This is a genomic window from Vibrio floridensis (assembly GCF_021852965.1).
Lineage (GTDB): Bacteria > Pseudomonadota > Gammaproteobacteria > Enterobacterales > Vibrionaceae > Vibrio > Vibrio floridensis.
In genome coordinates this window covers 1-57,671 of the sequence record NZ_JAKGCY010000014.1, presented here as the reverse complement: position 1 = coordinate 57,671, position 57,671 = coordinate 1, and the positions used below count along the sequence as shown (strand labels likewise).

Annotated in this window: 53 protein-coding genes and 1 riboswitch (1 of these 54 running past the window's edge); of the genes, 38 read left to right on the top strand and 15 right to left on the bottom strand. The window is 48.7% G+C overall.

Annotation, left to right across the window (positions count from 1 at the left end; all coding sequences use genetic code 11):
* Positions 1–774 carry the 5' portion of a hydroxymethylbilane synthase gene (hemC, locus tag LZU85_RS17245; RefSeq protein ID WP_108694244.1) on the bottom strand. The gene continues 165 nt to the left of window position 1, outside the view, so 774 of the gene's 939 nt are visible here — the first part of the coding sequence; it begins with the start codon at positions 772–774; its stop codon lies off the left edge, out of view.
* Between the two features lie 362 nt (positions 775–1,136).
* On the opposite strand from hemC, the gene LZU85_RS17240 reads away from it, so the two are divergent.
* Positions 1,137–3,671, top strand: coding sequence for a class I adenylate cyclase (locus LZU85_RS17240; RefSeq protein ID WP_237287917.1), 2,535 nt, complete (start codon positions 1,137–1,139; stop codon positions 3,669–3,671).
* Between the two features lie 132 nt (positions 3,672–3,803).
* Here the strand turns inward: LZU85_RS17240 and cyaY are convergent, their stop codons facing one another.
* On the bottom strand, positions 3,804–4,118 hold the full coding sequence (cyaY, locus tag LZU85_RS17235) for an iron donor protein CyaY (RefSeq protein WP_011079140.1): 315 nt from the start codon (positions 4,116–4,118) through the stop codon (positions 3,804–3,806).
* Positions 4,119–4,193: 75 nt separating this feature from the next.
* Here cyaY and lptM point away from each other — a divergent pair, with 75 nt between their 5' ends.
* From lptM to LZU85_RS17200, 7 genes are all read left to right on the top strand, one after another.
* Entirely contained in the window at positions 4,194–4,310 is a 117-nt protein-coding gene (lptM, locus tag LZU85_RS21190) for an LPS translocon maturation chaperone LptM (protein WP_013570924.1), read from the top strand.
* A gap of 48 nt (positions 4,311–4,358) precedes the next feature.
* On the top strand, positions 4,359–5,612 hold the full coding sequence (lysA, locus tag LZU85_RS17225; protein WP_237287916.1) for a diaminopimelate decarboxylase: 1,254 nt from the start codon (positions 4,359–4,361) through the stop codon (positions 5,610–5,612).
* A gap of 10 nt (positions 5,613–5,622) precedes the next feature.
* Positions 5,623–6,453 (top strand): diaminopimelate epimerase, encoded by an 831-nt coding sequence (dapF, locus tag LZU85_RS17220; protein WP_176299291.1) that lies wholly within the window; start codon positions 5,623–5,625, stop codon positions 6,451–6,453.
* Positions 6,454–6,526: 73 nt separating this feature from the next.
* Complete coding sequence (locus tag LZU85_RS17215) at positions 6,527–7,228, top strand: DUF484 family protein (RefSeq protein ID WP_176299290.1); 702 nt, start codon at positions 6,527–6,529, stop codon at positions 7,226–7,228.
* Positions 7,197–8,147 (top strand): tyrosine recombinase XerC, encoded by a 951-nt coding sequence (xerC, locus tag LZU85_RS17210; RefSeq protein ID WP_176299289.1) that lies wholly within the window; start codon positions 7,197–7,199, stop codon positions 8,145–8,147. The genes LZU85_RS17215 and xerC overlap by 32 nt, the downstream gene beginning before the upstream one ends.
* A complete protein-coding gene (gene yigB, locus LZU85_RS17205) occupies positions 8,144–8,860 on the top strand; it encodes a 5-amino-6-(5-phospho-D-ribitylamino)uracil phosphatase YigB (protein ID WP_237287914.1) in 717 nt (238 codons plus the stop codon). The genes xerC and yigB overlap by 4 nt, the downstream gene beginning before the upstream one ends.
* 129 nt (positions 8,861–8,989) lie before the next feature.
* On the top strand, positions 8,990–11,479 hold the full coding sequence (locus tag LZU85_RS17200) for a bifunctional diguanylate cyclase/phosphodiesterase (RefSeq protein ID WP_237287949.1): 2,490 nt from the start codon (positions 8,990–8,992) through the stop codon (positions 11,477–11,479).
* 49 nt (positions 11,480–11,528) lie between these two features.
* Here the strand turns inward: LZU85_RS17200 and LZU85_RS17195 are convergent, their stop codons facing one another.
* Both LZU85_RS17195 and LZU85_RS17190 read right to left on the bottom strand, forming a co-directional pair.
* On the bottom strand, positions 11,529–12,134 hold the full coding sequence (locus LZU85_RS17195; RefSeq protein ID WP_237287913.1) for a tRNA-uridine aminocarboxypropyltransferase: 606 nt from the start codon (positions 12,132–12,134) through the stop codon (positions 11,529–11,531).
* Entirely contained in the window at positions 12,131–13,681 is a 1,551-nt protein-coding gene (locus LZU85_RS17190) for a COG3650 family protein (RefSeq protein WP_237287911.1), read from the bottom strand. Before LZU85_RS17190 ends, LZU85_RS17195 begins: the two co-directional genes overlap by 4 nt.
* Positions 13,682–13,722: 41 nt before the next feature.
* Here LZU85_RS17190 and LZU85_RS17185 point away from each other — a divergent pair, with 41 nt between their 5' ends.
* Complete coding sequence (locus LZU85_RS17185; RefSeq protein WP_043877014.1) at positions 13,723–14,193, top strand: EVE domain-containing protein; 471 nt, start codon at positions 13,723–13,725, stop codon at positions 14,191–14,193.
* 98 nt (positions 14,194–14,291) lie between these two features.
* Here LZU85_RS17185 and LZU85_RS17180 read toward each other — a convergent pair whose 3' ends face one another.
* Both LZU85_RS17180 and LZU85_RS17175 read right to left on the bottom strand, forming a co-directional pair.
* Positions 14,292–15,122 carry a Cof-type HAD-IIB family hydrolase gene (locus tag LZU85_RS17180; RefSeq protein ID WP_011149116.1) on the bottom strand — a complete coding sequence of 277 codons (831 nt, stop codon included), beginning with the start codon at positions 15,120–15,122 and terminating at the stop codon, positions 14,292–14,294.
* Positions 15,123–15,302: 180 nt separating this feature from the next.
* Entirely contained in the window at positions 15,303–16,301 is a 999-nt protein-coding gene (locus LZU85_RS17175) for an alpha/beta fold hydrolase (protein ID WP_237287909.1), read from the bottom strand.
* A gap of 63 nt (positions 16,302–16,364) precedes the next feature.
* On the opposite strand from LZU85_RS17175, the gene rhtB reads away from it, so the two are divergent.
* The 7 genes from rhtB to LZU85_RS17140 all read left to right on the top strand — a co-directional run bounded on the left by rhtB (position 16,365) and on the right by LZU85_RS17140 (position 22,641).
* Positions 16,365–16,982 carry a homoserine/homoserine lactone efflux protein gene (gene rhtB / locus LZU85_RS17170; protein ID WP_176299284.1) on the top strand — a complete coding sequence of 206 codons (618 nt, stop codon included), beginning with the start codon at positions 16,365–16,367 and terminating at the stop codon, positions 16,980–16,982.
* 51 nt (positions 16,983–17,033) lie between these two features.
* A complete protein-coding gene (locus LZU85_RS17165) occupies positions 17,034–18,257 on the top strand; it encodes an EAL and HDOD domain-containing protein (protein ID WP_176299283.1) in 1,224 nt (407 codons plus the stop codon).
* Between the two features lie 110 nt (positions 18,258–18,367).
* Positions 18,368–18,703, top strand: coding sequence for a metalloregulator ArsR/SmtB family transcription factor (locus LZU85_RS17160; RefSeq protein WP_176299282.1), 336 nt, complete (start codon positions 18,368–18,370; stop codon positions 18,701–18,703).
* Positions 18,704–18,732: 29 nt separating this feature from the next.
* Positions 18,733–19,734, top strand: coding sequence for an ArsJ-associated glyceraldehyde-3-phosphate dehydrogenase (locus LZU85_RS17155; RefSeq protein WP_176299281.1), 1,002 nt, complete (start codon positions 18,733–18,735; stop codon positions 19,732–19,734).
* Entirely contained in the window at positions 19,734–20,243 is a 510-nt protein-coding gene (locus LZU85_RS17150) for a phosphatase domain-containing putative toxin (RefSeq protein ID WP_237287907.1), read from the top strand. Before LZU85_RS17155 ends, LZU85_RS17150 begins: the two co-directional genes overlap by 1 nt.
* A 67-nt stretch (positions 20,244–20,310) precedes the next feature.
* Positions 20,311–21,528 (top strand): organoarsenical effux MFS transporter ArsJ, encoded by a 1,218-nt coding sequence (gene arsJ / locus LZU85_RS17145; RefSeq protein ID WP_237287948.1) that lies wholly within the window; start codon positions 20,311–20,313, stop codon positions 21,526–21,528.
* A gap of 99 nt (positions 21,529–21,627) precedes the next feature.
* Positions 21,628–22,641: an acyltransferase gene (locus tag LZU85_RS17140; RefSeq protein WP_237287906.1), complete on the top strand. Its 1,014-nt coding sequence runs from the start codon at positions 21,628–21,630 to the stop codon at positions 22,639–22,641.
* Here the strand turns inward: LZU85_RS17140 and LZU85_RS17135 are convergent.
* A complete protein-coding gene (locus LZU85_RS17135; RefSeq protein WP_011079159.1) occupies positions 22,638–22,967 on the bottom strand; it encodes a DUF2500 domain-containing protein in 330 nt (109 codons plus the stop codon). The two genes, LZU85_RS17140 and LZU85_RS17135, sit on opposite strands and share 4 nt — an antisense overlap.
* A 235-nt stretch (positions 22,968–23,202) precedes the next feature.
* Here LZU85_RS17135 and LZU85_RS17130 point away from each other — a divergent pair, with 235 nt between their 5' ends.
* From LZU85_RS17130 to LZU85_RS17115, 4 genes are all read left to right on the top strand, one after another.
* Positions 23,203–23,571 (top strand): DUF4145 domain-containing protein, encoded by a 369-nt coding sequence (locus tag LZU85_RS17130; protein ID WP_176299278.1) that lies wholly within the window; start codon positions 23,203–23,205, stop codon positions 23,569–23,571.
* A 1,040-nt stretch (positions 23,572–24,611) separates the two neighbouring features.
* Positions 24,612–25,232 (top strand): lysoplasmalogenase, encoded by a 621-nt coding sequence (locus tag LZU85_RS17125; RefSeq protein WP_237287905.1) that lies wholly within the window; start codon positions 24,612–24,614, stop codon positions 25,230–25,232.
* Positions 25,233–25,308: 76 nt separating this feature from the next.
* Positions 25,309–25,530: a YecH family metal-binding protein gene (locus tag LZU85_RS17120; protein WP_017420385.1), complete on the top strand. Its 222-nt coding sequence runs from the start codon at positions 25,309–25,311 to the stop codon at positions 25,528–25,530.
* A gap of 148 nt (positions 25,531–25,678) precedes the next feature.
* Positions 25,679–26,272, top strand: a complete 594-nt coding sequence (locus LZU85_RS17115) for a YhgN family NAAT transporter (RefSeq protein WP_176299276.1) — start codon at positions 25,679–25,681, stop codon at positions 26,270–26,272.
* 65 nt (positions 26,273–26,337) lie between these two features.
* On the opposite strand, the gene LZU85_RS17110 is transcribed toward LZU85_RS17115, so the two are convergent.
* Both LZU85_RS17110 and rsmD read right to left on the bottom strand, forming a co-directional pair.
* Positions 26,338–26,604 carry a DUF1145 domain-containing protein gene (locus tag LZU85_RS17110; RefSeq protein WP_017420383.1) on the bottom strand — a complete coding sequence of 89 codons (267 nt, stop codon included), beginning with the start codon at positions 26,602–26,604 and terminating at the stop codon, positions 26,338–26,340.
* A gap of 18 nt (positions 26,605–26,622) precedes the next feature.
* Entirely contained in the window at positions 26,623–27,216 is a 594-nt protein-coding gene (gene rsmD, locus LZU85_RS17105) for a 16S rRNA (guanine(966)-N(2))-methyltransferase RsmD (RefSeq protein WP_045620228.1), read from the bottom strand.
* A gap of 205 nt (positions 27,217–27,421) precedes the next feature.
* Between rsmD and ftsY the strand changes: the two genes are divergently transcribed.
* The 6 genes from ftsY to glpG all read left to right on the top strand — a co-directional run bounded on the left by ftsY (position 27,422) and on the right by glpG (position 32,979).
* The gene (gene ftsY / locus LZU85_RS17100; protein ID WP_237287904.1) at positions 27,422–28,609 is read left to right on the top strand and encodes a signal recognition particle-docking protein FtsY; all 1,188 of its coding nucleotides are present in this window, start codon (positions 27,422–27,424) and stop codon (positions 28,607–28,609) included.
* Positions 28,610–28,629: 20 nt separating this feature from the next.
* Entirely contained in the window at positions 28,630–29,307 is a 678-nt protein-coding gene (gene ftsE / locus LZU85_RS17095) for a cell division ATP-binding protein FtsE (protein WP_176299275.1), read from the top strand.
* The gene (ftsX, locus tag LZU85_RS17090) at positions 29,294–30,262 is read left to right on the top strand and encodes a permease-like cell division protein FtsX (protein WP_011079168.1); all 969 of its coding nucleotides are present in this window, start codon (positions 29,294–29,296) and stop codon (positions 30,260–30,262) included. Before ftsE ends, ftsX begins: the two co-directional genes overlap by 14 nt.
* 176 nt (positions 30,263–30,438) lie before the next feature.
* Positions 30,439–31,296 (top strand): RNA polymerase sigma factor RpoH, encoded by an 858-nt coding sequence (gene rpoH, locus LZU85_RS17085; RefSeq protein ID WP_011079169.1) that lies wholly within the window; start codon positions 30,439–30,441, stop codon positions 31,294–31,296.
* 435 nt (positions 31,297–31,731) lie between these two features.
* Complete coding sequence (gene glpE, locus LZU85_RS17080; RefSeq protein ID WP_011079170.1) at positions 31,732–32,052, top strand: thiosulfate sulfurtransferase GlpE; 321 nt, start codon at positions 31,732–31,734, stop codon at positions 32,050–32,052.
* A gap of 84 nt (positions 32,053–32,136) precedes the next feature.
* On the top strand, positions 32,137–32,979 hold the full coding sequence (gene glpG, locus LZU85_RS17075; RefSeq protein ID WP_237287903.1) for a rhomboid family intramembrane serine protease GlpG: 843 nt from the start codon (positions 32,137–32,139) through the stop codon (positions 32,977–32,979).
* A 48-nt stretch (positions 32,980–33,027) separates the two neighbouring features.
* On the opposite strand, the gene LZU85_RS17070 is transcribed toward glpG, so the two are convergent.
* A complete protein-coding gene (locus LZU85_RS17070; protein ID WP_011079172.1) occupies positions 33,028–33,438 on the bottom strand; it encodes a flagellar basal body-associated protein FliL in 411 nt (136 codons plus the stop codon).
* A gap of 172 nt (positions 33,439–33,610) precedes the next feature.
* Between LZU85_RS17070 and LZU85_RS17065 the strand changes: the two genes are divergently transcribed.
* Both LZU85_RS17065 and ubiA read left to right on the top strand, forming a co-directional pair.
* On the top strand, positions 33,611–34,150 hold the full coding sequence (locus tag LZU85_RS17065) for a chorismate lyase (RefSeq protein WP_194592903.1): 540 nt from the start codon (positions 33,611–33,613) through the stop codon (positions 34,148–34,150).
* Positions 34,151–35,005 (top strand): 4-hydroxybenzoate octaprenyltransferase, encoded by an 855-nt coding sequence (ubiA, locus tag LZU85_RS17060; RefSeq protein ID WP_237287902.1) that lies wholly within the window; start codon positions 34,151–34,153, stop codon positions 35,003–35,005. It abuts the gene before it with no gap.
* An 89-nt stretch (positions 35,006–35,094) separates the two neighbouring features.
* Here ubiA and plsB read toward each other — a convergent pair whose 3' ends face one another.
* Entirely contained in the window at positions 35,095–37,524 is a 2,430-nt protein-coding gene (gene plsB, locus LZU85_RS17055) for a glycerol-3-phosphate 1-O-acyltransferase PlsB (protein ID WP_039552156.1), read from the bottom strand.
* Between the two features lie 317 nt (positions 37,525–37,841).
* Here plsB and lexA point away from each other — a divergent pair, with 317 nt between their 5' ends.
* On the top strand, positions 37,842–38,465 hold the full coding sequence (gene lexA / locus LZU85_RS17050) for a transcriptional repressor LexA (RefSeq protein WP_011079176.1): 624 nt from the start codon (positions 37,842–37,844) through the stop codon (positions 38,463–38,465).
* Positions 38,466–38,654: 189 nt separating this feature from the next.
* On the top strand, positions 38,655–39,467 hold the full coding sequence (locus tag LZU85_RS17045) for a class I SAM-dependent methyltransferase (protein WP_045596331.1): 813 nt from the start codon (positions 38,655–38,657) through the stop codon (positions 39,465–39,467).
* Positions 39,468–39,516: 49 nt separating this feature from the next.
* On the opposite strand, the gene sthA is transcribed toward LZU85_RS17045, so the two are convergent.
* Complete coding sequence (gene sthA, locus LZU85_RS17040) at positions 39,517–40,917, bottom strand: Si-specific NAD(P)(+) transhydrogenase (RefSeq protein ID WP_011079178.1); 1,401 nt, start codon at positions 40,915–40,917, stop codon at positions 39,517–39,519.
* A gap of 284 nt (positions 40,918–41,201) precedes the next feature.
* On the opposite strand from sthA, the gene fabR reads away from it, so the two are divergent.
* On the top strand, positions 41,202–41,843 hold the full coding sequence (gene fabR / locus LZU85_RS17035) for an HTH-type transcriptional repressor FabR (RefSeq protein ID WP_011149134.1): 642 nt from the start codon (positions 41,202–41,204) through the stop codon (positions 41,841–41,843).
* Positions 41,843–42,223: a YijD family membrane protein gene (locus tag LZU85_RS17030; protein ID WP_011079180.1), complete on the top strand. Its 381-nt coding sequence runs from the start codon at positions 41,843–41,845 to the stop codon at positions 42,221–42,223. The genes fabR and LZU85_RS17030 overlap by 1 nt, the downstream gene beginning before the upstream one ends.
* A 68-nt stretch (positions 42,224–42,291) precedes the next feature.
* Here LZU85_RS17030 and LZU85_RS17025 read toward each other — a convergent pair whose 3' ends face one another.
* On the bottom strand, positions 42,292–43,089 hold the full coding sequence (locus LZU85_RS17025) for a MetQ/NlpA family ABC transporter substrate-binding protein (RefSeq protein ID WP_176299272.1): 798 nt from the start codon (positions 43,087–43,089) through the stop codon (positions 42,292–42,294).
* Positions 43,090–43,537: 448 nt separating this feature from the next.
* On the opposite strand from LZU85_RS17025, the gene LZU85_RS17020 reads away from it, so the two are divergent.
* The 3 genes from LZU85_RS17020 to LZU85_RS17010 all read left to right on the top strand — a co-directional run bounded on the left by LZU85_RS17020 (position 43,538) and on the right by LZU85_RS17010 (position 51,644).
* Entirely contained in the window at positions 43,538–46,798 is a 3,261-nt protein-coding gene (locus tag LZU85_RS17020; RefSeq protein WP_237287901.1) for a PKD domain-containing protein, read from the top strand.
* Between the two features lie 17 nt (positions 46,799–46,815).
* A complete protein-coding gene (locus LZU85_RS17015; protein WP_237287900.1) occupies positions 46,816–48,888 on the top strand; it encodes a hypothetical protein in 2,073 nt (690 codons plus the stop codon).
* 221 nt (positions 48,889–49,109) lie between these two features.
* Positions 49,110–51,644 (top strand): S8 family serine peptidase, encoded by a 2,535-nt coding sequence (locus tag LZU85_RS17010; protein WP_237287899.1) that lies wholly within the window; start codon positions 49,110–49,112, stop codon positions 51,642–51,644.
* 270 nt (positions 51,645–51,914) lie between these two features.
* Here the strand turns inward: LZU85_RS17010 and trmA are convergent, their stop codons facing one another.
* The gene (gene trmA / locus LZU85_RS17005; protein WP_237287898.1) at positions 51,915–53,024 is read right to left on the bottom strand and encodes a tRNA (uridine(54)-C5)-methyltransferase TrmA; all 1,110 of its coding nucleotides are present in this window, start codon (positions 53,022–53,024) and stop codon (positions 51,915–51,917) included.
* A gap of 154 nt (positions 53,025–53,178) precedes the next feature.
* Positions 53,179–53,374: riboswitch (cobalamin riboswitch) on the top strand.
* Between the two features lie 52 nt (positions 53,375–53,426).
* Between trmA and LZU85_RS17000 the strand changes: the two genes are divergently transcribed.
* The 3 genes from LZU85_RS17000 to murI are packed head-to-tail and all read left to right on the top strand — an operon-like array spanning position 53,427 to position 56,804.
* Positions 53,427–55,247, top strand: a complete 1,821-nt coding sequence (locus tag LZU85_RS17000) for a TonB-dependent receptor domain-containing protein (RefSeq protein WP_237287897.1) — start codon at positions 53,427–53,429, stop codon at positions 55,245–55,247.
* Positions 55,248–55,295: 48 nt separating this feature from the next.
* On the top strand, positions 55,296–55,964 hold the full coding sequence (locus LZU85_RS16995) for an adenine nucleotide alpha hydrolase (protein ID WP_237287895.1): 669 nt from the start codon (positions 55,296–55,298) through the stop codon (positions 55,962–55,964).
* A 48-nt stretch (positions 55,965–56,012) separates the two neighbouring features.
* Positions 56,013–56,804, top strand: coding sequence for a glutamate racemase (gene murI / locus LZU85_RS16990; protein ID WP_176299265.1), 792 nt, complete (start codon positions 56,013–56,015; stop codon positions 56,802–56,804).
* On the opposite strand, the gene LZU85_RS16985 is transcribed toward murI, so the two are convergent.
* Entirely contained in the window at positions 56,782–57,228 is a 447-nt protein-coding gene (locus LZU85_RS16985) for an RNA recognition motif domain-containing protein (RefSeq protein WP_237287893.1), read from the bottom strand. The two genes, murI and LZU85_RS16985, sit on opposite strands and share 23 nt — an antisense overlap.
* Positions 57,229–57,671: the final 443 nt, after the last annotated feature.

Sequence of the window (57,671 nt, the reverse complement as noted above, 5' to 3'; positions counted from 1 at the left end):
GATCTCATCACCCTCAAGCAGCGCATAGCTACCGATTGGCACTTGGCAGCCGCCTTCTAAGGTGAGGTTCATGGCGCGTTCGCATTTGACGCGATCGGCCGTATCGGCGTGGTTCAGTGGTTCGAGAAGCTTGAGAATACGCTCATCGTCAGTACGACATTCAATGCCCACAGCACCTTGGCCTACGGCAGGGAGCGATTGTTCTGGCTCAATAAAGCTGCGGATGCGCTCTTCCAGTTCAAGACGTTTCAGACCAGCGGCCGCGAGAATGATCGCGTCGTACTCACCCGCATCGAGTTTGCTTAAACGAGTGCCGACGTTGCCGCGCAGTTCTTTGATCACCAAATCTGGGCGATAGGCTTTCAATTGGCATTGACGACGCAAGCTACAAGTGCCGACAACCGCGCCTTGAGGCAGTTCATCAACATGATGGTAGGTGTTTGAGACAAAGGCATCGCGAGGATCTTCACGCTCACAAATCGTCACCAAACCTAAACCTTCCGGGAAATCCACTGGCACGTCTTTCATCGAGTGAACGGCGAGGTCAGCACGACCTTCCAGCATTGCCACCTCGAGCTCTTTGACAAAAAGGCCTTTGCCACCCACTTTGGCAAGAGGGGTATCAAGAATCACGTCGCCTTTGGTCACCATGGTCACCAGCTCGACTTCCAAGCCCGGATGGGCTTTCTGTAGCGCATCTTTTACGTAGTAGGCTTGCCATAGAGCGAGGGGGCTTTTGCGTGTTGCGATTCGGATTGGCGTTGAGTGTGTCATTGTCTTCCCAATATCTTGAACGTTCTGATTTGGGCTAATCCTACCACTCTCACTGCTAAAGTCTTACTGTTAGTTGGTGGAACTGATGCTACCGTTAACGAAATGGTAGGTGAGACTGAAATAGTGTGATTGGATTCTCATTTGGCGGATGGACTATTATTAGTTATAAAGATTACAAGCGACACTTAGCCGCCGAGTTTGAGGCCGTGCTCTGCCTATCACCAGCGCGAGTGTGGTGGTGAAGAATGCAGCGCATTTGTCTTTACCAATACGGATGGAAGTGTTAAATTGATCACGTTTTTTAGCCAGGATGGCTCAAAACTTATGCAGACGTGTCTCAATATTGAAACCAAGGATATCCCTTGCAGGCTTATACCGAAAAATTAATCCAGCGATTAGATACCCTCAACCGGCAACGCATCGAGCGTGCGCTGGCGCTTATGGATTTGCAAAGTCAGCAAGTATTCCACCTTATCCCGGTTTTACTGCACTTTAATCACCCCGCTATTCCCGGCTATTTTGACGCTGATGTTCCCTTTGGGGTGCATGGGCTTAAGCTCAATGATATTCAACAGCAGTTTGTTGATGACACGGAATTAACCCTAGGTCAGTCCTTACCTCGCGCGCCGCATGCACAAATTCTTGGTCTCTATACCATGGGCAGTACCTCGTCCATTGGCCAAAGCACCTCCAGTGATCTCGATATTTGGGTCTGCATTCCTACACAAATGGGCCATGACGAAAGAGAGAGCCTCGCCAATAAATGCTTACTGATCACCGATTGGGCGCAGATGCATGGCGTAGAAGCCAACTTTTTCTTGATGGATGAAGATCGTTTCCGCAGCAACCGCTCGGAAGAGATGACGGGTGACAACTGTGGTTCGTCACAGCATATGTTGCTGTTGGATGAGTTTTATCGTTCAGCGGTACGTCTTGCTGGGCAGCGCTTGTTGTGGCAAATCGTGCCGCCTGAGATGGAAGAGTGCTACGAACAATACGTGGCAGAGCTGTGCAATGGTGGCCACATCAATTGCAATGAGTGGATCGATTTTGGTCAACTGAGCCGCATTCCGGCTGAAGAGTACTTTGGTTCGAACTTGTGGCAGCTCTACAAGAGTATCGACTCGCCATACAAGTCGGTATTGAAGGCAATTTTGCTTGAAGCGTATTCGTGGGAATACCCACACACGCAATTGCTGAGTATCGACAGTAAGCGTCGTTTCTTTGCTCATGAACCAGATCTCTATGGGATGGATGCGTACTATCTGATGCTGGAGAAGGTCACTCGCTATCTCGAACGTATTAATGACCACACACGTTTGGATCTGGTGCGTCGCTGCTTTTATCTCAAAACCCATGAAAAACTCTCGCGTGAACCGGGTATCGGTTCCGTGGCGTGGCGCCGCGAAGCGTTGCGTGAGTTGACCAGCCAATGGCAATGGTCGCAGGCGGTGATTGCGGAGTTGGATAACCGACGTAACTGGAAAGTGGAACAGGTCAAAGTGGTGCATCATGCTTTGCTTGATGCCTTGATGCAGAGTTACCGCAACCTGATTCAGTTTGCTCGTCGTAACGATATTACCTCGGCGATTAGCCCTCAGGACATCAGTATTCTTGCGCGTAAGCTTTATGCGGCGTTTGAAGTGTTGCCGGGTAAGGTGACGCTGCTCAATCCACAAATTTCCCCAGACTTGCACGAACCCGATTTGAGCTTCATTGAAGTGCGCCAAGGGCGCATCAATAAATCCGGCTGGTATCTGTATAAGCAACCGCTGATTGCGCACCGCATTTTGGGCCAGCCGTATCTTGAGCATCATGAATACTTAAGTAAGTTGGTGGCGTGGGCGTTCTTTAATGGCTTGATCACTGAGTCCACTCGTTTACACGCGGTAGTAAAAGAAGCGCAACTGGACATCGATAAGTTCTATCAGATGGTGAGCGATCTGCGTAATACCTTCTCGCTGCGTAAACGCCGTCCGACCATGCAAGCGTTAGCCAGCCCATGTGAAATCAGCCAATTGGCGATGTTCATCAATTTTGAAAACGATCCCACCGCTGAGCTGTCTGGACGCTCATTAAAAGTCGATCTTAAGAACGCCGACATCTTCAGTTTTGGTGCGGAACAGAAATGTTTGATTGGCAGTGTCGATCTGGTTTATCGCAACTCTTGGCATGAAGTGCGGACTCTGCATTTCCGTGGTGAAACCGCAATGTTGGATGCACTGAAAACCGTGTTGGGCAAAATGCACCAAGACGCGATCCCACCAGAGTCGGTGGATGTGTTCTGCTACAGCAAGAACTTACGTGGCGTGATGCGCAATATGGTGTATCAACTGTTGGCTGAGTGCATTGATTTGCGCCTGAAGCCGGTGGAGCAAGAAAAGCGTCGCCGTTTTAAAGCGATTCGCTTGGCAGCTCAGACTTACGGTTTGTTCTTTGAACGTCGTGGCGTATCGGTGCAGAGGTTAGAAAATTCAGTCGATTTTTACCGCAGCATCTCGACGAATAAACTCAAGGGCTCACCGCTGCTGATGCTGGATCGTGAGGACGACTATCATCTACCGCCCGTGGTGGATGGTTTTGCCAGCGAAGGCTTGATTCAGTTTTTCTTTGAAGATACGGAAAAAGGCTTCAACATTTATGTGTTGGATGAAGCCAACCAAGTGGAAGTGTATCACCAGTTTAGCGGCTCTAAAGATGAGATGATCGCCAGTGTGAACAGTTTCTACACCGCGGTGAAAGACGACAAGCATGTTGCCTCGAAATGCATTAACTTCAACTTGCCTCAGTATTATCAAATCATTCATCCGCAAGAGGAAGGGCAGGAGTCGTACATTATTCCTTATCGTAACGATGCCTGTACTCAAACCAAGATGTCAAAAGCGGTCAACGTATAGTTACCTAGCCGCTGAGTTACCTAGCCACTTAATGGCTTAACGATAGCTACGCGTCTTACTCTACTCGAAACACAAAGAGCACCGAAAGGTGCTCTTTGTGTTTGTGCGTTGCTGGTGTGAGACGACGTTGGTTTAAGCCCAATCGATCGATTCACCCGCGTGCTTTTCACACTCTTGTTTGACCATGTGTGCAAACTCAACGCCAGTCTTGGAGCAAATCCACTGACCCGCTTTGTATTGGAAGTGGAAACCGCCGGATTTCGAGGCTAACCAAATTTCTTGCATCGGCTCTTGGCGATTGATGATGATTTGGCTGCGGTCATCAAATTCTAACGTCATCACGTTGCCCGTGGTTTCGTAATCGATGTCTGCGCCTGATTCATCAATCGCTTCTTCAATGAGTTGCAGCTCGTTATCCACTAGTTGATGAAATTCAGTATTGTTCATCCTATCTATCCTATTGCTTTTCCTGAGTGTGGTGCGATTATAGGGGGCATTGAATCAATAATCACGATATGCAAAATGAAAAAAATACTTACTGTGCTGTTAACCTTGTCGGTAGCGCTCTTGGCCGGATGTGGTCAATCGGGCGCTTTGTACATTCCAGATGACGCTCAACAATCTGAGCAATCACAGTAGGCATCGCAACTGATTTAGCAGTCGACCATATTATAAGGGAAGTGAATTTTGGATTATTTCAATTATCAGGACGATGGTCAGCTCTGGGCGGAAGAGGTTTCCTTAACCAGTCTGGCTGAGCAGTACGGCACACCTCTGTATGTTTATTCGCGTGCGACGCTAGAGCGTCACTGGCATGCGTTTGACCGCTCGGTAGAAGGGCATCCTCACCTGGTTTGTTATGCGGTGAAAGCCAACTCGAACCTGGGGGTACTGAACACCTTGGCGCGATTAGGCTCTGGTTTTGACATCGTATCCGGTGGTGAATTGGAGCGGGTGTTGGCCGCTGGCGGCGACCCACGTAAAGTGGTGTTCTCTGGTGTGGGCAAAACCGAAGCGGAAATGCGCCGTGCGCTTGAACTCAACATCAAGTGCTTTAACGTCGAATCGGAACCTGAACTTGAGCGTTTGAACCGCGTTGCGGGAGAGTTAGGTGTGAAAGCGCCAATCTCACTACGCATTAATCCCGATGTGGACGCCAAGACCCATCCTTATATCTCGACTGGTTTGCGTGACAACAAGTTTGGTATTGCGTTTGATCGCGCGCCTGCGGTATACCAATTTGCCCAAAGCCTAGCAAACCTTAACGTCCAAGGTATCGACTGCCATATCGGCTCGCAGCTTACTGCGATTGACCCATTTATCGATGCGACCGATCGCCTGCTGGCTTTGATCGATAACCTAAAAGAGCAAGGCATCAACATTCGTCACCTTGATGTGGGTGGTGGCCTTGGCGTGGTCTACCGCAACGAATTGCCGCCTCAGCCTTCTGAATACGCTAAAGCGCTGTTGGGGCGTTTAGAAAATCACCAAGATTTGGAACTGATTTTTGAACCAGGACGTGCGATTGCTGCGAACGCAGGCGTATTGCTGACCAAAGTAGAATTTCTCAAGCACACCGAACACAAAAATTTCGCCATCATTGATGCAGCGATGAACGATTTGATGCGCCCTGCGCTGTACCAAGCGTGGCAAGACATTGTGCCCGTTCAGCCGCGTCAAGGCGAAGCGGTGACTTATGACTTAGTTGGGCCAATTTGTGAAACCGGTGATTTCCTTGGTAAGGACCGTTCGCTGGTATTGGCAGAGAACGATTTGCTGGCGGTTCGCAGTGCGGGCGCTTATGGCTTTGTTATGTCGTCCAACTACAACACGCGCGCACGAGCAGCCGAAGTGATGGTGGATGGCAAAAAACACCATTTAGTTCGTCAGCGCGAAGAACTGCGTAGCTTGTGGGAACTAGAAAACATCCTTCCGGAGTAACGAGCTTTTTATGCATTTCCATTTTTCTAAAATGCACGGTTTGGGTAACGACTTTATGGTGGTCGACTGCATTACTCAAAACGTTTACTTCTCTCAAGAGCTGATCCGCCGTTTGGCGGATCGTCATACTGGCGTTGGTTTTGACCAACTGCTGGTGGTGGAAGCACCTTACGATCCTGAGACGGATTTCCACTATCGTATTTTCAATGCTGATGGCAGTGAAGTGGAACAGTGTGGCAATGGCGCGCGCTGTTTTGCCCGCTTTGTTCGCATGAAAGGGCTGACCAATAAATACAGCATCAGTGTCAGCACCAAGAAAGGCAAAATGATTCTTGATGTGGAAGAAGACGATGAAATCACCGTTAACATGGGTGTGCCAGAGTTTGAACCGAACAAAATCCCTTTCCGCGCCAAGCAAAAAGAGAAAACCTACATTATGCGTGTTGGCGAAAAAACGCTGTTTTGCGGTGCGGTGAGCATGGGCAATCCACATGTCGTGACAGTGGTGGATGACGTTGATAGCGCGGAAGTGGAGACGTTAGGTCCATTGCTTGAATCGCATGAGCGTTTCCCTGAGCGCGTCAATGCCGGATTTATGCAAGTGGTCAATCGTGAACAGATTCGCCTGCGCGTGTATGAGCGTGGTGCGGGTGAAACGCAGGCTTGTGGCAGCGGCGCGTGTGGCGCGGTGGCGGTCGGCATCTTACAAGGCTTGTTGGATGAAAACGTCACCGTGAGTTTGCCTGGCGGCGATTTGCTCATTCACTGGAAGGGGCCTGGTACGCCACTTTATATGACGGGACCTGCGACCCATGTATTTGATGGTCAGCTGTCTTGCTAGAACCCACGGATTCTAGCCACCGCGGGTGATGAGTTTTCATCACCTTGCATGAGTTATCGTTTGAGGAAATGTTTTGTCTTACCCTGAAGCCGATGCTCTGACCGCCGAAGTGGTGGCGGAGTATCTTCAAGATCATGCCGATTTTTTTGTTCATCGTCCGGAGTTGGTCGACCGCTTGAACTTTCCGCACCCGGAACAGGGGACAGTATCGCTTGTCCACATTCAACTGAACCGTCAACGCCAACGTATTGAAGCATTGGAAGAAGAGATCACGACCTTGATGTCTTTGGCGGCGAACAACGATCGCACCTTTTATGAGTTCATGGACCTGCAAGAGCAGATCCTGCGTTGTCGCGATTTTCAGCAAGTGGTGAAGGCGATAGAGCTCAAAGCGCATGAACTCGGTTTGGTGGCCTATGTGCGTTTGCTGAACCAATGTGAAGCAAAGCACCAACTGAGTTTGGAAAATTACCAGCGTTTTGCCACCAACCATCTCAATGGCAAATCGGCGTATTTGGGTCGTCTGCGCAATGCTGATCGCGAAGCGCTGTTTGGTGATTTGCCCGTACCAGAAATGGGCTCTTACGTGGTCTTGCCGCTAGTGAAGCAACATCCCCTTGGTTTGCTGGCGTTTTCCAGTGCCGATGGGGGTCATTTCCAACCGGAGATGGATACCTTGTTCCTTCGTCACCTCTCGTTAGTGGTGGCCCATTTAGCTCAAACCCTTGCTTGGCAATTGCAGCATGACGACAGCGTCAAACACACCACTGCCTAGTGGCCTGAGAAAGCCGCTTGATCAGTTCTATGAGTACTTGCGTGCGGAAAAGGGCTTAAGCCTGCACACCCAGCGCAACTACAAGCAGCAACTGGAAACCATGGCGGAACACTTGCACAGTATGGGGCTGAAAGCGTGGCCGCAAGTCGACGCAGGTTGGGTACGCCAACTAGCGGGCAAAGGGATGCGCGAGGGGATGAAGGCGAGCAGCATCGCGACGCGTCTGTCTTCGCTGCGCAGCTTCTTCGACTTTTTGATTTTGCGTGGCATCCTCACGGCCAATCCAGCCAAAGGGGTTTCGGCTCCGCGCAAAAAACGTCCTCTGCCCAAAAACCTCGATGTTGATGAAGTGAATCAACTGCTCGACGTGAATGAGGATGATCCGCTGGCCATCCGTGATCGCGCCATCATGGAGTTGATGTACGGTGCGGGATTGCGCTTGGCCGAATTGGTCGATATCGATGTCCGTGATGTGCATTTGCGCAGTGGTGAAATTCGCGTGATCGGTAAAGGCAACAAAGAACGCAAAGTGCCTTTTGCAGGTATGGCGGTCGAGTGGGTTGGAAAATGGTTAAAAGTGCGCAGTGGTTTGGCGGACCCAAGTGAGCCGGCGTTGTTTGTCTCGAAGCTGGGCTCGCGTATTTCCCATCGCAGTGTGCAAAAGCGCATGGCCGAATGGGGCCAAAAACAGGCCGTGGCCAGCCACATTACGCCGCATAAACTGCGTCACTCATTTGCTACGCACATTCTCGAATCGAGCAATAACCTGCGTGCGGTGCAAGAATTACTTGGCCACGAAAACATTTCGACCACGCAAATCTATACTCACCTCGATTTCCAACATTTGGCCGATGTGTATGATCAAGCGCACCCAAGGGCGCGTAAAAAATCTTCTCAACACAAAGAGGAAGATGAATGAAACACTACCGCCCGCTGCAGCCGATCGCGGCAATGACCTTCGACTTAGACGATACCTTGTATGATAACCGTCCGGTGATTGAACGCTTGGAGCGTGAGGTGCTGGCGTGGCTCGCCGCGCAGCATCCTGCGACACAAGTGATGAGTCATAGCGATTGGTCTCAGTTAAAGCGTGAAGTGGCGGCAAGCTCCCCGCAATTGCGCAGTGATGTGACGCAGCTGCGTCATCAGCAACTGACCCAGGCGTTTTTGCGTCTTGGGTACGATGTGGCGGCGGCGAAGCAAGCGGCGGATGAGGGGGTTGCGGTGGCGTTGTATTGGCGCAGCCAGTTGGTGGTGCCATCCGAAACGCACCGTGTCATGAGATTATTGGCGGACAAACTGCCTTTAGTGGCGATCACTAATGGTAACGTGGATGTCGCGGCGATCGGCCTGGATGGCTACTTTCAAACCATCTTAAAAGCCGGTCCTGATGGGGTGGCTAAACCAGCGAGCGATCTGTTCCAGCGTGCGGAGCAGATCTTGCAGTTGCCGGCGCAGCGCATTCTCCATGTTGGCGACCACTTACTCTCGGATGTACATGGTGCCAATTTACATGGTTTTATGTCGTGCTGGATCAATCCAAAGCAGATCAATCTACGTCAGCAAGCCAAAGCAAAAACACTGCCTAATTTAGAAATCAATGAATTAAGTCAGTTATTACTACTTTTGTAAGCCCGCTCTCAATCCTATCAATCTTCCCTGCATAACGCTGGTTTTGCTGAAAAAAGCATCATAAATTAGAATTCTCATAATTGGAACATGCAGGGTTTGCGCCCATTTGACGTCGGGGTTGATACGGATATGCAGACTTTCTCGTTCTGGGTCGAGGATCTTGCGCAGTTACAAGCGATGACCGCCGGTTATCGCTGGGACGCGCACAATGCCTATTTGGTGCAGATTTTCTCCACTCAGACGGCTTTTATCACACAGGGATACGCTCGGCATCTGCTGGCGCATTTGCCGAATGTGGACATCATAGGCCACAGTACGCAGCACACCATTCGAGGCGGTGAAATTTTAACCGGCGGTTGCTTGGTGGTGATCGCGGAATTTTGTCACACCACACTGACTTCGGCAGTGGTGGCCTATTCGGGATCCGCAGAGCTGGATGGTTATGATTTACGCCAAGCATTGCAATTAACCCCCACCAGCCGAGCGGTGATCAGCTTTTCCGTGCAAGTGGAACGGCAAGATTACCTACTGTACGGCACGTTCAATGATGGCATCGCAACGCCAGTGTGCGGCGGTTTAGCGCAAAGTGGCGCTGACGGGTGTTGGGTGCTGCACCAAGACCAGCTCTACACGCAAGCGGCGGTGGCCGTGGCTTTGCACAGTGAACAGCTAAAAGTATGGACCAGCGCGTACTCAGAGTGGAACCCGGTTGGCATGTACCATGCCGTTACGGCCGCCGAAGGGCAGCGTCTCATTTCTCTTGGTAATAAGCCAGCCTACGAGGTTTACAAGCGTTACTTGGCCGACGGCCATGAGCTCTCGGCCAGCCATCTGCTCAATTTTCCGCTCTACCGAGAACGAGGCAAACACAAAGAGGTGTGTGCGGTGCGAGAGATCCACAGCGATGGCAGTATCTCTTTCGATAAAACCTGGTCTATCGGCGATCAGGTGCGTTTTTGCTACAACCACCCTTCGTTAACCTTAGAGCAGCTCAAACATGGTGTGGTGGAGCTGGCGCTGCATCAACCGGAAACGGTGTTTATCTACAATTGTGCGTCTCGGCTCGATTTTATCGATGGTTGCCAAGAGGTGGCGCCTTTTCATCAGATCGCGATCAGTCATGGCAGCTACTGCATGGGCGAGCTATATCATGATGGCGTCAAACAAGATCTGTTACACCACAGCTTAACTTACCTTGCGATGCGCGAAAGCGATGAGGTAGCCGAGCTTAAACTGCCCGCTGATGATGTCGACAGCACCATCTCACCGCTGTTTTGTTTGATTCGCAATGCGATTGCCGATCTCGACCAAGTGCAGTCCCATATGGAGTATCAACTGGAGCGGCAAACGCTGAAACTGCAAGAAAGTTATCGCCGTGACAGTCGCACCGGTTTACAAAATCGCATCGCCCTGAAAGAGTATTTGTCGACCATTCGCGATGATGAACATTTGTTGACCTTAAAGCTGCTCAACTTCAGCCACATCAATGAAAAATATGGTTATCAGGTCGGTGATGAGCTGCTGCGTATGTTGTCGGTGAGTTTCTTAACTCGTCTGAGGCGGCGCTTGGGCAAACAAGCGGATATGCAGCTCTACAGCATTGGTGTTGGTGAATGGGCATTTGTCTTTCGTGCTGAAATCTGCGGTGACATCATCAAGCAGCAATTTACCCGTTTTGCCGATGTGATTGAGCAAACCAACTTCGAACCGTCTGGTTTGGAGCAAGTGGATTACCTGTCGATTTCATTGTGTGGTGGCTTAGCCAGTCGGCGAGATTTCCCGCAAGCCAGTGGCGACGAACTGCTGCTCAAAGCGATTGAGGCGCGGCGCGCTGGGGTGCGCAGCAACACCCATATTTGCAATGCCAAAGACATTCAAGTGAGTGACGAGCGACGCAAAGAGCAACTGGCTTGGCTCAGTTGCGTCAGCCGGGCGATTTTGCAGCAAAATATCGTCACGTATGCGCAACCGCTGTTTCACGCCGACGGCACCACCCCCTACTCGCAAGAATGTTTGGTGCGAATCGTCGAAAACGATGGACGCATTATTTTGCCAGGGCAGTTTTTGCCGATGATTGCCGACACCCACCTCTATACCCGTTTGAGCCGCCATATGATTCAAAGCACCTTGAACTATATGCGAGAGAGAAGCGGGAAGTTTTCGATTAACCTCTCCCCGCAAGATCTGTTGAGCGATAAAACCATGCTGCTGTTGGAAACGGCGATTCGTCAGCTCAATGACCCTAGCCGTATCGGTTTGGAGGTGTTGGAATCGGAGCAGATCAAAGATTATGGCCGCATGATTGAAGTGTGCAGCCATTTCCGTCAGTTGGGGGCGCGCATCATTGTTGACGACTTTGGCTCGGGTTACTCCAACATCGACGAAATTATTAAGCTTGAGCCAGACATCATCAAACTCGATGGCAGCTTGATCCGCAACATCGACCAAGACAGCAAACAGCGCAAGATCGCCAGTCAGTTGGTGCGCTTGTGTCAGGTGCTGGAAGCGAAAACGGTGGCAGAGTTTGTCCACAATCAGCAGGTGTGTGAAATCGCCCAAGACATGGGAGTGGATTACTTACAGGGCTATTATCTCGGCCAGCCAAGTCGCTTATTCTGAGGGGGACGGGTTAGCCCTAGATGGGGCATCAGGGCTAACTTTTGTGTCGTTAAGGCTCGCTTTTTAGCGCATGGCCACTGCGATCGGCATGAAACGCCGCCAAATAATCGCGCAGCAGTTCGGTCATTGACGTGGCGTTGTGTGCTTCACCGAGTTGCTTCACTAACTCTGCCGCAATCTCTAAGGTGCACAGATTGCCTTGTTGCTGATTGCGTCTTAGTTGATAGTTCGATGCGCTGTCGCCGTGTAAAGCGAGCTGTGGCAGTGCTTGTAGCCACTCGCTTTTATTGAGCATTTTTCGCGCTTCCTGCCATGTGGCATCAAGAATGATAAACAGCGGCTGTCGCTGGGTTTGCTGGGCGCGCTCCTTTACTTGAGATAGGGCGATACTCTGTTCACTGGGGTAGAGCACCACAGGCATAAAGTGCGCATCGCTAAGGAGATCCAATAACGCTTGGGGAGGCGCTGCGCGTTGCCAAACGAACGGGCGCACGGGCAAACGGCACCAATGCAGTAATTTCCCGGTATTGGTTTCTCGCTCGACCTCATTGGGGTGCATCAATAGCACCAGTGCGACCTCACTTTGCAGTGATGGAAACTGGTCACACAAGCATTGATAACGCAGCCCACACTGAGGACAGGCTTGTGGCTTCACAGTTTCACCCCTTCGCGTACCGGGCTGATGCCATCGGAGAACAGTTCTACCGGACTGATCTGCTCACCAAGCGCGACAGGCGCAACGCTCGGATTGAGTGGATAGCTAATACCATCATATTGCATCAGGTGTGACTGAGCTTTGGCGCCGCCGCCACTGACGTTGAAGATAAGATCTTGCCAGCCGTGGTTGCGTTGATTGCCGAGGTAAATCGGTGTGTTCACCAAGGTAATGCGGCTATTGAAGCGCCAAGTTTCTTGATGATTTTCAAAAATCAGCAGGGTACACCCACCCGAGCCGCACCAATCCAATTGCGCCAGCAGTTCTTCTTTGCCATCTCCATTGAGATCGTACGTTAGCCAGCGGTATTGGTTATTGCTTGGATCGGTTTTGTGCAGACGAAAATACTCACGTATTGCCTGATCAACATCGCGACGAAACTCCGCGCTGGAGGCTACGTTACGGGTGTCTGTGGGAACGGCAGTTTGAGTGGTGATGGGAGCGTCACTCATCATTTCACCTGCGGCGGCGGGATACAAAATCAGCCCCCCTTGAGCAATCGGATAGACCACCTTGCCGACTTTTTCCTTGTCCGCTTTTAGCTGTGAGCCCGTGCGGGTGAAAATGCGTTCGGTGACTAATTTTTGCCCCTGATGATGCGTCATCACGACTTGGATCTGGTTGGGATTGAGTTGCTGCCAGTAGCCTTTTTCCACCAGAGGACGTTCTTCATTGGCATAGAGATAACGCGTTTCAGCGCTATGGTCTGCGTTGAGCTGCATGTGCACGCTAAAACCGGACGATTGGGTTGAGGTGGCCGTGTACAAACCACGCCAACCGAGCGTGGCATCGATGTTCGAGGTGGTGGCACAGCCCGATAGCTGAGTATCTTGCCAGTCAAGCGTTGCTTTCCAGCCGTAAAGGCTGTTGCTCATGGTGTCTTTGCACAAATTTTCAGTGAGGAGCAATTGGCCGTCATCAAACTGATACTCGCGTTTGCGGGGGCTGAGTTGGCTGCGGCTAATCGCACGCGTTTGCTCTTGTTTGCTCAGTTGCTTGATGGTCAGCTGATTGGCAGCAAAATCGATACGCCAGTTGGGCTCATTACCAAATGCTTGCGTTGGGCGAGCGGCTTGCTCGCAGCGGGTTGGGTTGCTGGCATCGACTAAGTTGAGTTGCTCCACCACAAACAACGCATCGTATTCCGAAGCAAAGCCTTCATCACCGGTGGTTTTTAAATGGCCGATCACTTCGCCATACATGGACTGATAGGGCAGGCTGGTCAGCGCCATCAATTGCTGACGTTGCTGAGCGCTCAGCTGTAGCCAATATTGCTGCGTACTGCCGCAAGGTGTGATGTATTGCGCTTCATGGCCGACGACCAAACTGCCTGACAGGATAAAGCTCTGTGCGACCACAGACTCTGGCTGGTTGAGATTGGCGGTTGGCAGCACAGGAGCAGATTGAGTGGCGACGGGGGCGCTGGTTGAACACGCTTGTAACAGCAACAGTGTCGATAGGGCGACTGGGTTTTTAAACGCCTTCATGTTATATCTTTCTCCATCTCTAAATCTGCTTGGACCGCATTATGGCATATTGGTTGTTTAAAACTGAACCGGACACCTTTTCTATCGACACTTTACGCGTACAAAAGGTTTCATGTTGGGAGGGAGTGCGAAATTATCAGGCAAGAAATATGCTGCGTGATGAGGTTAAAGAGGGCGATTGGGTGATGATTTACCACTCCTCGTGCAAGCAGGTTGGCGTGGCAGGGATCGCCAAAGTGGTTCGTGAAGCTTACCCCGATCATTTTCAATTTGATGCCAACAGCGACTATTACGACGCGAAATCAACGCCAGAAAACCCGCGTTGGATAATGGTCGATGTGGAATTTGTGCGCAAAACCGAACGAGTGATCCCTTTGGCGGTGTTGAAAGCCATGCCTGAGTTGGAAAACATGCCATTGGTGAAAAAGGGCAATCGCTTGTCGGTGATGCCGGTGACGGAACAAGAATGGCAGGCAATTTTGACCAAAGAAAAACTGCCGAGCCGTCGCTAGCCTTGCCGATGTGCAGCAAGGTTGTCGCAAGTGAGCAGCAGGCAAAAATAAAAACGGGGCAGCGTGGCGCTGCCCCGTGGTCATTGATGGTGCCGTATTTACAGCAGATGCTTTTGCAGATAGTGCGCCACGGCATCGTCGGCATTGCTGCCAATGATTTCGTTGTCTGGCAGGGCTTTCTTCACTTTTTCGTGAGAGGTTTCCATCACCAACCCTTTGCCAGCCATCGACAACATTTCCACGTCGTTCATCCCATCGCCAAAGGCCACACAGTTTTCCAGTGTCAGACCCAGTGATTCTGCGACCGCTTTCAGCGCGTCCCCTTTTGACACTTCCGCAGCCATCACTTCCAAACACCAAGGCGTTGAGAAGGCAATATTGAGTTGATCGCCAAAGGCTTCACGCAACTGGTTTTCAAAGCCAACCAGATGCTCGTGATCTTGCTCTGGATGGGTGAAGAAGATTTTTGCAATGCCGTCAGTCGGTGCGTTGTCGATATCGTAAACCTTATAGGTAAAGCCCGTCTCTTCATGGAACTTGCGCATCACTTCGTCTTCACGGTTGAGGCGCCAGTCTTCGTTTTGATATAGATGAACGAAGATCTCAGGGTCTTGTTTGACAATATCAATCACCGGCTGCACAAGCTCGGCCGGAACATTTTTGCTGTACATCAGTTGGTCATGCTGGTCATGAACACGAGCACCGTTTGAGGTGATCATGTAGGCGGGAATGCCCACTTGAGCGCGAATGCCGGCCACATCGACATGGTGACGGCCAGTGGCGAAAATAAAGGTGTAACCTTGCTCATGCAGCGCTTTGAGCGTCTGCTTGGAGAATTCGCTGAGTTGGTGATTCGGTGCCAGCAGCGTGCCATCCAGATCGGAAGCAACGATTTTGGTGATCTCTTTATTTGGCAAGCTCGCAGTCATACGGCCCTCTTATGTCAGTCGGATGTGTTCAGGAAACAGGAATAAAAAGCTGCTCATGAAAATCAATCAGAGCAGCAAAAGTGACACAACACTTATCCAACTTGGATGTTTGAATGAGCGATGTTCACCAGGGGGATAAGCGCCAGTGTATGTGAAAAGCGCAGAGAAAAAGAGGGTAAATTAAACATGCTTGCTTTCCTCTTTCTGTAAAAAGCGGAACATCGCACTGAGTGCTTGATTACGGTACTGGTCTTTTTCAAACAACAATTCATGTTGCGCGCCTTCAATCGTCACCATTTCACTGCGTTTATTGGTTTTGTGCAGTTTTTTGAAAAACTGCGACTGTGCGTGATTGCTGACGATGCGATCGCCCCCCGCTTGCAACAGCAATACCGGAATGGTGAGTTGTCGCGTCAGCAAAATGCACTGTTTGGCGGCCATTAAGCCTTGCCATACCCAACGGGTGCTCGGGCCACCCACTTGCAGCTCGGGCTTGTCGCGATACAACTGTCTAAACCATTGATAACGCGCTTGGCTCTGGCTGAGTGGGTTATCTTCAAAAGGCTTCTCATAGTAGCTTTTGTGTCCCGGCGCATAAGTGGGCGTTGGGTAGACGGCGGTGAGAATCTGGCTAACCGCCATGGCTACTGGGCTGATATACCAAGGGAGATCAATACCAAACATCGGCGCACTGAGCACCAACTTATCGAATCCATGTTGCGGGTGGGTTTGTAAGTAGCGCGTGGCCACAGCACCACCCATCGAATGAGAAACAATGTATCTCTGCTGATAAGCGGAGAAATCAAAGTGCGCAATCACCGCTTCCATGTCGAGAATGTAATCATCAAACTCGTAGACGTGACCAATATCAGAGTCTTTCACCAGGCGATCTGATAAACCTTGGCCTCGATGATCGTAGCTGTAGACGTCATAGCCTTGACGGTAGAGATCAAACAGAAGCTCTTGGTACTTCCAAGCCGATTCGATTCTGCCATTGACCACCAGCACTGCCTTTTTGTGTTGTGGGTTGGTCAACTTACACCAATACAACTGCATCTTATCGCGCGTTTTTAGGAAACCCTCTTGTCGCTGCTGCCAAAGGGCAGCGATCGGGCCACCGATTGCTTGCTCAAATAAAGCCTCTTGCGTATAAGAGAGAGGTGAGCTGTTATTAACCATTAAATAAATACCTGATCATGCGTTCCTGTCGTCAATGATCAGAGAATTATCGGGGAAATGCAAATGGATACCCATGTTTGGCTGGCGTATGTTGTGACCGCCATTGTTTTCAGTTTGGCGCCGGGATCTGGTACGGTCAATTCGATCAGCAACGGCCTCAGTTATGGCACTCGCAAATCATTGGCCTCTATAGTGGGGCTGCAAATCGGTTTGTCCGTGCACATTATTCTGGTTGGGGCGGGCATTGGTGCCCTCGTCGCACAATCGGCGACAGCATTCACGGTGATCAAGTGGGTGGGGGCGGTGTACTTGGTTTGGTTGGGCATTCAAAAATGGCGAGATAGCTCGAGTTTGGTGACGGCTTCACAACAGAAGGCGATTTCAGGTTTTGCTCTGATGCGCAAAGCCGTGTTGATTAACCTCACCAATCCCAAATCGATCGTCTTTCTGGTGGCGCTGTTTCCACAATTTATCGACCCAAGCCAAGATCAAGTGACTCAGTTGGCGGTGCTAGGCATCACGACTGTGGTGATTGATGCGTTTGTGATGCTCGGTTACACCAGTTTGGCCGCTCGATTAGGGCGTTTTGTTCGTTCAGAGCGTGTAATGGTCAAAATAAACAAATTATTTGGTTCAATGTTTATGGGTTGTGGGGCATTATTGGCCGCGGCAAAATCATAACTCCCTTAATAACGGCTTGGTTTAGCGACTAGGCATAAGATAAAGCACGCCATGAACACCACTTACGTTGCTCGACAACCGATTTTTAATCGAAAAAAGCACACCTTAGGTTATGAACTTTTGTTTCGTGACGGGGAGAAAAATGCCTACCCGACGCACATTGAGTCCAACCGAGCAACGTATCGCCTGATTGTTGAGAATTTCTTGTCGATTGGCACCAATCCAACCATCATTTCCTCACGCTGCTTTATTAACTTTCCTTACCAAACCTTGATTCGCCGTTTGCCGCTAAGTTTGCCCAAGAATAAAGTCGTCATTGAAGTCTTAGAAACCTGTCAACCGACGGATGAGTTGCTTGAGGCTATTCGCGAGCTACACCAATCAGGCTACGTGATCGCGCTCGATGATTTTACCCTAACCCCAGAATGGCGTCGTTTCTTGCCCTATGTGCACATCGTGAAATTGGATGTGATGGCTCTTGGGATGGACAAAGCATGCCTAGTGGTGAAAGAGCATTTAGCACGACGAGTGAAATACCATTTCCTTGCCGAGCGGGTAGAAACCGCGGCCGAGTTTGAGCAAGCAAAACAGGCGGGTTTTAAATTTTTCCAAGGTTATTTCTTTAGTAAACCCGAAATGGTGCAAACTCGCTATGTCAGCCCTGAGCAGGTTGTGGCGTTGGAGCTGTTTCGTGAAGTGTGCAAAAGAGAACCGGATTTTGTTCGAATTGAACAGCTGATTTCGCAAGATGTGGCGCTATCCTACAAGCTGCTGCGTTTTGTCAATACTCAGTCAACTCGTTTGGAAGTGGCAATAAGCTCATTTCGCCAAGCGCTGATTTACCTAGGGCAAGACAAGTTGAAAATGTTCGTCTCTTTGGTGGTGGCGTCTTACATCTCAACCAACAAGCCACGCGAGTTGTTTAACTTGTCACTGCAACGTGCCCAGTTTTGTGAACTGATGTCGCGTCGTCTGCCATTTAGTAAGCACAACGAGCAAGGCTTTATGATTGGGTTGTTGTCGATTCTTGACGCGATGATGGATCTGTCGGTGGAGTCTTTGGTCAACGATCTGCCATTGAGCGAAATCGCGAAACAGGCATTGCTGTGCCGTGGTGGTGCCTACGGGGCATTAATTGCGCTGGAAGAGTGCTTCGAACAAGCCGATTGGCATGGCATTGAACAGCTATGCGTTAAGCTAGGCCTCTCGGTGGAAGATGTGCGCTACGAACTGGTCGAAGCGCAGCGTTGGTCGCAGGAGTTCACCCAGATTTAATCCAGTCAGCACCGCGCAATATGAATTTTTGATGACAACTGAGCCGACGCGTTGACGTCGGCTTTGTTTTTTTACAATATATTCGCATATCCATATATAGGAATGTAAACATGCTGCCACACCAGTTTTTTAAACTGCTTTCTGATGAAACTCGCGTTCGTTGCCTGATGCTGGTGGCTCGTGAAGGCAAGATTTGTGTTGGAGAGCTCACTTATGCCTTGCAAGAGAGCCAGCCGAAAGTCTCTCGTCATTTGGCACAGCTGCGAGCCAGCGGAGTGTTGGTGGATGAAAGACAGGGTCAATGGGTCTTTTATCGCCTCTCCGAACAGTTGCCTGGTTGGATGAAAAAAATGGTCGATGACTTGATTGCTTCCAACTGTTTAAAGCAAGTTTATCAACAAGATATTGCGCGCCTGCATCAGCAAGATCGTGTGGCGTGCTGTTAAATTGAAATTGAATCATTAGGGAATAGACCATGACTATCAAAGTGGGAATTAACGGATTTGGCCGTATTGGCCGCTTGGCAATGCGCGCGGCCTTTGATTGGCCAGAATTGGAGTTTGTTTTAATTAATGATGTGGCGGGGGATGCCACCACATTGGGCCACCTACTGGAGTTCGATTCAGTACAAGGGCGCTGGCACCACGAGGTGACTGTGCAAGGCCAGCAATTGCACATCAATGATCACGTGATTGAAACCACTCAACAGCGTGACATCAGTGCAGTGGATTGGTCGGGTTGTGATGTGGTGATTGAAGCGACCGGCGTGCATCGCAAAAGCAGCTTCCTCAATCAATACCTCGAGCAAGGCGTGAAACGTGTGGTGGTCAGCGCTCCAGTGAAAGAAGAAGGCATTGCCAATATTGTGGTGGGTGTGAATGACGAGATCTTCAACCCAGAGCAGCACCGCATTGTGACCGCAGCCTCGTGCACCACCAACTGCATTGCGCCAGTGGTGAAAGTGATTCACGAGAAACTCGGTATCGAACAAGCATCATTTACCACTATCCACGATCTCACCAACACGCAAACCATTCTTGATGCGCCGCACAAAGATTTGCGTCGTGCCCGTGCCTGCGGCATGAGCTTGATCCCGACAACCACAGGCAGTGCCACGGCGATTGTGGAAATTTTCCCAGAATTGAAAGATCGCATTAACGGTCACGCGGTGCGCGTGCCTCTAGCGAATGCCTCACTGACCGATATTATTTTTGATGTGAAGCGTGACACCACTGCTGAAGAGGTCAACGCATTACTCAAAGAAGCCTCGCAAGGGGAGTTAAACGGCATTCTCGGCTTTGAAGAGCGCCCATTGGTGTCGATTGATTATCGTGGCGACCAACGCTCAACTATCGTCGATGCCCTCTCTACCATGGTGGTGGGTACGCGCATGGTGAAGATTTACGCTTGGTATGACAACGAAATGGGCTACGCGACCCGTACCGCAGAGCTTGTGCGTAAAGTAGGAGCGGCATAATGGCAACGTCAATCACCTACCACCCTGTTTGGCAATTGGACCTACCGTCTGGCGCATTGGTCTTAACACCTTGCCCTGGTACCAAAGGGGTCGATTTACGTTCGTCATTACAACAGTTGGCGGACAGCGGTGTACAAGCCGTTGTGACGGCGCTGGGCGATGCGGAACTGGCGAGTAAAGAGGTCGCAGAGCTTGGCCCGTTGGTCGTCGAGCTCGGCATGCGTTGGTATCAAATCGAAATCGAAGATGACTGCGCGCCAGATGAGACCTTCGCCGTGCATTGGCAGCAAGCCAGCCCAGAGCTGCAAGCCATTCTCCGTGATGGTGGCAAAGTGGCGCTGCACTGCATGGGCGGATCCGGTCGCACCGGATTGTTCGCCGCCCATTTGCTGCTAGAGCAAGGCTGGGCATTGGGCGACATTATCCGTGAAGTGCAAGCGTTGAGACCCGGCGCCTTCACGCGAGAAGTGCAGTTGAGCTACATCGAATCTGTGGCAAACGCACAGTGAGCAGCCATTAGAGCTTTTGGATCATCATGATCCAAAAGCTTGTTAACCTGTACACAGAGGGCTAATGATGATCGCTCAACTGAGCAAAAGTGTCCGCCAATACATGCTGGTCACGTTTAACTATTGGAACTTTACCTTAACCGATGGGGCACTGCGCATGCTGGTGGTGCTCTATTTCCACGACCTTGGCTACTCGGCGCTGGCGATTGCCTCGCTGTTTTTGTTTTACGAGTTTTTTGGCGTGGTGACCAACCTGATTGGTGGATGGTTGGGGGCAAGGCTCGGGCTCAATAAGACCATGAACATCGGCTTAGCCATGCAAATCATTGCGTTGTTGATGTTGGCTGTCCCCGCCGCTTGGCTGACAATTCCTTGGGTGATGGCCGCGCAAGCACTTTCTGGTATTGCCAAAGATTTGAATAAGATGAGTGCCAAAAGCGCCATCAAAACCTTGGTACCGGACGAGCAGCAAGGCGCATTGTTCAAGTGGGTGGCCATTCTGACGGGTTCGAAGAATGCCTTAAAAGGGGCGGGCTTTTTCCTTGGTGGTCTCTTATTGGCTGTTCTCGGTTTTCAATACGCGGTACTCGTCATGGCAGGGGTACTCACCCTAGTGTTGATTGGCAGTTTGCTTAGCCTAGAGTCGGAGATGGGCAAAGCGAAAAACAAGCCGAAGTTTAATGAGATTTTCTCCAAATCAGCGCCTGTCAACATTCTTTCAGCTGCTCGCCTCTTCCTCTTTGGTGCACGAGATGTCTGGTTTGTGGTGGCACTGCCCGTTTACCTTGGCAGCGTATTTGGCTGGGATCATCTTTGGGTCGGAGGCTTTCTTGCCTTATGGGTCATGGGGTATGGCGTTGTGCAAGGCATCGCGCCGCGCATTACAGGGAAGGCGCAAGGTCGAGTGCCGGATGGTCGCAGTGCTTTTTACTGGGCCGCGTTATTGGCATTGCTAACAGGAGCCATTGCCTATGCGGTGCAACAAGCGTGGCATCCTCAGCAAGTGATCGTGATGGGCCTGTTGCTATTTGGGGCGGTGTTTGCGATTAACTCTTCCCTTCACTCGTATCTGATTGTCAGTTATGCCAAAGGCGATGGCGTCTCATTGGATGTGGGTTTTTACTATATGGCTAATGCCATGGGCCGTTTGATCGGCACACTATTGTCGGGGTGGATCTACCAAGAATTCGGTTTGGCTGCTTGCTTGTGGGTCTCTTGCTTCTTCTTGGCTTTGACGACGTTAATTTCAATCAAGCTCCCTCGCTTTGCAGCGAAAACCGCCTGATCGCAGTGTGTGAATTCTAACCAAAAGCTGACGCATGATGTCATGTGTCAGCTTTTTTTATTGCTATAGTCAAAGCCATGAAAAGCAAGAGGATAGAGAATGCGCGAAAGAGTTCAGTTTTTTGATTTGCTACGATGTGTCGCGGCGGTGGCCGTGATCGCCATTCATGTGCTTGCGCCTTATCGTCATGAGTTAGGGGCGATTCCTTTTGATCAGTGGGTGACGGCCGTTGGCATCAATGGCATTTCTCGTTGGGCGGTACCGGTTTTTATTCTTATCACTGGCGCCCTGATGCTCAGTGACACTCGGCCATTTGATCTGCCTTATTATGCTCGTCGTCGTTTAGGTAAGGTGCTGATCCCTTTTCTCTTTTGGTCGTTGTTCTATGCGCTCCTCTCCGGCTTGAGTGCGGGCGGTTTTGATAGCAGTAAAGTGACAGAAGTGCTCAGCAACAGCCCAGAGCATGCCACCTATTACCATCTTGGTTTCTTCTATTATTTTATTCCGCTCTATTTTGTGATTCCGATGTTCCAGTGGCTTGTTCGCCAGCAACGTCAGGACATCCTCTATCTCTTTACCGCGTTATGGTTGTTCACCACTGTGTTGTATCTGGCGGGTATCGATGGCCCTTGGAGCTACGAGCTATGGCTGTACAGTGGCTACCTTCCTCTTGGCTATCTGCTCTTTAGCAAAGTCCCGAATCAACGCTCAGTGGTCGTTGGGGCGGTGCTGCTGGGGGGAATGGCATTGGCTGCCACGGTGATTATGGTGGTGAGTAATAGCCTTGCTGCAGGGGATTACACCGTTGGGCGTTGGCTGTCGTATAAAACCATCAATGTGGTATTGGCGGCATCGATGGTGTTTGTGCTGTGTCGCTCTGTGGGCGAGCGGTTGTCGGCTCAATGGCAAAAGTGGGTGGCGTTGATCAGCCGCCACAGTTTAGGCATCTATTTATTGCATCCTATTTTTCTATGGCCAATGAAAGAGTTGGGTTGGTATCAGGGTCATCCTGCGTGGGTCATCCCGTTATGGGTCGTGCTGAGTGGGGCGGGTGCCTTAGCGTTGAGTTACCTATTCTCGCTCTCCGCTAAGACACGTTGGTTATTGCCTTAGCGCTTCAGGGCAAAATGAAGAAACTTATCGCCCTTGTAAGTGAGTTCCCCTTTATCGCCGGGGTTAAGAGCGTGGAAATAGTGTACCCCAACCTGAAACTCGCGTTTGGGGCCGAGAGCGCCACGTTGTACGTAGATCCAATACTCTTGATCATCTTCACCAGGCTGAGCATCGGCAATAGGGATAACCTGTTTATCAAGCACAGTGACCTGTACTTTTTGTTCTGGGGCGTTATTGCCTTGAATATGAGTACGATAGAAACGAACGAAGAGCCAACCACCAATAGCAATCAATGCGAGTACGGCAAAAACAAAGGAAATAGGCATGATGACCTCCAGTCTGAATGAGTGTCTCATTTTACAGAAGCTAGTTGCCAAACAAGGGGTTGCCAGTAGCGAATCGTGATCTAAAGATAAGAGACGATAAAATTTTCGGCGCATATCACATTCTATATGCGTATGAGAGCACAATTTTGAGCCTATGCGGCTCACTTGGCTCGAAATGTGAATCAAACTGTAGAAGAATAGAATGAAACAAACACTCGAACGAAAGGAGGGCACGATGTCAGAAATCGAACAAGTGGTCACTCGTACCCGTAGATTAGAGACTTTGTTGCGCACTCAATATCATGCTGAAGGTAAAGGGTTGCATCAGCTCGTGACGAGCTGTGAAGAACGTCTGCCACATGACGTGATTGGCAAGCTCCGTTTTATTGCGACGATACGCAATAAAGTCGTGCATGAAGATAATTATCAGTTGGATGATAAAAAGGGCTTTTTGGCGGTGTGCGATGAGTGTGAAAAAGAACTGACACCGAGAAGTGGCCGCTTTATCTGGCGTGTGGCGATTTTATTGATGCTTTCCATGACATTGGGGGCGATGGCTTTTTACTACGCCAACTGGGACGTACTTAGCCAGCATTTTAAATAACGCTCAACTGGGAAAAATGAAATGAGGCAATCCACGGAGTGCGCCGTGAAGTGTAGGGTGAGGGGATGCTCTTGCCATGTCTAATCGTTGTATGGGCGTATGAAAGACAATAAAAAAAACGGGATGCGAAAGCATCCCGTTTTTTATTTAGATTCTGAAACTTAGTACATCATTGGTAGTGTCATTAAACCAACGATAACTGCGATCATTACCAGTCCTTGCTTTTGAGAAGAAGACATCACAACACTACCTCCATAAACGGTTGATGAACTCTATGAACGCAATATAGCATCGTTTTTAAGGCGTGATCAATAGATCGTTAGTAATCTCTTTGAAAAAATAAGATAACTTTGTGTTTTTGTCGGTTTGTTGGTAATTAAACAGTGTTTTTTGGGTGCTTTTAAATTGCGCTAATTTTTGTGTTTTAGTAAATTGTTGTTTTAAGTTTATGTTTTTAATTGTTTTTTTATTAATGTGATATTGCTCAAATAGTGTTTAGTGCTCTTTGTTTGGTTTTGGTTTGTCCTGCGGCTTTTATTGCTAAATAGTCGGTCTTTTCGATTGGTTTTTTCGAGGTTGTAGAAAGTCAATAGAGACTGCGTAGGGGTTTTATCATTGGATGAGAAAACAATGATGTGATTAGTGGTCTATTCTGGTTGTACCAGCTCGAGGGGTGGTTTTCTTTTGTTTTAATATTTAACTTGTTGATTTTATTTGTTTTGTTTCTGTTCTGTTTTGTTTTTTAATTTTGTTTTTTCAGTCTATTGTTATTCATTACCGCTGATAATGTCCGGCTTATTTTCCTTTGAGTGAGTTTAACGTTTGCTTTCTGCTTTTTATCACGTTTTTTATCTAGGGGGTCTGAATTTAAAACGTATTGTCGTGATCCGATACCGTAAAATAGCGGTTTTTCTCTAAGCTATGGCTTACCTCACAATAAGCAGTGAATCGCTATCAAGATCGAACTTTCGCCCTCTGCCGCTTTACATAATTGCTCGTCTACCTAGACTAGCCGCGTAATAAATAGAAGGGTACTGCAGATGTGGAGTTGGTTGGCGATAGGCTTATCTGGAATGACTTCCGTTATGGGCGTTCGACACGCAAGTCAATTTCAAGCGTTGTTTTTTAAATTGTTTACCTTATCTCTTTTACTGGTTTTGGTGTTAACGCAAGGACCAGCATCTGCCCATAGCTACTGGATTGCCGCAGGCTTGCTGGTGTCAGTGGCTGCCGATACGCTTCACTCTCTTAAATCGAAGAAAACACTCTATTTCTCTGGCTTTCTTCTCGCGCAGCTTTGCTACAGCAAGTCTTTCTGGTTACAACTCAATGGCGACATTGTCTGGTGGCTTTTGGCATTGTTGTTGGCGGCGAGCATCGTGGCGTTTTTCTTACTCCTCCCTCAATTGGATTCTTTGGTTTTTCCTGTCGTGATTATGGGCATTATGTTGGTGCAGTTAGCTTGGGCGGCAGGGGAAGTTTGGCTTCAAGCAAATGACTTCTCCAATGCGATCGGTTTTGTTGGAACCTTAGTCATGATTTATTCTGCGCTGGCGTATGCGATTCATGGCTATCGTAAACCGATGAAGCGTGCTTATGTTTGGGTGTCGGGCAGTTATTTTGTCGCACATGCTTTGATCGTGGCTTCTATCATCTATTGAGCTGTTTTAGGTCAAAGCACGATTTTTATAAAAGGTTAAGCTGGGGCCACTTGACGTGTTACAGGACGCTTAATCCATGAATGATATCCATGCTCACAATCTTCTTCACCTTCTTAAAGAACAGCCGATGGACCGTGCGGAACTGCTGGCGCATTTCGGTGGTGAAACCCGCTTTCATACGTGTAAGCTACAAGGGCTCGATTTAGACTCACTGCTGAGCTTTTTGTTGGAACGAGAAAAAATCAGTGAGCAGCAAGGAAAGTTCTGCGTCAACTTGGCGCGCATCTGTAATCACTAAGGGTGCATCCCTGTAGGAACGAGTGGTTTGATTGATCGCTCGTTTCTCTCCCTAGTAGCGAGCTCATTTTATGCCAGGGCTCGCCCGACTCTGCCTCCCAACGCCATTTGGTATATACTCTCGCCATTGTTGTATTTTGAGAGCACTTATGGACATTCTTGCTGCAGCCACCATGCTGTTTCTTATCATGGACCCGTTGGGTAATCTCCCGATTGTTCTGTCAATCTTAAAACACCTTGATGCGAAGCGACGTCGCAAGGTATTGATTCGTGAGTTACTGTTCGCCCTCCTCATTTTGATGCTGTTTTTGTTTGCAGGGCAAAGCATCATGGCTTTCTTGCAGGTAGAGCCAGAGACCTTGAGTATTTCCGGCGGCATTATTCTTTTCATCATCGCGATTAAGATGATCTTCCCCAGCGCAGGCAGCATTACTGGTTTAGCGGCAGGTGAAGAGCCCTTTATTGTGCCAATGGCGATACCGATGATTGCCGGCCCATCTGTGATTGCCGCATTACTGTTGCTCTCTTCTCAGCATCCTAATAATTTGGGTGAGCTCTCTATTGCGGTGCTGATTGCTTGGTCGGCAACGTTTGTGATTCTGATGTTCTACAGCTTTTTCCATCGAGTTTTGGGAGAGCGCGGCTTAAAAGCGGTTGAGCGTTTGATGGGCTTGTTGCTGGTGATGATTTCAACCCAAATGTTCCTCAACGGTGTTAAAAGCTATATGGGCGCCGTGAGCTAATCTGAATGACGGAATAAAACAATGCCGCTCTAGGGAGCGGCATTGTTATTTCTGAGGCAAAAGAATTACATCATATATTTGCGTCGAATATCGAGCAGGGCAAAAATGCCAAATATCAGAATGGAATTCTTTTCCCAGCGCGTCATGGTAATTTTGTCACCAAACGCGCCGACGAAGATCAGCATTTGTAGTCCATGCATGATGAACAAAAATGCCGTCATGATATACAGCACGATGGCGGCGTTACCTGGAAATGGTGACACAATATTAACCAACAGAATCAACCACACAAATGAGATGGCGGCTTTCGCTAAAAATAACAGTGCTTTCATTTCTCGATCCTTTGCTGACTATTGTCGCTCGTAAAGGCGATAGCTGACTTGCCCAGCGGTTTTTTCGCGATGCAGATGCCAAGTCGAAGGCAGCTCGTCTACCTGAAGTTCTTTTTCACTTTCAATATAAATCATCGCGTCGTCTGCCAGCCAGCCATTTTGCTCCAGCAAAGTCACGGCTTCGGCAAGCAGTCCTTGGCGAAATGGCGGATCAATAAACACCACGTGATGCGGCGTGCCTTGCTGCTTAAGGAATTGCAGTGCATCGCCTTGAATCACTTTGATATTATTTGCCTTTAGTGCTGTGACATTTTGTTGCAATTGAGCAAACGCTTTGGGGTTTAACTCCAACATGGTGACTTGCTCTGCCTGACGTGATGCCGCTTCAAAACCTAAGCCGCCAGAGCCGGCAAACAGATCCAAACAGCGAGCGCGAGGGATATCCTGTGCTAACCAGTTAAACAGCGTTTCTTTGACTCGGTCAGTTGTAGGGCGCAAGCCTTCGGCGTCATGCACGGGCAGCTTTCGCCCTCGCCAAAGACCACTAATGATGCGTACACAGCCAGTTGTTGGCTTATTTTGTGATGTGTTTTGCTGGCGACGTCTTACCATAGATTTTTTGACCGCTAATAAAGTGTTACTATAGCCAATCGCCCAGGCCTAAAGCCTGGATATTGCCCAGAATTTGATAGTGACAAAGTGTACCATTATTCCGCTGAGAAAAACGGATCACGTGTGTATACCAGTCGCGATTGTCTCTTTGCTTGCGTATCAGCAAAGATTCAACCCAGTATATAAGAAACCAGGATATCTCCCGATGACGGAAAAGAAAAAGCGCGGATTACTATCGTGGCTTGGCTTTGGTGACGATGACCAAGTAAAACAACCAGAGCCGGCACAATCAGAAGAGGTGATCAGCGAGTCTGACGAAAAAACCGTAGAGAGCCTTGAACCGATTGTCAGCCAAAAAGTGGTTGAAGAGGCGGCGGTAGAACCAATCAGCGAACCAGCAGCTGAAGAACCCGTTGAAGTGACACCTGTGGTGGTTGAAGCACCGCGCGTGCAAGAACAAGAAAAACCAACAGAAAGCTTTTTTGCGCGTCTAAAACGCAGCTTGAGTCGCACGAAAGCCAATATCGGCGCGGGTTTCTTTGGCCTATTTAAAGGCAAGAAAATCGATGATGATCTGTTTGAAGAGTTGGAAGAACAGCTACTCGTTGCGGATGTGGGTATGGATACCACGTTGAAAATCATCGAAAACTTAACAGAAAAAGCGTCTCGCCGTGACTTAAAAGATGGTGAGGCTCTGTATGGTTTGCTCAAAGAAGAGATGGCAGAGATCCTCTCTAAGGTTGAGCAACCATTGCAAGTGGACAGCAGCAAAACCCCTTACGTTATCCTGATGGTCGGGGTAAATGGCGTGGGTAAGACCACCACCATTGGTAAGTTGGCGAAACAGTTCCAAAATCAAGGTAAGAAAGTGATGTTGGCGGCGGGCGATACCTTCCGTGCGGCGGCCGTTGAGCAGTTGCAAGTGTGGGGTGAGCGTAACAATGTCCCAGTGATCGCACAGCACACTGGCGCAGACAGCGCATCGGTAATTTATGATGCGATTGAAGCCGCCAAAGCGCGTGGGGTTGATGTGGTGATTGCCGATACCGCGGGTCGCTTGCAGAACAAGAGCAACTTGATGGAAGAGCTGCGCAAAATTGTCCGAGTGATGAAAAAAATCGACGACTCCGCGCCGCATGAAATCATGTTGACCTTGGATGCAGGCACCGGTCAGAACGCGATTAGCCAAGCAAAACTGTTTAGCGATGTCGCGCCGATCACCGGGATCACCTTGACCAAACTGGATGGCACTGCGAAAGGCGGCGTGATCTTTGCTATTGCCGATCAGTTTAACATTCCAATTCGCTACATCGGTGTGGGTGAAGGGATTGAGGATCTCCGCCCGTTTGAAACCCAAGAATTTATCGACGCGCTATTTAGTCGAGAAGAGTAAGCATTAGAGAGGAATAACCGGTGATCCGATTTCAGCAGGTAAGTAAAGCCTATCGTGGCGGCCGTCAGGCCCTGCAAAAAGTCGACTTTCATTTACATCGTGGCGAAATGGCGTTTTTAGGTGGACACTCAGGTGCCGGTAAAAGTACCTTGCTGAAATTGATCTGTGCCATTGAGCGACCTACTGATGGTCGCATCAGTTTCAATGGTCATGACATCACACGCATTCCGAATAAAGACGTGCCGTTTTTACGTCGTAATATCGGCATTGTTTTCCAAGATCACCGCTTACTGATGGATCGCAGTGTTTACGACAACGTGGCACTGCCGATGCGCATTGAATCCATCTCAGAGAATGAGATAAAACGCCGAGTCTCGGCGGCTCTCGACAAAACAGGGCTGCTTGATAAAGCCCGCTGCTTGCCTAGCCAACTTTCTGGTGGTGAACAGCAACGTGTCGGCATCGCTCGCGCCGTGGTCAATCGCCCAACCTTGTTGTTGGCCGATGAACCAACGGGCAACCTTGACCCTGAGTTGTCCAACCGAGTGTTGCGTTTGTTTGAAGAGTTCAATCGTGCTGGCGTGACCATTTTATTGGCGACACACGACATCAACTTGGTCAACTCTCGTCCTCAGTATCGTCATTTCGAACTTAACCAAGGTTTTCTCAGTGAGGTAGAAGATTATGGCCGCGAATAAACGCCTTAAAAAGCCAGCGAGCAAATCGACCTCGAATCGCCCTAAGACGGACGGTTTTGTTTCGATTCATATCAAGCAAGCCAAAGCCTCCTTCAAAGCGATCTGGCATCGCCCGCTGGGGAATATTTTAACCTTAGCGGTCATCTCCATGGCATTAGCCATGCCTGCCTGTTTGTATTTGCTTGGTAAAAACATCGCCGTTGCCACCTCGCATGTCACGTCGCCAGCACAAGTGAGTGCCTACTTGCGTGAAGGAGTACCAGAAGCTAGAGTCATGGTGCTCAAAGATGAGTTGGAAACGCAGCAAGATGTTGAATTGGTGGAGTACATCTCTCCGCAGCAAGGCTTAGAGCATCTCAGCCAGTATTCCGGTTTTGACCAAGCGTTAAGCTTACTGGAAGATTATGCCCTGCCGGGCGTCTTGGTGATCACCCCTGCGGTGGAAGAGAACAACGCCATCAAAGCGTTGGCGCAACAACTGCGTCAAGAAGAAGACATTACGGATGTGCGTCTAGACGAAGATTGGTTAACACGGTTAGATGCAATAAAAACGGTCGCGACAATTATTGTCATGACCTTGACACTGTTAATGTTGGGTGCTGTATTTTTAATCGTTGGCAATACCTTGCGCTTTAATGTGCTCGCCAACAAAGAAGAAATTCAAACCATGAAACTCATTGGTGCGACAGACAACTTTATTCTGCGCCCCTACTTATATTCAGGAATGTGGTTTGGTTTACTCGGCGCGGTATCGGCGTGGTGTTTTACCGCGCTGATTACGGTGTTGTTAAATGGTGCCGTTGCGGATCTCGCGGCTTTATACGACAGCCAATTTCGTCTTATTGGCCTAAGCTGGGATGAATCCTTGTTGCTTGTGATGACAGGAACCTTCTTAGGTTGTGTGGCGGCAAAAGTATCGGCGCAGCGCCATTTAAAAGAAATTGAACCTGTTTAAGTGATGCGGGTCTTATAGTAGGCAATCGTCGCACAGAATCAAATTTGATTGACTTGTATAGACGATTTGTTTATGGATAATTGCTAACCCTGCTTGAAACTGATTCATCTTCAGTTCAAGATAATGGCGCTAATTTGCAATGTATAACTCCAGATCAGAGATTGATGAGGAATTGAATGACAACTCAAGCGTATCCGATGGCACTAGTAACGCAAGATAGCCTTGATGGCTACATTCGCTCGGTGAACAGCTACCCAATGCTGACCGCAGACGAAGAACGTGATCTAGCTGAACGTCTACACTACAAAGGCGAAATTGAAGCGGCAAAAGGGCTGATTCTCTCTCACCTGAGATTCGTTGTTCACGTTGCCCGCGGTTATTCTGGCTACGGTTTACCAATGGCTGATTTAGTACAAGAAGGCAATATTGGTCTCATGAAGGCGGTAAAACGCTTCAATCCAGAAGTTGGGGTGAGGCTAGTTTCTTTTGCGGTTCACTGGATCAAAGCGGAAATTCACGAGTACGTACTACGTAACTGGCGTATTGTGAAGATCGCGACCACCAAAGCGCAGCGTAAGTTGTTCTTCAACCTACGTAAGTCGAAAAAACGTCTTGGTTGGTTTAACAATGGCGAAGTCGAAACCGTGGCTCGTGAGTTGGGCGTAGAACCGGCAGAAGTGCGAGAAATGGAATCGCGTTTGGCGGCGGTCGATTCGACCTTTGATTTGCCAAATGAGGAAGACGATTCTAGCTCGGTATCAACGGCACCAGTCCTTTATCTGGAAGACAAATCTTCAGATGTGGCGGACAACCTAGAAGCGCAAAACTGGGAAGCTCACACCAATAACCGCCTTGCGATGGCATTGGCTAGCCTTGATGAGCGTAGCCAACATATTGTTCGCTCGCGTTGGTTGGACGATGATAAAGCCACGCTGCAAGACCTCGCGGAAATGTATGGTGTTTCTGCGGAGCGAATTCGTCAGCTTGAAAAGAACGCGATGAAGAAACTGAAGATGGCCGTCGGCGAGATTTAGTTCTCTTACCAAACCACTCAAGAATCAGCAAAAGCCGAGATCAATGATCTCGGCTTTTTTGTTGCCTGCCACAACATCATGGCGAGTGTTGTTGATCGAAATCGAGTGACGAAAATGATCACGAAATGATGCCAAGCCTGTGAATAACTCTGTGAAGTAATTATTTATCAACTGTTCGAAAGCTGGATGAAATCAGGGCTTGAAGAGGAATTTTGTTTGGGGATAGCTATAAAACTACACACAGAAAGATCAAGATCCTTACTACATGTAGTGGATCAAAATGACACAAAACACTTTATCAACGCAATCCACAGATTTATCCACAGATGATGGATAAATGTACGCTTGTCAAAGACCAGAAGAACTGTGTGTCTAAGTTTGGCTCTGGATAGGTTACAATCCCAGCAGAACAAAATAACGAAAATGAGAAAGTATATGGAACAGTTCAAGCATATTGATGTACAAGGCGCGCACGCGCTCATCAGCCGTGGAGAAGCACGCTTGGTGGATATTCGTGACCCACAATCTTTTGCTGTGGCGCATGCCCAATCGGCCTTTCATCTAACCAACGATTCGATCGTAAATTTCATGCAGCAGGTGGAGTTTGAACAGCCTGTTTTGGTGATGTGTTACCACGGCATCAGCAGTCAAGGGGCGGCCCAATACCTGGTCAATCAAGGTTTTGAAGAGGTGTACAGTGTCGATGGTGGTTTTGAAGCTTGGCATCGCGCCAGTTTGCCCGTTGAAGCAAGCTGATCCCTTTAGAAAGAAGGGCTTTTGCCTAACGGCCTTTGATGTGGAAGAATGAGGTTCGATTTTTCGTCTAACTGAGGTTCCTCTATGCAGCGTCTTATTGTGTTGAACAATCCAAGGATGGCGCAGGCTTTTATCGACTACATGGCGTCTCGACAAATTGATTTGCGAATGATGCCTGAAGGTCAAGGGCAGTTTGCCTTGTGGCTGATGGACGATCAGCATTGGGTTGAAACCGAAGCAGAGCTCAAACAGTTTTTGGCTAATCCTGGTGACAGTAAATACAGCGCGGCATCTTGGGATATGGCGGAAACGCGCAAAACTCAGTTCAGTTACCGAAGCCCCAGTTTACTGGCGATGGTGAAAGCGAAAGCGGGGCCAGTCACCATGGCGGTGATGGTCGCCTGTGTGGCGGTTTATGTGCTCATGATGTTTGGTTGGGAAAGCGCGCTTTTAAGTGCGATGCATTTTCCTGCGGAAGCCGCGCAACAATGGCAACTATGGCGTTGGGTGAGCCATGCACTGCTGCACTTCTCGGTGACCCACATTGTGTTTAACTTACTGTGGTGGTGGCAGTTTGGTGGCGACATTGAACAGAGATTGGGTAGCGGTAAACTACTGCAAATCTTTGTCATTTCGGCCGCCCTCTCTGGCGCTGGTCAGTTTTGGGTTGAAGGGGCCAATTTTGGTGGTTTATCTGGCGTGGTTTATGCCTTGCTCGGTTACGCTTGGATTTTAGGTTATCGCGTGCCTCACCTTGGCTTATCAGTGCCTAGGCCCGTGGTCGCTTTTATGCTGGTATGGCTCATTCTTGGTTACGTTCAACCCTTTATGGCGATTGCCAATACTGCTCATCTCGTGGGTTTGTTGTCTGGTATGGGGCTGGCCTATCTGGATTCCACCAAGCAAAAACATCAAAAAGCGGCCTAGGCCGCTTTTTGCTTTATAACTTAAATAGAATCAGCCGAGCTGAACATGCTACTGATAGAGGTATTTGGTAAACAGCAGGTCAGCAATGACGGTTTTGCCCGTTTCTGGCAATAAGATCTCATTGAGTTTTTCGACCAAATGCTTACGCAAATCTTCACGTCCAGCCAGTGACTTCACCGTGTCTTCACTTTGCTGGCCCAGCAACTCAACCACAGCGTCTCTGATCAACGGCTGATGGTGTTCGACCAACGCCAAATCCGCATTGCTCATGACCATGATGTCGATGCGCACTTGGATGTAACCCAGTTTCTTGCCTTTGGTATAAAAGTTGGTGGTGAGGTCTGGCTCAAGGGTGAAATACGCAAGTTGAGGGCCAGTCTGTTCTTCTTCGGCATGCAAAGGTAAAGAAAAGAGCAAGCTGAAGGCGATAATTATTTGGGCTATATAACGTTTGTACATATTTCTGACTTTTCTTTCTTCTGATCACGATACTCGAAACGCATTTGTCTTGTTACAATAGGCGGTCCAAATGTCACTATAAGTTATTACAATCTTTACGGTGGCTCATTACCGTAAAGTGACGCTTTATTGTACGCACAACGCGACTAAAAGCTACTAATTGAATACTAGTATGAATCAGCCAAACTCGCTCTATCTTGCTTTGTTAATAGAAGCAAAATGGCAAAATCCTGAAGATTTTCACTTTTCTAGTGACTTTGCTAAGCACTGGTTACTGGAGCAAGGCTCCTTGTCTCGCCGTTTGGCGCGTCATTGCCAACATCTGACCGTTGAGTTGATGCGCAATGAAAAAAGTGGTGTAGGCCAATTAACAAGGCAAGAGACTCAGGGATTGTCGCCTGAGATTTGCTTGATCCGAGAGGTGGTGCTATCCGGTGATCAAACTCCGTGGGTGTTGGGGAGAACGTTGATCCCTGAAACCACCTTAGCTGATCAGCCCTACGACTTAGCCACGCTGGGTGATATTCCTTTGGGGCTCACCGTGTTTAGTGCAGAGCAAGTTGAGCGTGACGCATTGCAAGTGGCTTGGATCGAAACACCGCAAGGGAGTTTACTCGCCAGACGTTCTCGTTTATGGATGAACCACAAACCGATGTTAGTGGCAGAACTGTTTTTACCTGATGCACCGATTTACTCCAGGGAGAGTGTGTAAATGTCAGTAGAAAAGGCCAAGGCGTATTGGCAACTGATGAGGATGGACCGACCAATTGGCACGTTACTGCTGCTTTGGCCAACCTTGTGGGCGTTGATTATTGCTGCGGAAGGGACTCCCGATTGGCATGTTTTGCTGGTCTTTGTGTTGGGCGTGGTGTTGATGCGCAGTGCCGGTTGCGTGATCAATGACTTTGCCGATCGTAAAGTGGATGGTCATGTTAAGCGTACTCAGCAGCGACCTCTGCCTTCAGGTCGCGTGACGGCGAAAGAAGCGATTATTCTGTTTTTGCTGTTAGGGATCAGCTCTTTTTTGTTGGTGTTGACCATGAACCCACTCACTATCCAGCTCTCATTTGCCGGTATCGTGTTGGCGTTCATTTACCCTTTTATGAAGCGCTATACCCAACTACCGCAGTTGTTTCTTGGCTTAGCGTTTAGCTGGGCAATCCCGATGGCATGGGCCGCGCAGGCGAATGAGTTGCCTTGGGTGGTGTGGTTTGTGTTTGCAATTAATGCGTTATGGACCATTGCGTACGATACCCAATATGCGATGGTTGATCGCGATGATGACATTCACATCGGTGTTAAATCGACCGCTATTTTGTTTGGCCGCCACGACAAGTTAATCATCGGCCTGTTGCAATTGCTAACGCTAGTGATGCTGGTTTGGCTTGGCTTGCATTACCAATTGGGGCAAAGTTTTTATTGGAGCGTACTGGCCGCCGGTGCGCTGTTTGTTTATCAGCAGCATTTGATCCGTCATCGTCAGCGAGAGTTGTGTTTCCAAGCGTTTCTCAATAATAACTATGTCGGGATGGTGCTGGCGCTCGGGTTATTTGTCGCGTTTTGGTAGACCGCACTGAGTCTGCTTGATGCTGGTTGCACAGCAAAACAAAAAAACAAAGGCATCCACGGGATGCCTTTGTTGTATTTAATGCTGGCTTACGCCGATTTGAGCTGGAAGACACTCTCTTCAATCGTGAGCTTCACTTCTGGGTAGAGCAAGGCGTAGAGCAAAGTAGCAAATTGTGCGGTTTTCTCACTGTCGCAGTTGCCGTCACTATCAAGGTAGCCTTGTTGTTTTAACGTGCTAAACAGAGAGGCGAACACACCTTTGTCGAAGTACTCCGGCGCATTGATACCATGTAAGCGAGTCAAACGCTGAGCGATGTCTTGGCTCTTTTGTTCCAAATCCGCTTTAGCCAATTCAGGATTGGACACCAGCAGATTGAAGGCAATCGAGTAGCGCTGAAGCGTTTCTGAGATGGTACGACCGAGCAAGACAAGCGTGAGGGTATTCGCTTGATTTTTCGCAACCTTATCTTCTTTCAGGCTGATCAGATCCTGCGATACCAACTCGTTTAGCACTTTCACAACCAGTTCATCGAGCTCTTCTTCTTTGTGGCTCAAGAACAGTTCCGCTTTCAGGAATGGGTAAATCTCCGCCACTTGCTGCTGGATTTGGCTCACGGTTAGATTTTCCTGACGAATGATCATCTGTGCAATCAGCGATGGTAGCGCGAACAAGTGGATGATGTTGTTGCGGTAGTAGGTCATCAAGATCGACTGATTACGATCGAGCGAAATGATGTCGCCCATGGTATCGGTTTCGATGACAAACTTATCCAATGAAATCGCGTGTTCCACCAGAGCTTCGGCGCTTTCAGAAGGCACGGTATAGGTCTTCGAGTACGGCACATTCTTCAAGAGTTGTAAGTAACACTCAATCTGATGAATCAGAGAATCTTTAGAAAGCGCCCGCTGACGTGATGCCAGTAATGCGGTGGCACACAAGGTCAATGCGTTCGCTGCCGCAGCGTCGTTAATGTGCGTCATCATCTTATTCGCCAACTGGTTCACCACAGGATTGATCCATTGAGGTCGGCTCGCGCCCATTGGGTCGATGTCTTTGGTCCACTCAGGGGCATGTTCGTTGAGGTATTGGTTGAGCGGAATAGGCTCACCAAAGTTGACATAACCCAAGCCAAAGTTACGCAGTTTGCGTAGCGTGCGCAGTACAAGACCTGCGTTTTCTTTCTCTTTACGTTTACCACGCAGCTCTTTGGCGTAGGTTGCCACTTCCATCACGTGCTCATAGCCAATGTAAACCGGCACTAAGGTGACTGGGCGATTTAGCCCACGCAGCATGGCTTGAATGGTCATCGCCAACATGCCGGTTTTGGCTGGAAGCAAACGACCCGTGCGCGAGCGGCCACCTTCCGAGAAGTATTCTACCGAGTAGCCTTTGGCAAAGAGCTCTGCCAAATATTCGCGGAAAATGGTCGAATAAAGACGATTGCCCTTGAAGCTACGACGAATAAAGAATGCCCCGCCGCGGCGGAAAATCGGACCCGCTGGGAAGAAGTTGAGGTTTATGCCGGCGGCAATATGCGGTGGCACCATCCCTTCGTGATAAAGCACGTAAGAGAGCAGCAGGTAGTCCATGTGACTGCGATGGCAAGGCACATACACAATCTCATGACCATCTTGCGCTAGACGGCGCACCGTTGCGGCATTGTTGATGTTAAGCCCCTGATAGAGCTTGTTCCAAAGCCATCCCAACAGGCGGTCGCCTTGTTTTACCAATGAGTAAGAGAAATCCGCTGCAATCTCATCCATGATGTCTTGCGCTTCTTTACGCGCTTTCTCCATCGAGATGTTTTTGCTTTTTGCTTCTTCCTCAATCGCTTGCTCAATGGCTGGCGATTTCATCAAACGCGCAAACAGCACTTGGCGCGAAGGCAAGTCCGGGCCAGAAGCCGCCAGTTTTTGACGTGAGAAGTGAATGCGAGCTACGCGTGCCAACTTGTGGGCAATCGAGCTATCGGTACCGTGTGATTGCGCCATGTAACGCAGTGAGACCACAGGGCTAAAGCGCACAAGGCAATCACGACCGGCGGTGATCACTGCTTTGGCTTTTTGCAGGCCATTCATCGCTTGTAGGTAAGGCTTATTGTTGCCTTCTTTACCCGGCTTACGCCCCCACAATACGGTGGCAGGGATCACCTGAACATCCAGTTCGCTGTCTTCCGCGTGGAGCGCCAGTAAATCGGAGAAAAGGGCAATCGAGTCACTTGGTACATCGTTATCGCTTTGAACCAACGTTGGTCGAGAGGCGATAAACACATAACGTTTGAGTGATTTGCCATGGATCTCAAGCGGAGAAAGTGGATCGGGTAATCCTAACTCGAGTGCGTGTTTTTGGAGTGTTAATAGGTCCACGGCCGAGCGAAAAGGCAGGGCATAAACAATGGGCTTATTAATATCGATGTGGTGATCGTCGATTGGATTAGAAGGAATCGCAGTGCCTTTCACCAACGCCGACAGCGGTAGCTTCAGTAATGAATGTGAAAATGATTGTCCTGAAGACATATAGGTTCACAGCCTCAATAGAATTCAAACATACCCAAACTTATTTCTGTTACTGAATGATTCCAGTAATAGGAATAAATCTGAGCGATAATTTTTAAGCGGCAAGGATACCAGAACTGGTCAAACCTTTTAACTTAATTGAGTATGGATTAGACGAATTTCCTTAAATTGCGTTGAACCGAGCGGGTCAAGCGTGGCGTTTTAAACACAAATGTTCGCCAAAAAGAGAGAAGAAATTAAAAAACAATCAATTGGGTTTCCATTTGTACAATTACTGGATATACTCACAGTTAACTGTATAAAAAGACAGGTGACCTATGAAGCCGTTAACGCCACGCCAACAACAAGTTTTCGATCTGATTAAAAGCAAGATCGAAGTGACTGGAATGCCACCCACTCGTGCGGAAATTGCGCGTGAGCTGGGTTTTCGCTCTGCCAATGCGGCAGAAGAACATTTAAAAGCGCTTGCTCGTAAGCAAGTGATCGAAATTGTCCCAGGTGCCTCTCGTGGGATCCGTATTCTGCTCGAAGAGGAAGCGGCGAATGATGAGCCAGGTTTACCTCTGATTGGCCGTGTTGCGGCAGGGGAGCCTATCTTGGCGCAAGAGCATGTGGAAATGCACTACCAAGTGGATCCGAGCATGTTCCGACCTCAAGCCGATTTTCTTTTGCGCGTTCATGGCGAAAGTATGAAAGACATCGGCATTATGGATGGTGACTTGTTGGCAGTGCACAAAACACAAGACGTGCGCAATGGGCAAGTTGTGGTCGCGCGCGTTGAAGATGATGTAACGGTAAAACGTTTGGAACGTAAAGGTTCAACCGTGCTGCTCCATGCAGAAAATGAAGAGTTTGCACCTATCGAAGTGGATCTCACTAGCCAGCAGCTGACTATTGAAGGCATTGCCGTGGGTATTATCCGCAATACGGATTGGATGTAATACGCCCTACCATGTGCAAAACAATGCTCAATAAGCTCCGTTTCTACGGAGCTTATTTGTTTTGTCTCGGCCCCATTTGACGATCGTTTCTCAATAAGGCGTCAGTGAGGATGCAGCGCACGGATTGAAATTGCAATTGAGATTTATTATCATTAAGTTCTTTTATGGAACGATGAGAAAGGTCTCGTGATGTCTTCAATCAAACAGTCATCGGAAAAGGGATATCCGGTACCAGCAAGATTGTTGCAGCCGTTGTGGCTTCGTAGCCGAGAAAGCTTGGTCGACGGAGGGTTAATCTATGACCCGATTGCCGCAAAAGCCTGCTTAAGTTGCCAGCTTGCGCCTGAGTGTTTATCTGGCGATGTAGCGCAAAAACAGCTGTTACACGCGACCTTAGCGCAGCAGTGCGATCAACAAGTCTCGCAGTTTTTACAGCAGCATCCAGAAGGGTGGATTATTAACGTTGGTGCTGGTCTCGATACGCGCTTTTATCGTCTTGATAATGGCCGATGCCATTGGGTGGAGTTGGATGTTACGGAAAACTTGCTCTGGCGTCAGCGATTATTCCACAAAAACGAACGCTACCAGCAACAGCATGGCAGCGTCGATGATCTTTCTTGCTTAGAGCAACTGGCGATCAACGACAAGACACCTGTATTGATCGTGTGTGAGTTGGCGCTGCTCGATTGTCCATTGACTCAGGTTGCCAACTTTGTGCAACTGCTTGGGCGACGCTTTGTGTCTGCGCAGGTGTGCATGGTATTGGCGGGAGACTTAACCGACAGTAGCCTGGGGCAGAAATTGGGCTCTGATCGTTATGCGCATGCCATGGCAGCGCCGGCAGAACAAGTTTTGCAGTGGCTCCCTTGGGCACAATGGGTCAAAGTGTTTTCTCCCTTCGATCGTTTCTGTGCACGTTGGAAAACATGGCAGCGTTGGCTAAGTAAAATACCCATGCTGAAACATCGTCTTACTCCCGTCGTGGTCCATATGAAATGGTAAAAAAACAGCAGGAATTCCTGCTGTTTTTGTTTGGGAAGCGGGGGGCACACTAGAACAGACGGTTGAGTCCATTGAGTGCAGCAACACGATACGCTTCGGCCATGGTGGGGTAGTTGAAGGTAGTGTTGACGAAATACTCGATGGTATTGGCTTCGCCTTTTTGCTCCATGATCGCTTGGCCGATGTGAATGATTTCCGCCGCTCGTTCCCCAAAGCAGTGAATACCAAGAATTTCTTTGGTTTCACGATGGAAGAGGATCTTCAAGCTGCCGATGTCTTTGCCGGCAATCTGTGCGCGAGCCAGATGTTTGAACGAAGATCGGCCAACTTCATAGGGCACTTTCGCCGCGGTTAATTCTTGCTCTGTTTTACCAACCGAGCTGATTTCCGGAATGGTGTAAATCCCCGTTGGGATGTCATCAATCAGATAGCCATCGGCTTTGCCCTTAGTGATGGCTTGCGCCACAAAGCGCCCCTGGTCATATGCCGCGCTCGCCAGACTTGGGTAACCAATCACATCGCCCACCGCGTAAACATGTTCCACTTCGGTTTGGTAATTGCCATCGACTTTCAGTTGGCCGCGAGAGTCACCTTGAAGCCCAACTGCAGGCAGGTTTAACTTGTCGGTGTTACCAGTGCGACCATTGGCGTAGAGCAAGCAATCGGCTTTCATTTTTTTGCCCGACTGAAGATGAACAATCACCCCATCTTCGGTGCCTTCAATGCGTTCATAGGTTTCATCATTACGGATCACGACGCCGCTGTTCCAGAAGTGATAGGAAAGCGCATCGGAAACTTCGTTGTCCAAAAAGGCCAGTAAGCGATCGCGTGTGTTGATGAGGTCGGTTTTCACCCCCAAACCACGGAAGATGGATGCGTATTCACAACCAATCACTCCTGCGCCATAAATGATGATGTGGCGAGGGTCGTGTTTGAGACTGAGAATGGAATCGCTGTCGTAGATTCGCTCATGATTAAAGTCGACATCGGCTGGTTGATAAGGGCGAGAGCCAGTAGCAATCACAAACTTATCCGCCGTATACACTTCTTCAGTGCCGTCGTTTTGCGTCACGCTAATGGTGTGCGCATCGGTAAAACGGGCGGTTCCGAAAATCAATTGGCACTGATTGCGATCATAAAAGCCTTGGCGTAAGCGAGTCTGCTTGTCGATAACGGATTTCGCGTGGCCGAGAATGGTTGAAAATGTGGCGTGTAAACTGGAGTTGTTTTTGCAAAACAGCGGGTTGCTGTTGAATTCAATAATACGGCTAACCGCATGGCGCAGCGCTTTGGATGGAATGGTGCCCCAGTGAGTACAGCCGCCGCCAACACTGCTCTCTTTTTCCACCACGGCAACTTTCAGGCCTGCTTTGGTTAAACCCATTGCTGCCCCTTCACCGCCAGGGCCGCTCCCGATAACAATCACATCGAAGTGATTCGCATGCGCCATGATTTCATTCCTTGTTATATTTGCTTAACATTGCTTTAGCGAGATTTTAACTGATTATACCAGCAGGTAAACAGCAGGCTCGGTAGAGAGTGGAAGTGATCACGCACATTTCACGAAAACCAATCAATGGCATGGCGGATGTCGACAAATTGAGCACAAAAGATTGCATAACCGCCTTGGCCAGTAGTAACGTGCTCGCCATGGCGCATCATCGCTTATCGCTAGCAGCGATTCGCGCTATAGTAACGGCCGGAAGCCAATTTAAGATAAGAGCAAACATCATAATGAAATCAATGGGTATTCGCGCACAGCAGAAAGAGAAAACGCGTCGTTCTTTGATTGACGCGGCATTTAGCCAATTGAGTGCTGATCGCAGTTTTTCCAATCTCAGCTTGCGAGAAGTGGCCAGAGAAGCGGGCATTGCGCCGACCTCGTTCTATCGCCATTTTAAAGATATGGATGAGTTAGGTTTAACCATGGTGGATGAAGGTGGTTTGCTGTTACGTCAATTGATGCGCCAAGCACGTCAGCGCATCGTCAAAGAAGGCAGCGTGATCCGCACTTCGGTGGAAACCTTTATGGAATTTATCGAAAGTAGCCCCAACGTATTTCGCCTATTGTTAAGAGAGCGCTCTGGAACTTCCGCGGAATTTCGCGCTGCGGTTGCGCGTGAGATGCAGCACTTCGCAGCAGAGCTTACCGAATATTTAATTAGCACGGGAATGAACCGAGAAGAGGCGTTGGCGCAGGCTGAAGCGTCGGTGATTCTGGTTTTTAGTTCCGGTGCAGAAGCTTTAGACTTAGACCGACGCGAGCGTGATGAGCTGGCCGAGCGTCTGATTATGCAGTTGCGAATGGTCGCCAAAGGTGCGTACTGGTATCGCAAGGAACGTGAACGTAACCGATTAAAAGGTGAGATAGAATAATGTCTAATGATAATGAAAATAACGTGAATCGCAGTTCGGAAAGGAAGACGTTGGTATTGGCGTTGATCACAGGGATGTGTGGCGATGCTATCCTTTCTTGGCTGACCATGAGCGAAGTCTCTTTCTCCATTTTCCCTATTATTGCCTTAGTGCTGGCTGTGCAGGCACTCTACCGTGAGTATCTCAATCATCCCGTGTCGGAAGAGATCCCTTTGGTTGGACTGGCGTGCTTTTTTGTCGGGGCGTTTGGTCACTCGGCCTTTATTAAAGCTCAGCATCCTGAAGCAGGATCGAACTTCTTCGCGATCATGGTGGTGTTACTGCTGTTGGCGTGGATTGGCAGTAAGCTGGGATACATTCGCCGCCCAAGTGCCGATTAATCGGCACTTGATCTGAAAAACGATCCGTACTGTGCCCCAGTCCAACGAGTTGTGGGACTGGGGAAGGATTAGAATGCTGGCTCAATAGTGCCGTTAAAGGTAGTGGCTAGGTAATCTCGAATCGCTTGTGACTGGTAGATTTCAACAAACTTTTTGTAGTCAGGGTTATCTTTGTTTTCCGCTTTTGTTGCGATAACCATGACCGCGAGTGCCGCATCTTTCGGCTCGAGATAAATCGCCTTCTCTTTGGGGTTCAATCCTGAAGACATCACGTAGTTCATCGTGATCGCCGCGGCATCGACATCATTCAATGTTCTTGGTAGTTGCGCCGCATCGACTTCAATAATTTTGATATTTTTCGGGTTATCTACAATGTCATTGATACTGGCTTTGTGTCCGACATTCTCTTTCAATGTAATCAGCTTGGCTTCTTGGAGCAGCAACAAACCACGCCCACCATTGGTTGGATCGTTTGGTATCGCAATACGGGCATTTTGTGGTAAGTCCGATACCGATTTCACGCTATCTGAGTAAATCCCCATTCGCATCAGAATCGATTGACCAACCGACACTAAATTGGCGTTGCGGCTCTGATTGAAGTTGGTGAGAAAAGGTAAATGTTGATAGCTATTGATATCAATACTACCGTCAGCCAATGCGGCATTAGGGGTAATAAAATCGGAAAACTCGACAACTTGAATATTTAAGCCCTGTGCTTTGGCCTCTTTGGCCACCGCTTCCACAACTTGTGCGTGTGGGCCGACCGTTGCTCCAACTTTAATGACTTTGGCTTCTTCTTGGCCACAAGCGGTTAAGCCTAAAGCGACTGCCGCAATCACAATCCCTTGTAATGCAATTTTTCTCATCTTCTTCTACCTAATCTGATTTTAATTAAAGATGCCTAGACATCTGGAGCTCTATATTCATACAGGGTGTCGGGTTTATCAAGTTATTTACTTATTTGTTTTTGTTCTAATTAATTCATAAGTTTGCCACTCGATGACGGATGGCTGTGGCAAGGGGATGGGGATAATGTGAAGTATGGATACCGAAGTCTCCATTTGGATTAGCAACTTGCCAGCCCATCACATCAGGCAGATAAGAAGTCCACCGATTTTCTCGATCTGTTGTCGTCCGATAACAATGAATTATTACAACGGATGTCCAAATGTAACCAAGTGTGCCAGTTTTCACATTTTCATATGAAACATTTATGGAACGACATGTTAGTGAGACGTTTCATCATTTTTTTATATGAAGTCTCCTATATTGAGTGCTGATGAAAATTATCAGCAAGTCATTGGCAGGAACAATATGACCAGTCTAAGTCGCACCGTAATAAGCACTCTTATCGCGGCGGCACTTTCAGCCTGTGGTGGTGGAGATGGTGGTAGCAGTAGCTCAAGCCCATCTCCAGTCGGCCCAGTCACGCAAGTGCGCGCCATCAGTACGCAAATCGTCTCCGGTCAGGTGACCGCATCCAGTGGACAACCTATCGCCAAATCGAGCGTTGTGGTTCAGTTCAAAAGCAGTGATGGTCAGTCATTGCTGGAGCTCAGTACTGAAAGTGATGACAGTGGCTTCTATTCCATCTCCGTCCCTGAACTCAAAGCCAGTAGCCACCAAGCAAGCCGTGTTGTGGTTTTGGTGAAGAAATCAGGATTTGTAGAAAATGAAAAAAGCATCGACATCAATGAGCAATCCAGCCGGATGGCAGTGAATGTTGTGTTAGCCACCGCACAGGTGAGCACCGTGAAACGTTCGGAGCTTAGTTCTGTGGTGGTGTCGGCCAATGGCGTGCCGAGTCTGCGCTTTTCTTTGGTGAAAAACAGCCAAGGTCAGCAGCGTGTCGTTGTGGGTGATGTTTCTCCCGCGGCAGGTGATGAGGTGCAACTTTCACTCAACTTGCCGGTTGCAAACATTGACCCGGCAGTGAATGCCATCAACAGCGAAGTCGCCTATTTTGACTCCAGTAATGCCAATGATATTCAAAGTTTCCCAGGTGAGTTTGAGGGACAGGGTGAAACCGACAATCAAGGGCAAGGGGTTAACTTTGAAAATCAAAACAGTGATGAAAGCTACCGTCTGATCTCCAGTACCTTTAGCCAGATACGTTTGACGGATGAAAATCAGCAGCCGCTGCCCCTGAGCGATGTGCAACCTTCGGCAGACGGGGGGCCTTCGCTCGTCATGATGGTTCCTAAAGGCTCATATTCTACGATTCAGCGTGATTTTGATATGAATGTCGATGGCATTCAAATCCCGATTTATGTTTATCGCAGTGGTCAGGGTTGGCAATATGTTGGTAATGGGTTGCTGGTGAACGATTCGGCAGGCGCTGTTGCCACCAATAGCAGCGGGAATGACATCCCTATTGACGAACAGGGCGTGATCACTCTGACGGGCCAAGAAGCACTACAACTGTACGTCAAAGTCGAGATCAGCCAAGCGAATGAGTGGATTCAATGGATCAACTTAGACTGGCCAATCAAAACCGGTGTCAACAGCAGTATCTGTTTGCAGGGTAACGTTAGCTATCAAAACGGCGAGAAGTTCTACGGTCAGATGACGGTTAGCCTGCCTGATGGAGGGACCGAATGGCACTACATTGAAGACGGTTCTTATCAAATCAACACCTTAGTTTCCGCCACCGCACAGCCAACCGATGGCACTCGCTGGTCACTCCCTGTCTATAACCAGAAAACTGGGCAGACCGAATATGTCCAGCTACCGGAAACCCTGACGATAGGCTCAGGGGATAGCAACTGTAATGAGTTGCCAGAATTAGTACTGGTTAATCCTTATGCTTGTACCATCGAAGGTCACACGTTTGAATCAAATGGCACAACACCTGTGGTAGGGCAGTATGTGCAAATTGGTCATTCACGTGGGCAAGATTATGCGTACACCGACAACAATGGTTACTACAGCCACAGTGTGTTGTGTGACAGTGCGCTAACGGTGAGCGCGCTTGGCCAGAGTCAAACAACAACGGTGACCAGTGCTGACGAGAAAGCGACGCTGGACTTTACCCGCGCCAATCAACCTCCGCTACTTGGTGCACTATTGCGTAGTCAGGCGCAAATGAAGATTGATCAAGTTGCCGATTTGCGTTGGTCTGTCTCGGACCCAGATGGCGATGCCGTCACCGTCAATATTGAATGTGAAGGCGATGCAAACTGCACAATTGTACGCAGCGGCACGCGAGCTTCCATCACCTTTAGCTCAACTGGCGATAAAACGCTGGTGATCAGCGCTGATGATGGGCAAGAGCGAGCATCGGGCGTTATGAATCCAGAGCGTCGCTTTGCGATTACTGTGCGTGATAGTGACAACATTGCACCACAAGTTATCGGTTTCGATTACGGTAGCATCCGCTACTCAGCAGGTGAAACCATAAAAGTTCAACAAGGAAATCAGGGTATCGTTACTGCCATCGCACGTGATGGCAACGGTGACACGTTGAGCTACTTATGGAGCGACTCATGTAGCGGTACGACAGAGCAATGCGATCTCGCGCCGCTGGCGGTGGGGCTTCATAATGCGACCTTGACCGTGACCGATGATCATAGTGCACCGTTGTTTGGCTCTGCGGTTATTTCATTCAATGTGGTTGCCGATCAAGCACCAGTGATTGAGGTGCTCAGCGCTAACCCAGGTTCGGTTGGCAGTAATGGGCAGAACAACATTGCATTGATCACCCTGACTGCGTTAGTGAGTGATGATTTCACCGCGCGTGATCAGCTCCAACTGAACTGGCGTCTCGTCAATGGCGACAATCAGGATGTGACCGCTTTGCTCGGTGACGCTCCTGGGCAAACCATCCGTTTGGCCGCGAACACCATTCCTGTTGGCACTTATCAGGCAACATTAACGGTAACTGATGATGCAGCCACCCCCAATGAAAGCAGTAAAACCGTGACGTTTAGAGTGTTGGCTAACCAACCGCCATCTGTGGCACTCAGTAGTAGCGCCAACAATATCACGGTACTGCAAGGGCAAAGAAACCCTGACCCTATCATCGTGTCGGCGCAAGTGTCGGATGATGATGGTGTATCAGGCTTAACTCTGGATTGGACCATGAATAAAGATGGTCAAGACATGAGTAGCGCACTGGCATTGGCAAGCGACCAACAGCAGGCGACCATCGCGGCGGACACCTTGGGCGCAGGTAATTATGTGATCACGCTAAAAGCGACCGATGCGGTCGGCTTAAGTAGTGAATCACAACTGACCTTGACTGTGGTGGAAGACAAAGCGCCACAAATACTTTCCTTAACGGCGACCCCACGAATCCAGAAGGCAAACGTATCGGGCACCAATTCAGACACCATCAATTTGAGTGTCAGCGTGAGTGATGATAACGACAGCTCCCCAACGGTCGAGTGGACGTTCAGTGCTGGCGTATCCGCGACGATCAATGGCAACAATGCGTCTATCGCAGCTGAGAGCTTAGCGGTCGGAGAGTATCAAGTCAGCGTGACGGTGACAGACAACCAAGGTCAGGAAGCAACGCAAAGCCTCACCTTATCGGTACTGGAATTTTCAGGAAACATCGGAATTATTGTCGAATAATTGGCAGGGACACAACTATGAAAACTTTATTTACACTTAAACCATTAGCAGTGGTTGTCGCTGCAGCAATCGGCTTAGCAGGCTGTAACGATGAGAACGTAGCAGCATCTTCATCAGATGCGCCTCAAGAGAAGAAAAGCGCATCGGTCACATTGGCGGCTAAGTTCCCCACACCAGAAGTGGGAGCGTCTTGGATTGGTAGCGCCAGTGACATAGAAGTCGATTTTTATCGCAATCAATACGTTGGCAGTCTCTCTGAAGCGGAAGAGATGCTCGAAGCCCACCGTTCCTGCGATGAGGATTCAGCTAAGGCTGCCTATCAAAATGAGACCGTTATGGTGGGCACTGAAGAGTTAGCGTGTTACGAGTTACCCATGAATGGCTTAAAAGAGCGCTTTGCTGTCGCCGCTTCGCTCAGTGCGAGTTCGCCAACGGCATCCGTCAACTTGATGCCAGGCAAGTACCGTGTCGAAGCGAAGTTTTTGGATGCGCAAGGTGTGCTGCGTGAGACCAGTGTTAGCTATGTCACGTTCACTGAAGGAGAGCACCAAGTTGCACTAAAAGGGGTGGCGGCGACTTGGACGGCTCAAACGCCAATCGCGCTCTCTCTACTCAATCAAGTACATGAAAAAGACTGGGACCCTGAAACCGAGGGGGTACAGACACCTGCACAAGCAATGGGCATCACAGGGAACATTCTCGGCTTACACTTACCTAGCCTCTATGGGTATTCAGGCAACTTGGGTGAGAAGGTGGATCTCGACGATGGCGATGCTGGCGTATTAACTGGAAATGAGTTCAATGCCAAAGCTTCGGCGGCGTTATTGGCACCCGTGTGGCGTATCCAAGATGGCGCGGGCGAAAGCGATTTACATCCTTATGCGAATAACCAGTCTGGTGACTATAACGGTGGCATGGTTGAGCCAGGCCAAGTGGTTGAGCAGATGTTCCGCCAAGACAGTATCGCAGGTTTATTTCAGCAGTATGCCGCTGGAGAAAACAGTGCGTTTATTGAGCTTGGCACCAAAGAAATGGAGCTTATCTCGTTAGATTGGAGCGATGCAAATCAAAGCTCACCGATCCGAACGTTCTGGAATGCAACTGTGCTGATGGGGGTGGCCCATGTCAGTGGTGATGGTGATGGCCAAACCGAACGTAATAGCTGGGACATGGAGAATATCTCCTACTACGATGCGAGTAGCGGACAACCTATTGACACTGGTATTCAAGTGTTACACGTTAATACTTGGCAAGAACAAAATAACTACGAAAAGACCTTCTTAGATGTATTGAGCGGCAGTGCAAACTCGTTCGTTGGTGGCAATACCATTAATGGTTTCTTCATTGAAGTTCTTGAACAAGGCAGTACAGCAAATGGTACAACAACGCCGGCCAGATACCTCGATGCGTCACTCAATGAAATTGCGGTGCAAGCGGGCCTGCTTGCTAGAGCAAGTGAGAGCTGTAGCGATCTAACCAACCAAGACGTCAGCTTCAGCAACCAATACAGTTGGGATGAAGCCAATAGTCGTTGGGTGGCTGGCGCAATCAACACCTTGCTGTTGAATGGTTACAGTTATTTGTACTCACAGTTCGACAATTATCGAGCAAATCATCAGGGTGCGATTGATATGAACACTCAGAATATCAATAACATTCAGATGCAAATCGATTTTGATTTAGCCAATGGTGCCACCGAGAGTGATGTGCAAGGGATGCGAGATCAGATCAATGCTTTGTTAGCCGCGAACGCTGCTCAGCAAGGTGCGATTGATCAACTTAACGATCTCGAAGCGCAATACAACGATTATGCCGATCTCAACGAGGATGGCACGCTGGATCTGTTTGAAGAGGGTGTGTTCTATGCTGACGGCATTTCGGCTTACTGCAACTTGCAAAGCGACTGGAATCCAGATTCGCAGATCAACAGTTATAGTTTAAGTTGTGAAGGCGTATCTGAAACGGCCGTGACCGAAGTGATGACTTACACCACCACAAGGAACGCAACTATGTGTATTCAACCGTTTACTCTGAGTGCTTCTGAACTGGCGATTGATTACGGCAGTAATGGTGGCGTGATTATTGAGTAAGGCTGAACTTTGTTCTTGAACTTGGAATCGTGGCGTGTTCGTGATTTTGATGTTCGAGTGTTAATCGCTGACTAACCCATCACACCATGCTGTTTCACGGCATGGTGTGATGCTTTATGCAGAACAGCAATAATCAGTCCGTTTCAAACCATTTTTATCGATGAAACGGCTTAAATTTGAGTTCTAATAGAAAGGATATCTTTAATACAGGAATCGCACGGATGCCGTACCTTTATCGCCGTTCTCTCATCATATTGACCCTGTTTGGTGCTGTTGTGCTCGTGAGCCATCCAGCACTGGCTCAAAGTTGGCTGATTCGCATCAGCAATGAGGGGTATCAAGAGCACCATCATCATCGACAACCCCTCTATGTTTTTGCGGACCAAGACCGCTTGCTGAGAGTTAATGAGGACGAGCTCGTGCCCTTTTTCTCGGATGTGGACGTTCGCTACATTGAGCCCAATTCACCTTTGCAAGTTGATCCGCCACAGCAACAGTATCAACGAGAGCGAAAAAGTGGTCTTGTACGTGCAGCGTTGCCTCCGTTAGACGCACAAGATGGTTTAGTGATTGCAGGTTTCACTCAGTTGAGCACGACAGAAAGGCAGTGCGATTTGATTCGCTTGGCGGTGCTGGATTCTGGGGTGGACACCGAACACGAGGCGCTGAGTCACGTACTTTTCTCGGCACCATTTGATGTTATCAACCAAAGCACCAGCATGAGTGATCCGTTTGGTCACGGTACGCATATCGCGGGTATCATTGCCGCCAAACCCAATGAAACCAGCCAAGTTGAAGGCGCTTGCAGCAGTGCACAAGTGATGCCGATTCGCTTTTTGGGTAGCACGGGTGGAGGAAAAATTGCTGATGCGGTAGCAGGTGTGCGTTGGGCTATCAACCAACAGGCTCGCATCATCAACCACTCCTGGACAGTAACGCAGTACTCGCAAGCATTATGGGATGTAATGAGTGAAGCCGATCAACTCGGCATTGTACAAGTGACTGCGGCAGGCAACTCAGGCCTTGATCTTGGGCGCGCAGACGTTTATCCAGCCAAGTTTGCTGCCAAACTATCGGCAATGTTAGTGGTGGCAAACTGGGACGATGCCAACCAGCGTCTCAGCAGCACAAGCAATTACAATTGGGCTTACGCTGATCTCGCGGCACCTGGCACCAATATTTTCAGTTTAGCACCGAACAACGCAACAAGAATGGAGAGCGGTACTTCCATGGCGGCGCCTTTTGTTGCGGCGGCGAGCGCGATGTTATGGCAGCAGCATCCCCATTGGTCTGCAGCGGAGGTGGTCAGTGCTTTGGTACAGCAAAGCCAGCGCGATACCTCTTTGAGTCACCGAGTGCGGCAAGGGCGGATGCTCAGTGTGGCGAATATTGCAGATATCACGGCCTTGGCTCCACAAGTGTTGTCGGTTGTGCGTGACTCTGGTCAGCTTCGTCTTGCTGGACATCGATTGGATGAAATCAGTGCGTGGCGGTATCGTAGTGCTTCACAAAATAGCACCTTGGGTGACTATGTGCGTCTACTTACCCCGACGCAAAGTAGTGCAGCGAGTGTCTCGTTTAACGATTGGGATATGCCTGCCGGTTGGATAGAGTGGCAGAGTTTGGATGGCACGTGGCAGCAACTCGAGTATCTCCCCGTCGCTCCCACGCCAATACATCTTTATCAACAGAGTCTCGACAGAGGTGAGCTGTTGACATGGCAAGGCAGTGATTATGCCAGTGAGTACCAAATCTATCGAACCAGCAGCAATAGCTATAAGCAGAAGATAGCCAGTGTCAGTGGTGCCAGTAATCAGTATCTTGATCGCCAAGGCTTGAGTGAGGACAGTTATCAGGTGCGCTTGGTCTATCGAATTGACGTGGGCAGTAGCACGTTCGACATCAGTTCGGATTTGAGTGAGGCGTCTTCAGATTCGTTAAGTGGCGTGATACAGGTTGGGGCAGTGCCGTCAGGACAAGAGGCATGGGTGACTTTTTTTGTCGATGGCGCAAACTTATCGGACAATACCGGCGTGGATTTAGAAGTTATCGCAGATGCGCAGAATTTGGTGCAAGAGGTGGCCGGCAACCGAGTTCGATTGGCGACCGATGTGGCACGTTCGGGGCAAATTACCGTGAAAAATCGCGTCAACGAAGAGCGGCAGATAGCGTTGGTCAGCATCGAAAGCAGTGGTTCGTGGAGCGTGTCACTGGCGGAGCAGCTACTTCGTTTGGATCTCACGGCAGCGCAACTTGTTGGCGCGCAACAACTTGCTAACGGTCATTTGCTGCTGTCAGGGCGATGGCTCGCAGAGCGAAGTGGTATTTTGCTCCGTCTAGATCAAGAAAGTTATCAGTTTACCCAAGCTCGGTTGGTCAGCAGCAGTGGGGAGAGAAGTACCATTATCACCAACCGAGGTCAAAGCCTTGCGATTAGTGCGGACTCGGACGTCCAAGCTCAGGGAGCTCTCGAGCAAAATGATACGTTTCAACTACTGCTTGAGTTAAGCATCGCTCCTCAGGCGATAGCGGGGGAAGAACAACGTAGCGATAGTCGATGCTTTCTCGCCACCTCATTGTTTGCTGAACAACCGCAAACACTGGATTACTATCGCCACTTTCGTGACGACGTATTACTCAAACTCCCCGGCGGTGAGTGGCTGGTGGCGCAGTATTATCATTGGTCACCTCGCTTAGTCGTATGGGCTGAGGAGCATCGCTGGTTTAAAGAGACAATAAGGTGGCTGCTAGGCTAAAGCGGTGGTATGGCCAAAGAGAAAGATAGGTTAGGCACTGCACTCTGCCTTCATGTGTCACCTCAACGTGGTTTCTCGGCCATGTGAAGAGACCATCGTTTTAAACGACTTAGAGTGGTTGCGAACAGTCTAGCGAGGATGTGAGAACAAACGGCGTTTGGTTAGAAAGGCAAAACGCCACAAGCAGAGCCGGTGGCGTTGAGATCAGGTTGGGTAATTACACTCAATTGTTATCAATGCGCCCTTATCCTAACGCATCTTCTTCATGCCTTATTTCTTGCGCTCTAGCATCACGCCTGCTTCCATGTGGTGGGTGTACGGGAACTGATCGAACAGAGCAAAGCGTGTGATGTGGTGCGTTTCGCTTAGAATGTCTAAGTTTTCTTTTAATGTCTCTGGGTTGCAAGAGATGTATAAAATGCGCTCGTAACCCTGCACCATTTTGCAAGTGTCGACATCCATGCCTGAGCGTGGTGGATCGACGAAAATGGTGTTGCAGTTATAGCTCTTGAGATCGATGCCATTGTCTTTCAGACGACGAAATTCACGCTTCCCTTCCATCGCTTCGGTAAACTCTTCAGCAGACATGCGGATGATTTGCACATTCTCAATCTTGTTCGCAGCGATATTGTATTGCGCCGATTCCACCGACGGTTTCGCCAATTCCGTGGCCAGAACGCGCTCAAAGTTTTGCGCCAGCGCAAGGGAGAAATTGCCGTTACCACAGTAAAGCTCCAATAAATCGCCTTGGCTTTCTTGGGTACAATCGACCGCCCATTCCAACATTTTCTCTGCGACTTTGCCGTTCGGCTGAGTAAAGCTGTTTTCTACTTGCTGGTAGACGTAAGGCTTGCCGTTGACATCGAGCTTTTCGACCACGTAATCACGGTCTAGAACGATCTTCATTTTACGTGCACGACCAATCAGGTTGAGGTTAAAGCCTTCGTCATTTAGGCGCTGTTTTAAAGCTTTTGCATTTTCAATCCAAGCATCATCCAATTGGCGATGGTAAAGCAAAGAAACCAGAATCTCGCCGCTCAGAGTGGAAAGGAAATCGACTTGGAACAGTTTACGACGCAGCGATTCATTGTCTTTCATCGCATCAATCAATAAAGGCATGAGATCGTTGATCAAGCGACTGGCCGCAGGGAATTGATCAACACGGTATTTTTCACGCGTCTCTTGGTTGAACATGATGTAGTACATCTCTTCCCCTTCATGCCAAACGCGGAACTCCGCGCGCATGCGGTAGTGCTGCTCTGGAGACTCAAACACTTCCAGCTCAGGGGCTTGATAAGGTGCGAACATATCGGTTAAGCGTTGCACTTTTTCTGCTAACTGTTGCTGATAGCGTTGTGGGTTTACATCAAGAGTCGCCATGAATTCATACCTTTCGGGTGCTTTAGAGATAAAGAGCGCAGATTTTATTCAATCCCCGTTCATTGTCCAGTGCCAAGGGGAAATTGATAAGTACTACTGTGTAAAAATATAGCTTATGCCAATTCTAACTGGACAAATAATCAATCGCTTAATAGTATGCGCTTCAAGCTGGTGCTATCTGGAAGTATAGATGGCTGAAAAGGGAATCCGGTGTGAATCCGGAACTGACGCGCAGCGGTAAGAGAGAACGAAAGCTTAATAAGACACTGCATGACGGAATCGTGTGGGAAGTCAGGTGAGTAGGTTAACAGCTCTTGAGTCCGAATACCTGCCAGCAACTGAGCAAACACTGGAAGCCTTATCTTCACGCTCGGTAGGATTTACGCGATTTAGGATTACAATATGCAAAAGTCTCTTTTAGCGATCGCCATGGCATCGCTGCTTACCCCTATCTCTTATTTACACGCTCAAGAAGTGCAAACTAATGACACTGTTGTCGTGACAGCTAACCGCTTTGAGCAGCCACTTACTGAAGTCATCGCGTCAACGACGGTGATTTCAAAACAAGAAATTGAAGAAACGCAAGCGAAATCCTTGCTTGATATCCTAAAACGAGTTCCTGGTATCGAAGTTTCTCAAAGTGGTGGTCGTGGTCACTCAGCTTCCGTATTCATTCGTGGCTTTAATAGCAATCAAGTCTTATTTTTAGTTGATGGCGTTCGTATTAACTCGGCAGCCGGCGGGATCAGCTTTAACCATATACCTGTAGGCATTATTGAAAGAGTAGAAGTGATTAAAGGCCCTGGTGGGGCTCTATACGGTTCCGATGCGATTGCTGGTGTGATTAACGTTATCACAACGTCCAGTGAATCGAGTGAAGGTTCCGTCGTCTCTCTAGGGGCGGGAAGTGACGCGCAGAAGGAAGCGAACTTTTCAACGACTAGGGCTTTTGCTAATGGTGGCGTGCTGAAACTTGCTGGTGGTTTTGAAGAGACAGAAGGGTTTGATATCAAGGACCCAGAAACTGGCTTGAACTATGGGTATGAGAGCCAGAATCTTTTTGCCTCCTATTCCCAAGCGTTCAATGATGAATTGTCCGGCTCAGCGTCAGTGCGTTGGTATGACAGCTTAACGGAATATGATTCATGGGGTAAAAATTACGGTTACTCTGAAAATCTAAGTATCACGGCGGATGTTCAGTATAGCGGTTCCCGACTAAGCTCGACTTTACGAGCCAACCAGCAAGCGATTGAAAACTTGAACTACTCACAAGCTGAGGGCAAGGATAACGCGGGAACGGTCAAGAAAATCGCGTTAACCAACCTGCAATTCCTCAATCAGTATTTGATATCAGAGGGCGTTACCATTGGCGCAGGTGCAGATTGGCGCAGAGAAAAGCTTGATGATGATGCTTTAAGCTATGGCAATCCAGACAAACTAGCTGGAGAGTCTCGTAGCACGACTGGTGTTTATCTTTCTACAGACCTTCAACTGGGCGACTTACAAGTGACGGGGAGTGTACGTAATGACAAGCATGACACTTACGATAATTATCGAACATGGTCACTAGGAACGCGCTATCAACTCACAGAGTCTCATTCTGTCAGGGCAACGTTTGGTACTTCTTTCAAAGCGCCGAGTTATTCGGACTTAACCAATAACCCAGATTTGAAACCTGAAGAAGCGATGAGCCGAGAAATTGGCTATACGGGTGAGTTTGCTCTCTTCACCGTGGATGTTGCAGCGTATGACAATGATGTCGACAACCTTATTATTTGGTACGAAGGCTCACCTTGGTGGTACCCAGAGAATGTGGATGCAACATTAAAAGGGCTTGAGATTACGGGTTACTTCAATACTTGGTTTGTTCATCACACGGTTGTCGCGGAATTTAAAGATCACCAAGATTCTGGCGGGAACAAATTGGCCAAACGCGCAGATGAAAACTACAAGTGGTTGATGGATGCCTCGTATGAGAATTTCGACGTTAACCTGACTTATACCTATACAGGGGAGAGGTTGGGTAATCCTAAAGAAGTCAGCGATCCGAAGAATGAGTTACCATCGGTAAGCTTGTGGGATGCGTCGGTTGGGTATTGGATTTCTCCTGATCTGGTTGTTCGTGTGCGAGTAGACAATCTAACAAACGAGAAGTATCAAACCACATTGAACTACAACGCTCCAGAGCGCAGATACTTCGCGAATCTAACGTATCAGTTCTAACTCATTCTCAAAACCGCCTTCGGGCGGTTTTATTTTTCAGAGGGCGTGATGAAAAAGAAAGTTGTTATTAGTTGGTCAAGTGGCAAAGATTCCACTCTGACCTTATTGAGATTAATGGAGCATCCAGACTATCAAGTCGTTGGTCTCTATACGACATACGTAGATAATGAGGTACCTTTTCAGGCAACCCCATTAGCAGTGGTTGAGATGCAGGCTCAACTGCTCAATTTGCCGCTGATTAAAATTGCTTTGCCACAAATCTTCCCGTCAAACGAGGTGTATCAACAACGCATTGTGACCAGACTGAAATCATCTGGCATCGAGATCGATGCGGTGGCATTTGGCGATATGTTTTGTAATGGCATTGCTGATTACCGACGAAGCTATATTGAACCAGCCGGATGGGAGTGTGTATTCCCGCTGTTAGGGGAACCGAGTTATGACCTAGCGAATGAAATTATTGATCGTGGTATTAAAACGTTGATCGTAACCACGGATGGTCATCAACTGGCTGGGTCATGGTGTGGACGTTGGTATGACAAAGCTTTAATCGCCGAGCTCCCTCCAGGTGTTGATCCTTGTGGAGAAGATGGCGAGTTTCATACCTTGGTTGTTGGAGCACCTTGCTTTGATGGGGAGATTTCGTTGGAATTAACAGCCACGGAAAGTGATGGCCGCTTCACCTATCAAAGATATCGAGCAGCATTGCTAAATTAGCATGAGAGAGTATGATTTGGACGTTTTGGTCGAGGTAGGTTTAAGAGAGTGAAAAGTTCAAATCAACCGAATGTATTGGTCTTTGATTCTGGCGTAGGCGGCTTGTCCGTTTTTCAAGAAATGAACAAGCTGTTACCTCAAGTGAACTACTACTACTTATTTGATAACCAAGCCTATCCTTATGGAGAGCTTTCTCCACAAACATTATTAAGCCGAGTGGAAGTCTTGGTGGAAAAAATGTCTCGCCATTTCGATATTGATCTGGTCGTCATTGCTTGTAACACGGCCAGTACCATTGTTCTTCCTACACTGAGAAACGTGCTATCTATTCCGGTCGTCGGTGTGGTTCCCGCTATTAAGCCTGCATCATCATTGGCAAGCAAAGCTGTTGGCCTTATTGCGACACCAGCTACCGTAACTCGACAATACACCCATGACCTTATTCGTGATTTTGCCAAAGAGAAGGAGGTCGAGCTGCTAGGATCAACAAGGTTAGTGGATATTGCGGAAGAAAAGTTAAGAGGCAAACCTGTCGATCTCGCGGAACTAAGATCCATTCTCGACCCCATGGTAAATAAAATTGACGTAGCTGTGTTGGGGTGCACTCATTTCCCGTTAATAAAAGAAGAAATACAGATCGTGCTAGGGGAAGGCATTTTGCTCGTGGACTCCGGTGAGGCGATTGCGAGACGAGTGAGAGATCTGCTAAAACATGAAGACGCATTGGCAGGATCTGCTCAGAAAAGGATATTTAGTACAGCGCAACCTTGGGATGAAGCTGCGCTGAACCATTCATTACAAAAGATGGGGTTTGAAACTATAGAGCCGTATCCTCTATAGAAGCCTTCATCTCATTCGCGATACGGACTTTGAGCGTTCGTTGAGCATATTCCTTTTCATTAAGAGCATTAATAGCATTCTCTGCATCAGCGCTTGCTATTACAACAAAACCAAAACCTCTTCTTTTCCCAGTGCGTTTGTCTTTCATCAAACGCACCGCATACACCTCGCCATGTTCAGCAAAGAGTTCGCGGACATGGCTCTCGTTGGCTTTATAAGGCAGATTACCCACATAAAGCGTTTTTGTTGAAACAGAGGGTTCTTCGTTATCTATAGTAGGTGCGCTCTTAAGAAAAGAAAAAAGTAAAGTGGTAAGCACTACACCAATAACGAAACTAACAGCTGAAGATAGAGCAAGCTGAGAAAAAAGGAACCCACCCAGAATAGCCAGAGCGGCACTCGCAATAAGTTTTTTTAACGTCATACTGGATTACTACATTTAGGGTACAGATAAAATGGATGCCTATTAACAAAATAGACACACAAATCTTAAGTTTATGTGCGTTCTTTTTCCAATCTAATGCTGTGATGAGATTCAAATGTGCTGAAAATATATGCAAAAAAGCCCATTCTGATGATTTGTTGAGCGGTTGAAAGAAAAGTTTAAAAAAAGTATTGCGCGCTGAAAAGAAGTCCCTATAATGCCGCCTCACTGACACGGAGTGAGACGGAAGTCACGCAGCGAGTCAGGTTGAGAAAAAGAAATTAAAAAACTTCTTGACTATCAAAATTAGCGTTGTAAGATACGCACCCTCTGATGAGGCAGCGCTTAAGTCGCTAAGTTATCAGAAAGCTCTTTAACAATATAAACCTATCAATCTGTGTGGGCACTCGTTGATGATAATCCAAAAGATTTATCAATGAACT

Bases quoted from the DNA above. Each gene is read 5' to 3' on its own strand.
- LZU85_RS17000 (WP_237287897.1), top strand. From the start codon at position 53,427: ATGCAAAAGTCTCTTTTAGCGATCGCCATGGCATCGCTGCTTACCCCT.
- rsmD (WP_045620228.1), bottom strand. From the start codon at position 27,216: ATGGTAAGACGTCGCCAGCAAAACACATCACAAAATAAGCCAACAACT.
- LZU85_RS17175 (WP_237287909.1), bottom strand. From the start codon at position 16,301: ATGGTTAATAACAGCTCACCTCTCTCTTATACGCAAGAGGCTTTATTT.
- LZU85_RS16985 (WP_237287893.1), bottom strand. From the start codon at position 57,228: ATGACGTTAAAAAAACTTATTGCGAGTGCCGCTCTGGCTATTCTGGGT.
- LZU85_RS17165 (WP_176299283.1), top strand. From the start codon at position 17,034: ATGAACACCACTTACGTTGCTCGACAACCGATTTTTAATCGAAAAAAG.
- LZU85_RS17125 (WP_237287905.1), top strand. From the start codon at position 24,612: ATGTGGAGTTGGTTGGCGATAGGCTTATCTGGAATGACTTCCGTTATG.
- LZU85_RS17030 (WP_011079180.1), top strand. From the start codon at position 41,843: ATGTCTAATGATAATGAAAATAACGTGAATCGCAGTTCGGAAAGGAAG.
- LZU85_RS16995 (WP_237287895.1), top strand. From the start codon at position 55,296: ATGAAAAAGAAAGTTGTTATTAGTTGGTCAAGTGGCAAAGATTCCACT.
- rpoH (WP_011079169.1), top strand. From the start codon at position 30,439: ATGACAACTCAAGCGTATCCGATGGCACTAGTAACGCAAGATAGCCTT.
- LZU85_RS17020 (WP_237287901.1), top strand. From the start codon at position 43,538: ATGACCAGTCTAAGTCGCACCGTAATAAGCACTCTTATCGCGGCGGCA.
- LZU85_RS17070 (WP_011079172.1), bottom strand. From the start codon at position 33,438: ATGTACAAACGTTATATAGCCCAAATAATTATCGCCTTCAGCTTGCTC.
- LZU85_RS17065 (WP_194592903.1), top strand. From the start codon at position 33,611: ATGAATCAGCCAAACTCGCTCTATCTTGCTTTGTTAATAGAAGCAAAA.
- LZU85_RS17045 (WP_045596331.1), top strand. From the start codon at position 38,655: ATGTCTTCAATCAAACAGTCATCGGAAAAGGGATATCCGGTACCAGCA.
- LZU85_RS17200 (WP_237287949.1), top strand. From the start codon at position 8,990: ATGCAGACTTTCTCGTTCTGGGTCGAGGATCTTGCGCAGTTACAAGCG.
- glpE (WP_011079170.1), top strand. From the start codon at position 31,732: ATGGAACAGTTCAAGCATATTGATGTACAAGGCGCGCACGCGCTCATC.
- LZU85_RS17010 (WP_237287899.1), top strand. From the start codon at position 49,110: ATGCCGTACCTTTATCGCCGTTCTCTCATCATATTGACCCTGTTTGGT.
- lptM (WP_013570924.1), top strand. From the start codon at position 4,194: ATGAAAAAAATACTTACTGTGCTGTTAACCTTGTCGGTAGCGCTCTTG.
- LZU85_RS17015 (WP_237287900.1), top strand. From the start codon at position 46,816: ATGAAAACTTTATTTACACTTAAACCATTAGCAGTGGTTGTCGCTGCA.
- fabR (WP_011149134.1), top strand. From the start codon at position 41,202: ATGAAATCAATGGGTATTCGCGCACAGCAGAAAGAGAAAACGCGTCGT.
- LZU85_RS17190 (WP_237287911.1), bottom strand. From the start codon at position 13,681: ATGAAGGCGTTTAAAAACCCAGTCGCCCTATCGACACTGTTGCTGTTA.
- ftsY (WP_237287904.1), top strand. From the start codon at position 27,422: ATGACGGAAAAGAAAAAGCGCGGATTACTATCGTGGCTTGGCTTTGGT.
- rhtB (WP_176299284.1), top strand. From the start codon at position 16,365: ATGGATACCCATGTTTGGCTGGCGTATGTTGTGACCGCCATTGTTTTC.
- cyaY (WP_011079140.1), bottom strand. From the start codon at position 4,118: ATGAACAATACTGAATTTCATCAACTAGTGGATAACGAGCTGCAACTC.
- lexA (WP_011079176.1), top strand. From the start codon at position 37,842: ATGAAGCCGTTAACGCCACGCCAACAACAAGTTTTCGATCTGATTAAA.
- dapF (WP_176299291.1), top strand. From the start codon at position 5,623: ATGCATTTCCATTTTTCTAAAATGCACGGTTTGGGTAACGACTTTATG.
- LZU85_RS17150 (WP_237287907.1), top strand. From the start codon at position 19,734: ATGGCAACGTCAATCACCTACCACCCTGTTTGGCAATTGGACCTACCG.
- LZU85_RS17180 (WP_011149116.1), bottom strand. From the start codon at position 15,122: ATGACTGCGAGCTTGCCAAATAAAGAGATCACCAAAATCGTTGCTTCC.
- LZU85_RS17140 (WP_237287906.1), top strand. From the start codon at position 21,628: ATGCGCGAAAGAGTTCAGTTTTTTGATTTGCTACGATGTGTCGCGGCG.
- LZU85_RS17115 (WP_176299276.1), top strand. From the start codon at position 25,679: ATGGACATTCTTGCTGCAGCCACCATGCTGTTTCTTATCATGGACCCG.
- xerC (WP_176299289.1), top strand. From the start codon at position 7,197: ATGACGACAGCGTCAAACACACCACTGCCTAGTGGCCTGAGAAAGCCG.
- plsB (WP_039552156.1), bottom strand. From the start codon at position 37,524: ATGTCTTCAGGACAATCATTTTCACATTCATTACTGAAGCTACCGCTG.
- LZU85_RS17160 (WP_176299282.1), top strand. From the start codon at position 18,368: ATGCTGCCACACCAGTTTTTTAAACTGCTTTCTGATGAAACTCGCGTT.
- LZU85_RS17025 (WP_176299272.1), bottom strand. From the start codon at position 43,089: ATGAGAAAAATTGCATTACAAGGGATTGTGATTGCGGCAGTCGCTTTA.
- LZU85_RS17135 (WP_011079159.1), bottom strand. From the start codon at position 22,967: ATGCCTATTTCCTTTGTTTTTGCCGTACTCGCATTGATTGCTATTGGT.
- LZU85_RS17110 (WP_017420383.1), bottom strand. From the start codon at position 26,604: ATGAAAGCACTGTTATTTTTAGCGAAAGCCGCCATCTCATTTGTGTGG.
- sthA (WP_011079178.1), bottom strand. From the start codon at position 40,917: ATGGCGCATGCGAATCACTTCGATGTGATTGTTATCGGGAGCGGCCCT.
- ftsX (WP_011079168.1), top strand. From the start codon at position 29,294: ATGGCCGCGAATAAACGCCTTAAAAAGCCAGCGAGCAAATCGACCTCG.
- LZU85_RS17155 (WP_176299281.1), top strand. From the start codon at position 18,733: ATGACTATCAAAGTGGGAATTAACGGATTTGGCCGTATTGGCCGCTTG.
- LZU85_RS17120 (WP_017420385.1), top strand. From the start codon at position 25,309: ATGAATGATATCCATGCTCACAATCTTCTTCACCTTCTTAAAGAACAG.
- ubiA (WP_237287902.1), top strand. From the start codon at position 34,151: ATGTCAGTAGAAAAGGCCAAGGCGTATTGGCAACTGATGAGGATGGAC.
- LZU85_RS17130 (WP_176299278.1), top strand. From the start codon at position 23,203: ATGTCAGAAATCGAACAAGTGGTCACTCGTACCCGTAGATTAGAGACT.
- LZU85_RS17185 (WP_043877014.1), top strand. From the start codon at position 13,723: ATGGCATATTGGTTGTTTAAAACTGAACCGGACACCTTTTCTATCGAC.
- trmA (WP_237287898.1), bottom strand. From the start codon at position 53,024: ATGGCGACTCTTGATGTAAACCCACAACGCTATCAGCAACAGTTAGCA.
- yigB (WP_237287914.1), top strand. From the start codon at position 8,144: ATGAAACACTACCGCCCGCTGCAGCCGATCGCGGCAATGACCTTCGAC.
- glpG (WP_237287903.1), top strand. From the start codon at position 32,137: ATGCAGCGTCTTATTGTGTTGAACAATCCAAGGATGGCGCAGGCTTTT.
- arsJ (WP_237287948.1), top strand. From the start codon at position 20,311: ATGATCGCTCAACTGAGCAAAAGTGTCCGCCAATACATGCTGGTCACG.